The 51,495-nt window shown below is 30.6% G+C and carries 54 protein-coding genes, 1 tRNA gene and 2 pseudogenes; 28 read left to right on the forward strand and 29 right to left on the reverse strand.

The window, feature by feature from the left end:
- Both ACIQ66_RS07835 and ACIQ66_RS07840 read right to left on the reverse strand, forming a co-directional pair.
- Positions 1 to 693: pseudogene (locus ACIQ66_RS07835) on the reverse strand (M13 family peptidase); the annotation flags it as partial.
- A gap of 15 nt (positions 694 to 708) precedes the next feature.
- Positions 709 to 2,685: a thiamine pyrophosphate-dependent enzyme gene (locus ACIQ66_RS07840; protein ID WP_396212247.1), complete on the reverse strand. Its 1,977-nt coding sequence runs from the start codon at positions 2,683 to 2,685 to the stop codon at positions 709 to 711.
- Between the two features lie 179 nt (positions 2,686 to 2,864).
- Between ACIQ66_RS07840 and ACIQ66_RS07845 the strand changes: the two genes are divergently transcribed.
- The 9 genes and pseudogenes from ACIQ66_RS07845 (at position 2,865) to ACIQ66_RS07885 (ending at position 8,838) form a co-directional block, all read left to right on the forward strand.
- Positions 2,865 to 3,818 (forward strand): isopenicillin N synthase family dioxygenase, encoded by a 954-nt coding sequence (locus ACIQ66_RS07845; protein ID WP_396212248.1) that lies wholly within the window; start codon positions 2,865 to 2,867, stop codon positions 3,816 to 3,818.
- Positions 3,819 to 3,992: 174 nt separating this feature from the next.
- A pseudogene (locus ACIQ66_RS07850) lies at positions 3,993 to 4,390 on the forward strand (GxxExxY protein).
- A gap of 47 nt (positions 4,391 to 4,437) precedes the next feature.
- Positions 4,438 to 4,770 carry a translation initiation factor gene (locus ACIQ66_RS07855; RefSeq protein WP_396212249.1) on the forward strand — a complete coding sequence of 111 codons (333 nt, stop codon included), beginning with the start codon at positions 4,438 to 4,440 and terminating at the stop codon, positions 4,768 to 4,770.
- 56 nt (positions 4,771 to 4,826) lie between these two features.
- Positions 4,827 to 5,693, forward strand: a complete 867-nt coding sequence (locus ACIQ66_RS07860) for a nucleoside phosphorylase (RefSeq protein WP_396212250.1) — start codon at positions 4,827 to 4,829, stop codon at positions 5,691 to 5,693.
- 47 nt (positions 5,694 to 5,740) lie between these two features.
- A complete protein-coding gene (locus tag ACIQ66_RS07865; RefSeq protein ID WP_396212251.1) occupies positions 5,741 to 6,118 on the forward strand; it encodes a VOC family protein in 378 nt (125 codons plus the stop codon).
- Positions 6,115 to 6,372: a hypothetical protein gene (locus ACIQ66_RS07870; protein ID WP_396212252.1), complete on the forward strand. Its 258-nt coding sequence runs from the start codon at positions 6,115 to 6,117 to the stop codon at positions 6,370 to 6,372. The genes ACIQ66_RS07865 and ACIQ66_RS07870 overlap by 4 nt, the downstream gene beginning before the upstream one ends.
- On the forward strand, positions 6,373 to 6,906 hold the full coding sequence (locus ACIQ66_RS07875) for a GNAT family N-acetyltransferase (RefSeq protein ID WP_396212253.1): 534 nt from the start codon (positions 6,373 to 6,375) through the stop codon (positions 6,904 to 6,906).
- A gap of 129 nt (positions 6,907 to 7,035) precedes the next feature.
- Entirely contained in the window at positions 7,036 to 7,887 is an 852-nt protein-coding gene (locus ACIQ66_RS07880) for a substrate-binding domain-containing protein (RefSeq protein WP_396212254.1), read from the forward strand.
- An 18-nt stretch (positions 7,888 to 7,905) separates the two neighbouring features.
- Entirely contained in the window at positions 7,906 to 8,838 is a 933-nt protein-coding gene (locus ACIQ66_RS07885) for a transglutaminase (RefSeq protein WP_396212255.1), read from the forward strand.
- Between the two features lie 121 nt (positions 8,839 to 8,959).
- On the opposite strand, the gene ung is transcribed toward ACIQ66_RS07885, so the two are convergent.
- Positions 8,960 to 9,625, reverse strand: a complete 666-nt coding sequence (gene ung / locus ACIQ66_RS07890) for a uracil-DNA glycosylase (protein ID WP_396212256.1) — start codon at positions 9,623 to 9,625, stop codon at positions 8,960 to 8,962.
- A gap of 64 nt (positions 9,626 to 9,689) precedes the next feature.
- Between ung and ACIQ66_RS07895 the strand changes: the two genes are divergently transcribed.
- The 3 genes from ACIQ66_RS07895 (at position 9,690) to ACIQ66_RS07905 (ending at position 12,606) form a co-directional block, all read left to right on the forward strand.
- Complete coding sequence (locus ACIQ66_RS07895; protein WP_396212257.1) at positions 9,690 to 11,864, forward strand: DNA mismatch repair protein MutS; 2,175 nt, start codon at positions 9,690 to 9,692, stop codon at positions 11,862 to 11,864.
- 127 nt (positions 11,865 to 11,991) lie between these two features.
- A complete protein-coding gene (locus tag ACIQ66_RS07900) occupies positions 11,992 to 12,402 on the forward strand; it encodes a thiol-disulfide oxidoreductase DCC family protein (protein WP_396212258.1) in 411 nt (136 codons plus the stop codon).
- 66 nt (positions 12,403 to 12,468) lie between these two features.
- Positions 12,469 to 12,606, forward strand: coding sequence for a hypothetical protein (locus ACIQ66_RS07905; RefSeq protein WP_396212259.1), 138 nt, complete (start codon positions 12,469 to 12,471; stop codon positions 12,604 to 12,606).
- Positions 12,607 to 12,785: 179 nt separating this feature from the next.
- Here ACIQ66_RS07905 and ACIQ66_RS07910 read toward each other — a convergent pair whose 3' ends face one another.
- Entirely contained in the window at positions 12,786 to 13,169 is a 384-nt protein-coding gene (locus tag ACIQ66_RS07910; RefSeq protein ID WP_396212260.1) for a hypothetical protein, read from the reverse strand.
- A 338-nt stretch (positions 13,170 to 13,507) separates the two neighbouring features.
- Between ACIQ66_RS07910 and ACIQ66_RS07915 the strand changes: the two genes are divergently transcribed.
- From ACIQ66_RS07915 to ACIQ66_RS07930, 4 genes are all read left to right on the forward strand, one after another.
- Positions 13,508 to 14,671, forward strand: a complete 1,164-nt coding sequence (locus ACIQ66_RS07915; RefSeq protein WP_396212261.1) for a transcriptional regulator — start codon at positions 13,508 to 13,510, stop codon at positions 14,669 to 14,671.
- A gap of 66 nt (positions 14,672 to 14,737) precedes the next feature.
- On the forward strand, positions 14,738 to 15,280 hold the full coding sequence (locus ACIQ66_RS07920; RefSeq protein ID WP_396212262.1) for an RNA polymerase sigma factor: 543 nt from the start codon (positions 14,738 to 14,740) through the stop codon (positions 15,278 to 15,280).
- 30 nt (positions 15,281 to 15,310) lie between these two features.
- Positions 15,311 to 15,721 (forward strand): hypothetical protein, encoded by a 411-nt coding sequence (locus ACIQ66_RS07925; RefSeq protein WP_396212263.1) that lies wholly within the window; start codon positions 15,311 to 15,313, stop codon positions 15,719 to 15,721.
- A 6-nt stretch (positions 15,722 to 15,727) separates the two neighbouring features.
- On the forward strand, positions 15,728 to 16,165 hold the full coding sequence (locus ACIQ66_RS07930; RefSeq protein ID WP_396212264.1) for a sensor of ECF-type sigma factor: 438 nt from the start codon (positions 15,728 to 15,730) through the stop codon (positions 16,163 to 16,165).
- Positions 16,166 to 16,316: 151 nt separating this feature from the next.
- On the opposite strand, the gene ACIQ66_RS07935 is transcribed toward ACIQ66_RS07930, so the two are convergent.
- From ACIQ66_RS07935 to ACIQ66_RS07970, 8 genes are all read right to left on the reverse strand, one after another.
- The gene (locus ACIQ66_RS07935) at positions 16,317 to 17,486 is read right to left on the reverse strand and encodes a proline dehydrogenase family protein (RefSeq protein WP_396212265.1); all 1,170 of its coding nucleotides are present in this window, start codon (positions 17,484 to 17,486) and stop codon (positions 16,317 to 16,319) included.
- A gap of 48 nt (positions 17,487 to 17,534) precedes the next feature.
- Entirely contained in the window at positions 17,535 to 18,827 is a 1,293-nt protein-coding gene (locus ACIQ66_RS07940) for a DASH family cryptochrome (RefSeq protein ID WP_396212266.1), read from the reverse strand.
- An 84-nt stretch (positions 18,828 to 18,911) separates the two neighbouring features.
- Entirely contained in the window at positions 18,912 to 20,447 is a 1,536-nt protein-coding gene (locus ACIQ66_RS07945) for a cryptochrome/photolyase family protein (protein ID WP_396212301.1), read from the reverse strand.
- Positions 20,448 to 20,511: 64 nt separating this feature from the next.
- A complete protein-coding gene (locus ACIQ66_RS07950) occupies positions 20,512 to 20,655 on the reverse strand; it encodes a DUF2256 domain-containing protein (protein WP_396212267.1) in 144 nt (47 codons plus the stop codon).
- Positions 20,621 to 22,129: a deoxyribodipyrimidine photo-lyase/cryptochrome family protein gene (locus tag ACIQ66_RS07955; RefSeq protein ID WP_396212268.1), complete on the reverse strand. Its 1,509-nt coding sequence runs from the start codon at positions 22,127 to 22,129 to the stop codon at positions 20,621 to 20,623. Before ACIQ66_RS07955 ends, ACIQ66_RS07950 begins: the two co-directional genes overlap by 35 nt.
- Positions 22,126 to 22,773, reverse strand: coding sequence for a flavin reductase family protein (locus ACIQ66_RS07960; protein WP_396212269.1), 648 nt, complete (start codon positions 22,771 to 22,773; stop codon positions 22,126 to 22,128). The genes ACIQ66_RS07955 and ACIQ66_RS07960 overlap by 4 nt, the downstream gene beginning before the upstream one ends.
- Positions 22,774 to 22,785: 12 nt before the next feature.
- A complete protein-coding gene (locus tag ACIQ66_RS07965; protein WP_396212270.1) occupies positions 22,786 to 23,184 on the reverse strand; it encodes a DUF2452 domain-containing protein in 399 nt (132 codons plus the stop codon).
- A gap of 1 nt (position 23,185) precedes the next feature.
- Entirely contained in the window at positions 23,186 to 23,488 is a 303-nt protein-coding gene (locus ACIQ66_RS07970; RefSeq protein WP_396212271.1) for a TIGR03643 family protein, read from the reverse strand.
- Between the two features lie 152 nt (positions 23,489 to 23,640).
- Between ACIQ66_RS07970 and aroB the strand changes: the two genes are divergently transcribed.
- From aroB to ACIQ66_RS07990, 4 genes are all read left to right on the forward strand, one after another.
- Positions 23,641 to 24,702 (forward strand): 3-dehydroquinate synthase, encoded by a 1,062-nt coding sequence (aroB, locus tag ACIQ66_RS07975; protein WP_396212272.1) that lies wholly within the window; start codon positions 23,641 to 23,643, stop codon positions 24,700 to 24,702.
- A gap of 285 nt (positions 24,703 to 24,987) precedes the next feature.
- Positions 24,988 to 26,391 (forward strand): arginine decarboxylase, encoded by a 1,404-nt coding sequence (locus ACIQ66_RS07980; RefSeq protein WP_396212273.1) that lies wholly within the window; start codon positions 24,988 to 24,990, stop codon positions 26,389 to 26,391.
- A 79-nt stretch (positions 26,392 to 26,470) separates the two neighbouring features.
- A complete protein-coding gene (locus tag ACIQ66_RS07985) occupies positions 26,471 to 27,445 on the forward strand; it encodes a deoxyhypusine synthase family protein (protein ID WP_396212274.1) in 975 nt (324 codons plus the stop codon).
- A 9-nt stretch (positions 27,446 to 27,454) separates the two neighbouring features.
- A complete protein-coding gene (locus tag ACIQ66_RS07990) occupies positions 27,455 to 27,871 on the forward strand; it encodes a DNA primase (RefSeq protein ID WP_396212275.1) in 417 nt (138 codons plus the stop codon).
- Between the two features lie 105 nt (positions 27,872 to 27,976).
- Here the strand turns inward: ACIQ66_RS07990 and ACIQ66_RS07995 are convergent, their stop codons facing one another.
- The 6 genes from ACIQ66_RS07995 to ACIQ66_RS08020 all read right to left on the reverse strand — a co-directional run bounded on the left by ACIQ66_RS07995 (position 27,977) and on the right by ACIQ66_RS08020 (position 32,843).
- Entirely contained in the window at positions 27,977 to 28,495 is a 519-nt protein-coding gene (locus ACIQ66_RS07995) for a DinB family protein (protein ID WP_396212276.1), read from the reverse strand.
- A gap of 415 nt (positions 28,496 to 28,910) precedes the next feature.
- On the reverse strand, positions 28,911 to 29,678 hold the full coding sequence (locus ACIQ66_RS08000; RefSeq protein WP_396212277.1) for an MBL fold metallo-hydrolase: 768 nt from the start codon (positions 29,676 to 29,678) through the stop codon (positions 28,911 to 28,913).
- A gap of 74 nt (positions 29,679 to 29,752) precedes the next feature.
- Complete coding sequence (locus ACIQ66_RS08005) at positions 29,753 to 30,325, reverse strand: Crp/Fnr family transcriptional regulator (RefSeq protein WP_396212279.1); 573 nt, start codon at positions 30,323 to 30,325, stop codon at positions 29,753 to 29,755.
- Positions 30,326 to 30,585: 260 nt separating this feature from the next.
- Entirely contained in the window at positions 30,586 to 31,065 is a 480-nt protein-coding gene (locus tag ACIQ66_RS08010) for an Lrp/AsnC family transcriptional regulator (RefSeq protein WP_396212280.1), read from the reverse strand.
- A gap of 76 nt (positions 31,066 to 31,141) precedes the next feature.
- Positions 31,142 to 32,281, reverse strand: coding sequence for a M14 metallopeptidase family protein (locus ACIQ66_RS08015; protein ID WP_396212281.1), 1,140 nt, complete (start codon positions 32,279 to 32,281; stop codon positions 31,142 to 31,144).
- Between the two features lie 10 nt (positions 32,282 to 32,291).
- The gene (locus ACIQ66_RS08020) at positions 32,292 to 32,843 is read right to left on the reverse strand and encodes a 1-acyl-sn-glycerol-3-phosphate acyltransferase (RefSeq protein WP_396212282.1); all 552 of its coding nucleotides are present in this window, start codon (positions 32,841 to 32,843) and stop codon (positions 32,292 to 32,294) included.
- Between the two features lie 56 nt (positions 32,844 to 32,899).
- Between ACIQ66_RS08020 and ACIQ66_RS08025 the strand changes: the two genes are divergently transcribed.
- Positions 32,900 to 33,562 (forward strand): spermidine synthase, encoded by a 663-nt coding sequence (locus ACIQ66_RS08025; RefSeq protein ID WP_396212283.1) that lies wholly within the window; start codon positions 32,900 to 32,902, stop codon positions 33,560 to 33,562.
- 239 nt (positions 33,563 to 33,801) lie between these two features.
- Here ACIQ66_RS08025 and rpsA read toward each other — a convergent pair whose 3' ends face one another.
- The 9 genes from rpsA to ACIQ66_RS08070 all read right to left on the reverse strand — a co-directional run bounded on the left by rpsA (position 33,802) and on the right by ACIQ66_RS08070 (position 43,131).
- A complete protein-coding gene (gene rpsA, locus ACIQ66_RS08030) occupies positions 33,802 to 35,574 on the reverse strand; it encodes a 30S ribosomal protein S1 (protein WP_396212284.1) in 1,773 nt (590 codons plus the stop codon).
- Between the two features lie 264 nt (positions 35,575 to 35,838).
- Positions 35,839 to 37,095 carry a nucleoside permease gene (locus ACIQ66_RS08035; protein WP_396212285.1) on the reverse strand — a complete coding sequence of 419 codons (1,257 nt, stop codon included), beginning with the start codon at positions 37,093 to 37,095 and terminating at the stop codon, positions 35,839 to 35,841.
- A 137-nt stretch (positions 37,096 to 37,232) separates the two neighbouring features.
- On the reverse strand, positions 37,233 to 37,922 hold the full coding sequence (gene cmk / locus ACIQ66_RS08040) for a (d)CMP kinase (RefSeq protein ID WP_396212286.1): 690 nt from the start codon (positions 37,920 to 37,922) through the stop codon (positions 37,233 to 37,235).
- A 193-nt stretch (positions 37,923 to 38,115) separates the two neighbouring features.
- The gene (porQ, locus tag ACIQ66_RS08045) at positions 38,116 to 39,141 is read right to left on the reverse strand and encodes a type IX secretion system protein PorQ (RefSeq protein ID WP_396212287.1); all 1,026 of its coding nucleotides are present in this window, start codon (positions 39,139 to 39,141) and stop codon (positions 38,116 to 38,118) included.
- Between the two features lie 351 nt (positions 39,142 to 39,492).
- Positions 39,493 to 40,137, reverse strand: a complete 645-nt coding sequence (gene pdxH / locus ACIQ66_RS08050; RefSeq protein ID WP_396212288.1) for a pyridoxamine 5'-phosphate oxidase — start codon at positions 40,135 to 40,137, stop codon at positions 39,493 to 39,495.
- Between the two features lie 15 nt (positions 40,138 to 40,152).
- Positions 40,153 to 41,058 carry a ribonuclease Z gene (locus ACIQ66_RS08055; RefSeq protein ID WP_396212289.1) on the reverse strand — a complete coding sequence of 302 codons (906 nt, stop codon included), beginning with the start codon at positions 41,056 to 41,058 and terminating at the stop codon, positions 40,153 to 40,155.
- A gap of 92 nt (positions 41,059 to 41,150) precedes the next feature.
- Positions 41,151 to 41,867 (reverse strand): ThiF family adenylyltransferase, encoded by a 717-nt coding sequence (locus tag ACIQ66_RS08060; protein ID WP_396212290.1) that lies wholly within the window; start codon positions 41,865 to 41,867, stop codon positions 41,151 to 41,153.
- An 8-nt stretch (positions 41,868 to 41,875) separates the two neighbouring features.
- Complete coding sequence (locus ACIQ66_RS08065; RefSeq protein ID WP_396212291.1) at positions 41,876 to 42,529, reverse strand: TatD family hydrolase; 654 nt, start codon at positions 42,527 to 42,529, stop codon at positions 41,876 to 41,878.
- Positions 42,529 to 43,131 carry a DUF1684 domain-containing protein gene (locus ACIQ66_RS08070; RefSeq protein WP_396212292.1) on the reverse strand — a complete coding sequence of 201 codons (603 nt, stop codon included), beginning with the start codon at positions 43,129 to 43,131 and terminating at the stop codon, positions 42,529 to 42,531. The genes ACIQ66_RS08065 and ACIQ66_RS08070 overlap by 1 nt, the downstream gene beginning before the upstream one ends.
- Before the next feature lie 84 nt (positions 43,132 to 43,215).
- Between ACIQ66_RS08070 and ACIQ66_RS08075 the strand changes: the two genes are divergently transcribed.
- Positions 43,216 to 44,451 (forward strand): MDR family MFS transporter, encoded by a 1,236-nt coding sequence (locus ACIQ66_RS08075; RefSeq protein ID WP_396212293.1) that lies wholly within the window; start codon positions 43,216 to 43,218, stop codon positions 44,449 to 44,451.
- Here ACIQ66_RS08075 and ACIQ66_RS08080 read toward each other — a convergent pair.
- Complete coding sequence (locus ACIQ66_RS08080; protein ID WP_396212294.1) at positions 44,446 to 45,003, reverse strand: hypothetical protein; 558 nt, start codon at positions 45,001 to 45,003, stop codon at positions 44,446 to 44,448. The genes ACIQ66_RS08075 and ACIQ66_RS08080 overlap by 6 nt on opposite strands.
- 140 nt (positions 45,004 to 45,143) lie before the next feature.
- Here ACIQ66_RS08080 and ACIQ66_RS08085 point away from each other — a divergent pair, with 140 nt between their 5' ends.
- Positions 45,144 to 46,076, forward strand: a complete 933-nt coding sequence (locus tag ACIQ66_RS08085) for a coiled-coil domain-containing protein (protein WP_396212295.1) — start codon at positions 45,144 to 45,146, stop codon at positions 46,074 to 46,076.
- A gap of 63 nt (positions 46,077 to 46,139) precedes the next feature.
- Entirely contained in the window at positions 46,140 to 46,280 is a 141-nt protein-coding gene (locus tag ACIQ66_RS08090) for an SsrA-binding protein (protein ID WP_396212296.1), read from the forward strand.
- Here ACIQ66_RS08090 and ACIQ66_RS08095 read toward each other — a convergent pair.
- On the reverse strand, positions 46,277 to 46,789 hold the full coding sequence (locus tag ACIQ66_RS08095; RefSeq protein WP_396212297.1) for an adenine phosphoribosyltransferase: 513 nt from the start codon (positions 46,787 to 46,789) through the stop codon (positions 46,277 to 46,279). The genes ACIQ66_RS08090 and ACIQ66_RS08095 overlap by 4 nt on opposite strands.
- A 69-nt stretch (positions 46,790 to 46,858) precedes the next feature.
- Here ACIQ66_RS08095 and ACIQ66_RS08100 point away from each other — a divergent pair.
- The 4 genes from ACIQ66_RS08100 to ACIQ66_RS08115 all read left to right on the forward strand — a co-directional run bounded on the left by ACIQ66_RS08100 (position 46,859) and on the right by ACIQ66_RS08115 (position 51,323).
- Positions 46,859 to 46,932 (forward strand) — tRNA-Arg (locus ACIQ66_RS08100).
- A 412-nt stretch (positions 46,933 to 47,344) separates the two neighbouring features.
- The gene (gcvT, locus tag ACIQ66_RS08105) at positions 47,345 to 48,427 is read left to right on the forward strand and encodes a glycine cleavage system aminomethyltransferase GcvT (protein ID WP_396212298.1); all 1,083 of its coding nucleotides are present in this window, start codon (positions 47,345 to 47,347) and stop codon (positions 48,425 to 48,427) included.
- Between the two features lie 89 nt (positions 48,428 to 48,516).
- On the forward strand, positions 48,517 to 50,526 hold the full coding sequence (locus tag ACIQ66_RS08110; RefSeq protein WP_396212299.1) for a S41 family peptidase: 2,010 nt from the start codon (positions 48,517 to 48,519) through the stop codon (positions 50,524 to 50,526).
- Positions 50,527 to 50,609: 83 nt separating this feature from the next.
- Positions 50,610 to 51,323, forward strand: coding sequence for a YebC/PmpR family DNA-binding transcriptional regulator (locus ACIQ66_RS08115; protein ID WP_396212300.1), 714 nt, complete (start codon positions 50,610 to 50,612; stop codon positions 51,321 to 51,323).
- Positions 51,324 to 51,495: the final 172 nt, after the last annotated feature.

Genomic DNA, 51,495 nt, shown 5'->3' on the forward strand with positions numbered 1-51,495 from the left:
AGCTTTTGCTAAATCGGTTTCCAATTTCATTATAGTTGTAGCCTTTTCGGCTGCATTAGTAATTCCTGCTAATTCCATCATTTTTTGCAAATGTTTTACATATTCTGCACGAATAGCAACCGTTTCAGCATCGGTATTGAAATAATAATCGCGTTGTCCCAGTCCTAACCCACCCTGATACAAAGCAAGTGCATTTTTAGCACTGTTTTTTTCATCTTGACCAACATAAAAACTAAAAGCAGGCGAACAACCAATTGTGTGCAAATAACCAATAGATTGTAACAAACTAGGCACATCTTTTATAGCGTCAATTTTGGCTAATTCCGCTTTTAGAGGAGCAATTCCAGCTTTGTCTATGGCAATGGTATCCATTCCTGAAGCATAGAAATCGCCTATTTTTTGTTTAGTACTACCTTTTTCAGCATCGGTTTCTTTAGCCGAAGTTTCACAAATAGACTTGATTTGATTATTTATTGTATCTTGAATCATTCTGAAAATTCCATTACTGCGCTCACTTGCCGGAATTGGATTTCGCTTGAACCAACCGCCATTAGCGTAATTGAAAAAATCTTGAGAAGGATCAACAAGTGTATCTCTATTAGTCACTAATGGATCGATAAAAGCCGTTTCTTTTTTGGAACAACTTGCTATTGTTATGGCAGCAAGTAAAAGTATTTTAAAATAGGTTTTCATGTTTTTTTTGTAAAATTAATAAGCCATCAATTCGTTTAAGACTGTTTCAAATCTTGATTTTGGTAAATATTGATCTTCCAATGCTTTGGTAAACGGAATTGGAGTTTCTAAACTAGCTACACGTTTAACTGGACCGTCAAGATATTCGAAACAATCTTCCATAATCATAGCCGAAATATCGCTTGCAATTCCTCCAAACATAGAATCTTCTTGCAGAATAATTACTTTGTTGGTTTTCATAACCGAAGCATAAATGGTTTCCTTATCAAGTGGTTGCAACGTTCTTAAGTCAACTAAATCAGCCGAAATTTGAGGATTTTTATCCAATGTTTCTATTGCCCAATGCACAGCTGCACCAAAAGCAATGATGGTAATTTGATTTCCAGTTCGTAAAACAGATGCTTTTCCTAAAGGTAAAGTGTAATAGTCTTTTGGAACCTCTTGGTGAATGCTTCTATATAATTGTTTGTGTTCAAAAAACAACACAGGATTTGGATCATTTATAGCAGTGTTCAATAAACCTTTTGCATCATAAGGAAAGGCTGGGTAAACCACTTTTAACCCTGGTGTTTTAGTAAACCAGGCTTCGTTAGTTTGCGAATGAAATGGTCCCGCTTGCGTGCCTCCACCACAAGGCATTCTGACCACAACATCTGCTTTTTCAAGCCATCGATAATGCGATTTTGCCAACAAATTTACAATAGGATTAAAACCAGTCGAAACGAAATCAGCAAATTGCATTTCGACAATAGCCTTATGTCCATTAATAGACAATCCCATACCGGCAGAAACAACAGCCGATTCACAAATTGGTGTATTTAGAACTCTTTCTTTGCCAAATTCAGCGACAAAACCATCTGTAATTTTGAAAGCACCACCGTATTCGGCAATATCTTGACCCATAATCACAAGATTAGAATGGCGTTGCATAGATTGCTTCATACTATGTGAAATAGCATCAATAAAACGAATATCTTCAACTTCACCAGAAGATTTAACTTCTTCAAAATCATAAGGTTTGTAAACATCATTCAATTCATCTTCATAAGAAGCTACAATTTCAGCTTCAGTATTTGCCATCAATAAATGATCATCAATTTCTTTCTTGATTTCATTTTTCATCGTTTCATCTTGCGCTTCCGATAAAATATTTTGTTTAATCAAATAACGTTTGTAGTTTTCAACAGGATCCTTTTCTGCCCAAGCATCAATCAATTCTTGAGGAACATATTTGGTACCACTCGCCTCTTCATGACCACGCATTCTAAAGGTTTTAAACTCTAACAAAACAGGTCTTGGATTGGTACGCATGGATTCTACAATTTCAGAAATTTCGTTGAAAACCTCTAAAATATTGTTTCCATCAATAATATGTGCTTCCATACCGTAACCAACGCCTTTATCGGCTAAATTTTCACATCTATATTGTTCACTTGTTGGTGTTGAAAGTCCGTAACCATTGTTTTCTATTACAAACAAAACGGGTAAATCCCAAACTGCTGCAATATTCAAAGCCTCATGAAAATCACCTTCAGAAGTAGCACCTTCACCAGTGAAAACTGCGGTTACTTTTCCATTTTTCTTTAATTTATTGGCTAATGCAATTCCATCGGCAACACCCATTTGAGGTCCTAAATGCGAAATCATTCCAATAATTTTATACTCTTGAGTACCAAAATGGAAACTTCTATCACGACCTTTGGTAAATCCACTTGCTTTTCCTTGCCATTGCGAAAACAAACGGTATAAAGGAATATCTCTACTAGTAAAAACACCCAAATTTCTGTGCATTGGCAAAATGTATTCGTCTTTTCCTAAGACTGCAGTTATTCCAACCGAAATAGCTTCTTGACCAATACCCGAAAACCATTTAGAAACTTTTCCTTGACGGATAAGAATCAGCATTTTTTCTTCGATAAGTCTTGGTTTTAGTAATCTTTTGTATAAATCTAATAACTGTGTATCGGTAAGATTTTTTCTTTCAAAATTCATTTTATGATGCTGTATATATATTTAATGTTCAAAAATAGCAAAAAAATATGGTATTGTTTGTAAATAGACTTTTTTTTTAAATTGTTGATAACTTTCATTGCTGAAATTGAAAAAAGCTTTACATTTGTAGATATGATTGGTAAAAAACCAATTTTAGTTATTAACAAAAAAGTTTTAGTATGCAACAAATTCCTAGTGTTGACTTACGTGATTTCCTGTCGGATGATCCGGCACGTAAACAAAAATTTGTAAATGAAATCGGAAGAGCTTATGAAGATATTGGCTTCGTAGCATTAAAAGGTCATTTTTTAGATGACAAATTGGTAGAAGATTTGTATTCAGAAGTACGCAACTTCTTTAGTCTTCCATTACAAACAAAAGCCAAATATGAGATTCCAGGAATTGGCGGACAACGTGGTTATATTTCTTTTGGAAAAGAACATGCAAAAGGTCGTTCTGCTGGAGATTTGAAAGAGTTTTGGCACTTTGGTCAGTATGTAAGTGAAGGTTCAAAATATGCTAACGAATATCCTGAAAATGTTACTGTTAACGAATTAGCAAACTTTAATTCAACTGGCAAAGAAGCTTACAAAATGCTTGAGAAAACAGGTGTATACGTCTTAAGAGCTTTGGCAATACATATTGGGCTAGATGAATTTTATTTTGACAACTACATCAAAGACGGAAATTCTATTTTACGTCCAATTCATTATCCACCAATCACTGACGAACCTAAAGATGGCGCTGTTCGTGCTGCTGCTCATGGCGATATCAACTTGATTACACTTTTAATGGGCGCGCAAGGAAAAGGATTGCAAGTTCAAAATCACGATGGCGAATGGATTGATGCTATGGCTCAACCAGACGAATTGATGATTAATGTTGGTGATATGTTATCAAGACATACTAACAACAAATTAAAATCAACGATTCATCAAGTGGTAAATCCGCCAAGAGAACTTTGGGGAACATCTAGGTTTTCTATTCCTTTCTTCATGCATCCTGTAAGCGACATGAAATTAAATTGCTTACCTGAATGTATCGACGAAAATAATCCAAAATTATATGAAGACATTACCGCAGGTGACTATTTATATGAAAGATTGGTTGATTTAGGATTGATTAAGAAATAAAAGTATGAAATTCCAATAGTAAAATTCCAAATTCCAATTAGTTTTGGGGTTTGGTTTTTTGTTTAAAAATTTAAAAAAATATACGCCACGATGGAACGCGAATGAAACGGATTTACTTCGTAAAACGCAGATTAAAACAGATTTTTGAAAATAAATTATTAAAATATATGCCAAATGGAATTATTACACAAAGATTTAACCGATATTATTTTGAAAACTTTTTATGAAGTTTATAACGAACTTGGATACGGTTTCCTTGAAAAAGTTTATCAAAATTCTTTACTAATTGAATTAAGAAATAAAGGATTAATGTTATTCCTCAAAAGAAAATAAAAGTCTTTTATAAAGGATACGAAGTTGGAGAATATTTTGCCGATTTAATTGTTGAGGACAAAGTTGTTTTAGAATTGAAAGCAGTTAAATATATTGTTGAAGAATTTGAAAATCAGTTATTAAATTATTTAAGAGGGACAGATTGTGAAGTTGGATTACTATTGAATTTTGGTAAGAAACCTGAATTCAGAAGAAGAATTTACGAGAATAAAAGAAAGAATAGAAAAAATCAGTTTTAATTAGCGTTTCGCTTAAGCGAATCCGTTTTATCCGCGTGCTAAAAAATATGGACTTACAAGAACAACTAAAAAAACTATTCCCAGACCTCGAGGTTTCTAACGAACCAGAAATCGTTGAGGAAAAGAACCACGAATTATTCGTTCAAAAAGAACCAATGATTTGTAAATTTGAAAAACGAAAAGGAAAACCCACAACCATTATTTCAGGTTATGAAGGTGAAGATGAAGATTTCAAATTGTTAGCAAAAGAATTAAAAAACAAACTCGCTGTTGGAGGAACATTCAAAGACGGCGAAATCATTATTCAAGGTGATTATCGTGATAAAATAATGAAATTATTACAAGACAAAGGATTTAAAACTAAAAGAGTTGGAGGATAATTTTAAGTACGAAGTACAAAATACGAAGTACGAAGTAACTCATAAAAAATAAAAAAATGATTGCATCATCAGAATTAATATTGAATCCGGATGGAAGTGTTTATCACTTGAACCTAAAACCGGAACATATTGCAAAAGACATCATCTTTGTAGGTGATCAAAATAGAGTTGAAAAAATTACTAAACATTTCTCAAGCATTGAGTTTTCGAAGCAAAAACGTGAATTCAAAACACAAACTGGCATTTACAAAGGAAAACGAATAACCGTAATGTCCACCGGAATTGGTCCAGATAACATTGACATTGTTATGAATGAATTGGATGCTTTAGTAAACATCGATTTGAAAACTCGTGAAATCAAAGAAGAATTGACTTCGTTGAACATTGTCCGAATTGGAACTTCAGGTTCATTACAAGCCGATATTCCTTGCGATAGTTTTGTTATGAGTCAATACGGATTGGGATTGGACAACATGCTTCGCTCCTATTTAATTGATGAAATTTCAGAAACTGCTATGGAAGACGCTTTTATTGCTCAAACCAATTGGGATATGAAAAAAGGTCGTCCTTATGTAATTAAAGGAAGTGAAATTCTTGAAAAACGTCTGGAAAGTAACAAAATCTATAAAGGTTTTACTGGAACTGCAGGTGGTTTTTATGGCCCACAAGGAAGAGTTTTGAGATTAGACATTCAAGATCCAGAATTGAACAGTAAAATGGACAAATTTGAATTTGAAGGCATCAAAATGACTAACCTTGAAATGGAAACTGGAGCCATTTATGGTTTAGGAAAATTACTTGGACATCAATGTTTATCCTTAAATGCAATCATTGCAAATCGCGCTACAGGAACTTTTAGCGAAGATCCATACAAAGCGGTTGATGCCTTGATTGAATATGCTTTGGATAAATTGGCGGAATAGATTAACGATTGAAGATTAACGATTTTTGATTTTAGAAATGTGAAAATATGACTTTCAGATTCGCAAGACATACCAACAATTTAGAACAACTCAAATCCTTTTATATTGATATTTTAGGATTGGAATTGCTTGGTGGTTTTGAAAATCACAATGGTTATGATGGCGTTTTTATAGGTAAACCCAATGAAAATTGGTATTTAGAATTTACCAAATCGGACGAGATTGTTACATTTAATTTTGGTGAAGAAGATATTTTAGTTTTTTATCCAAATACTAAATTAGAATTTGAACTGATTCACGATAAATTAAAAACAAATAAAATGGAGTTCATTAAAGCCAAAAATTCCTATTGGAATGAAAATGGTAAAATGATTCTCGATCCAGATGGATATCGCGTTGTAATTTCACATTTGAAAATAAAATGAAAGACTATAAATATACTCCATTCAATATATTAGGGTTTATAATTTTTTTAATGTCATTAGTTATAGTAATTAGATTATATAATGATTTCTCATTTTACTTTTTAATGTATCCTTTATTCGGATTATTATTTGTTGTAGTTGATTATTATTTTCAAAGTAAAATGTTTAATTTTAAAAAACTTTTTGTTGTTGAAAGTATAATTTCAATAGCTGTAATTTTATATTTTATTAATGGATTAGCAATTAATTTTTAAATGAATTTAATACTAGAAACCCCAAGATTACTGCTTCGACCATTAGATTTATCTGATGCTGAAGCATTATTTGAAATGAACAAAAACCCAAATGTTCACAAATACCTTTGGCAAAAACCCGAAGTTGTTATTGATGAAAGCATAAAAGTAATTGAATATGTTCAAAGACAATATGCAGAAAATAAAATTGGTCGTTTTGCTACAATCTTAAAAGAAACTGGCGAATTTATAGGTTGGACAGGAATCAAGTTTGTAAACGATCATGTAGAAAACGGAAATACTAATTTCTACGATTATGGCTATCGTTTGAACGTAAAATTTTGGAACAAAGGATACGCCACTGAAGCTTCAAAAGCATGGCTTGATTTTGGTTTCTTCCAAATGAACATCAAAGAAATGAACGCTTATACTCATTCTGAAAATGGTGCGTCTAATCATGTTTTAAAGAGAGTAGGTTTCAATTTCATGGAAGATTATTCAGATAAAGACGGAGTTATTTGGAAATGGTGGCAAATTAGTAAGCAGTCGCAGTAAGCAGTTTTCAGTTGATATAACTCAGAACAAAATCCGTTTAATCTGTGTAAATCTGTGGCAAAAAATTAACATGAAGCAGTAACACAATACCTTTTAAACGTTTAAACTTCTAAACTCATAAACTTAAAAATGAAGCACATAAAAATAGCAGGCGTTCCCGAACATTTCAATCTTCCATGGCATTTATGCATTGAAAATGGCGAATTTGAAGCTGTTGGAATTGATTTGCAATGGATTGACGTTCCCGAAGGCACTGGCAAAATGTGTCAAATGCTTCGCGATGGTGAAACTGATATTGCTATACTTTTATCAGAAGGAATTGTAAAAGATATAAACGCTGGAAATCCTTCTAAAATTGTGCAAGTTTATGTGGAAAGCCCATTGATATGGGGTATTCATGTGGCTGCAAACTCAAAATTCAAAACGCTTTCCGATTTAGAAAATAAGAAAGTAGCCATTTCAAGATTAGGTTCAGGATCGCAATTAATGGCTTATGTCAATGCTAGTAATCAAGGTTGGAATACCGAAAATCTTCAATTTGAAATTGTAAATACCATTGATGGCGCTGTTGAAAGCTTAACCAAAGGCGAATCCGATTATTTTATGTGGGAACGTTTTATGACCAAACCTCTTGTTGACAAAGGAATTTTAAGAAGAATAGCCGATTGTCCTACTCCATGGCCATGTTTTGTAATTGCCGTTCGAGAAGATTTTTTGAAAAAATATCCAAATGCAATTTCGCAAATTCTAGAAATCATTAACTTGACAACACGAGAATTCAAAGAAATTCCGAGTATTGACAAAACTTTAGCATCCAAATACCATCAAAAAACAGAAGATATTCAAGAATGGTTGCGTTTAACAGAATGGTCACAAAAATCATTAACTGAAAATATGTTAAACAAAATTCAAAATCAGTTGTTTGAACTCAAAATTATTGATAAAATCGGTACATTTGCTTCGATTGTTAAAGCCGTATAGCTTTGCAACAATGCGTTTATGATTCAAAAAGAAAAACTTACTTATGAGCAACTAATTGCCAAATTCCAAGTCAAAAAACCTTGGGATATGATTATTATTTTTGTTTTGAATGTTTTGCTAGCCATTCCTGTTTTTTTAATTGCTCATCAAAATTTTATTGACCTTCAATGGGGTTTGCATTTAGATAGAATATTACTTTTCACCACAATTATAGTATTGATTCAGTTGGTATTACGAGCTATGCGAAGAGTAACGCTTGTTTCAATTTTCCTATATTTAATCATTCTTTTTATCGGAACTGTTTTTGGCGGTTATGGTTTCAAAAGCGTTTTTGAAGACTATCGCTATATGCTTTATTCGATGTCAGAAGATCCAAATCCACAAGATATTATTATTTCCAAATTATTGCCGTTTCCTAACAAATCTAAAGTAATTGATGCTATTCAATATGACAATCCAAAAGTGAGAAGTTTTGCGATAATGGCAACAATCAAAAATTTTAATGATTTAAAAGAATACAGCAATTATCGCACTATTATTCAATGTTTTGCCGTTTTCAAAGAAATTAATTCTCGCTGGAATTATGTTAGCGATCCCAAAGGAAAAGATTACATTGCAACTGCTTCTGAATCTTTACGTTACCTGTCGGGCGATTGCGACGATCATTCCATTTTGATGGCAGCTTGTATCAAATCTATTGGTGGAATTCCGAGACTTATTCACACCGACGGACATATTTATCCCGAAATTCTAATTGGTTCTAGAAAAGACTTTGAAGCCATAAATTACCTAATCAAAAAAGAACTTTTTGTAGAAGAAAGCAAAGGGCAAACCATTCATTATCATATAGATGAGCGCAATCAAATTTGGTTAAACCTCGATTATACAGCTCATTATCCAGGCGGACCATTTATGCACGAAGTTATTTTAGGAGCATTGACTTTGAATTAGAAGCGAACCTGTCTGCCGGCAGGCAGGTGGCTCGGGCTTTATCTACAATCCTTATTCCTGCTTTCCGTTCTACTTCGTGCCACTGCAATCAGGGTTAGAGGGTGATTCTTTTTTTCTTTTGCTACCAGTCAATAACAACATTATTTTTAGAAAACAAATACTCGTTACATAAAATAAAATGATTATTTCCAAACCATTTTTTATGAACACTTGCAAAAGATGGATGACCACTTTCTAAAACCAAATGTTTTCCTTTGTTGACTTTCAAACCTTTTTTTTGAGCAAAATTTCCCCAAAGCATAAAAACCACATTTTCCTTTTTATCAGAAATCAATTCAATAACTGCATCAGTAAAGGTTTGCCATTTCAGGTGTTTATGACTATTGGCAACATCTTTTCTAACCGTCAATGTAGCATTTAACATAAGAACTCCTTGCCTAGCCCAACGTTCTAAATTTCCTGAAGTTGGAGTAAAAATAGCATCAAATTCAGTATTTATTTCAGTAAAAATATTTCGCAACGAAGGCGGAATTTTTACACCTTCATTAACCGAAAAACACAAACCATTAGCTTCACCCTCACCATGATATGGATCTTGACCAATAATAACCACTTTCAAATCATCAAATGAACATTTTTCAAAAGCATTAAAAATCAACTCTTTTGGTGGAAAACAAGTAAAATTAGCGTACTCATTATTAACCTTTTGCATTAAATCAATAAAATAAGGTTTCTCAAATTCTGGCTCTAAAATAGCTTTCCAAGATGGATGAATGTTGACTTGCATTTTAATATTTTTTTACAAATATAAATACTTTAAAACTTTGTAACTTTGACCTTTTACTATAAAAATGATTTCAATTACAGATAAGACACTTCAAGACCTAGAATTCAACACTATTTTGGAAACCATTTCGGCAATTTGCAACACCGAAATTGGAAAACAAAAAGCATTGCAAATAGTTCCTTTTAAAGATAAAGAATTATTAATGAACGCTTTGCTACAAACATCTGAATACGTTTCGTCTTTTACCAATAATAATGCAATTCCAAATCACGGATTTGAAACTATCACTTCCGATTTGAAAATGTTGGCTATTGAAGATAGCTTTTTAGAAGTTAGTAGCTTCCGAAAAATGGCAGCTTTGTCTGAAACCGTTAATGTTTTGCTTCTTTTTCTTAAAAAATTTAATGATTATTACCCTAAGTTAAACGAAAAAGCTTCTCAAATAGAATTTACTAAAGTCATCATTCAAAAAATTGACGAAGTAGTTGATAAATATGGTGAAATCAAAAACAATGCATCGCCAGATTTGGTCAATATTCGTAGAGATATGAGTTTGGTTCGTGGCAAAGTCAACCAAAGTTTTGGAATGGCATTATCGCAATACAATTCGCTAAGTTATTTAGATGAAATTAAAGAAAGTTTTGTCGAAAATCGTAGAGTTCTAGCAGTTTTAGCCATGTATCGAAAAAAAGTAAAAGGTTCAATTTTAGGAAATTCTAAAACAGGAAGTATTGCATTTATTGAACCAGAAGCAACTTTAAAATATTCAAGAGAATTAAACAATCTTGAATTTGAAGAACGAGAGGAAATTACTCGAATTTTAAAACAACTATCCAACGATATTCGCCCATATTTAGAGCTTCTAAAAAGCTATCAGGAGTTTTTGAGTGATGTTGATGTTATTGCTGCTAAAGCTAAATATGCTAATAAAATCAATGGATTATTACCAAAAATAGTTGAAGAAAAGCGTTTGTTTTTTAGAGATGCCTTTCATCCTATTTTGTATCTAAATAATAAAGAAAAAAAGGAAATTACATATCCGCAAACAATTGAATTAACCAATCAAAACAGAATTATAGTTATTTCTGGACCAAATGCTGGCGGAAAAACTATTTCGCTAAAAACGGTTGGATTGCTTCAATTAATGCTGCAAAGCGGTATGCTAATTCCTGTTCACGAACGAAGCGAAACCTTTTTGTTTGATAGAATTTTAACAGATATTGGAGATAATCAATCTATTGAAAATCATTTAAGTACCTATAGTTACCGACTTAAAAACATGAACTACTTTTTGAAGAAATGTAATTCTAAAACTATGTTCTTGATTGATGAATTCGGTACAGGTTCTGACCCAGAATTAGGTGGTGCTTTAGCTGAAACTTTCTTGGAAGAATTTTACCACCGCGAAGCTTTTGGTATTATTACAACACACTATTCAAACTTGAAAATATTAGCTAATGAATTGCCATTTGCTTCTAATGCGAATATGCTTTTTGATGAAAAATCATTAGAACCAAAATACAAACTTATTTTAGGTCAAGCCGGAAGCTCATTTACGTTTGAAGTAGCTCAGAAAAACGGAATTCCATATGGATTAATAAATCGTGCCAAAAAGAAAATTGAAGGTGGAAAAGTACGTTTTGACAAAACAATTGCTACACTTCAAAAAGAGCGTTCCAAAATGGAAAAAACGGCAACAAATCTAAAAGAAGAAGAAACAAAAGCACGTGAAGAAGGCAAGAAGATGGAAATCATCAATGCCAAAATTCAAGATAAATTAGAAAAGTACCAAGAATTATACGATGCCAATCAGCGCCTAATTTACATGGGACAAAAGATTGACGATATTTCTGAAACGTATTTTAATAACAAAGATAAGAAGACTCTAATTGGTGAATTTCTTAAAATAGTTGAGATTGAAAATTCAAAAAGAAGAAAACTCACTTTTAAAGAAAAGAAAGTCAAAGAAGTAGTTCATAAACAAGTAGTTGAAGAAGTGAAAGTTATTGTAGAAGAAATAAGAGAAAAGAAAATAGAAGATAGAAAAAAGAAAAAAGAAGTACAATTAATTAAACCAAAAGTAACATTAAAAGTTGGTGATAGAGTAAGAATGTTTGATGGAAAAGCTATCGGAACGATTGATAAAATTGAAAAAAATAAAGCTATTGTAAATTATGGTGTTTTTACTTCAACAGTAAGTATAGATACATTAGAGTTTGTAGATGCTTTAAAGAAATAGTTTAAAAGTTTAAGAGTTTAAATGTTTAAGAGTTTAAATGTTTAAGAGTTTAAAAGTTTAAGAGTTTAAATGTTTAAGAGTTAAGCATAAATTAATTCCAATATTTAAACAACAAATCATAATAAAAATGCAAGATTTACCTAAAAATAAAAAAATAATTCTCTTTGATGGTGTTTGCAATTTGTGCGACAACTCTGTTCAGTTTATCATAAAGTATGATAAAAAAGATGTTTTTAGGTTTGTAGCCTTGCAGTCTGATTTAGGACAAGAAATTCTTAACTATATTGGTGTCAACACAAAATCTATTGATAGTATTTTATTGTATGAACCAGGAATTGCTTATTATTATAAAGCAGAAGCTATATTCCAAATTGCAAAAGAATTTGATAGTTGGTATAAATTGGTTTATTATTTAAGATTTCTTGGAAAATCAGCCAATTTCCTTTATGATTTTGTTGCCAAAAATCGTTATAAATGGTATGGTAAAAAAGACAGCTGCATGTTGCCAACACCTGCCATAAAATCGAAGTTTCTGTAGTATGACAATTATCATATTTGGATTCAGTAAATTAAAATAAATTTGAACAACTAAACTGATGAAATTATGAACAAATTATTTATTCCGCTTTATTCTCACGACAATGGCACTTTTATTATGATAGGAGTTTTTACTCTTGTCATAACTGGATTGGTCGGAGCTATTTTTTTATTAATGTTTACAGACAAAAAGAGAAAAGACTAAAACGAGCTAAATTAATTTGTCAGTCGGTGTTGACAATATGCGTTAAATTTCAGTTTATTTACAGTTACCATAGCAAAATAATATTTTATTCTCTTACTCAATAAAATATTGACATGTAACCTTGTATTCTCCATCAATATGAATACTTAGATATTAATAACTGCGACTGTAAACTGAGACTACTTAAGAATTTCATCAAAATTAGGCTTGAAATAGTTTGGACCTTTCATTACTTTTCCATCTTCTCTGTAAATTGGTTGTCCGTCTTGGCCTAGTTTACTCATGTTACTTCTTTGAATTTCGTTAAAAACAGCATCCATTTTATCTTGTAAACCGTGTTCAATAATTGTTCCACACAAAATATATAACATATCACCAAGTGCATCGGCAACTTCTACAATATCATTGTTTTTAACTGCTTCAAGATATTCTTCGTTTTCTTCTTTCATTAGATTATAACGAAGTAAATTTTTTTGTTCGCCCAAATCGGCTTTCATCGTTTCACTATATCCTAGCTTATAAGCTGTATGGAATTCTTTGACAGCATTGAGTTTATTTTGCATAGTATTGATTTTTTTGAAGATGCAAAATACATTTTTTTGATAATAAATAAGTATTTTTACACAAAAATTTAAAAAACATGTTTAGCACTGGACAATTAATTTTTGCAGGTTTATTTGTGATAGCATTCATAATTGCTTCCATTTTTGTTTATAGAAAAGACGCTTCGATGCACCAATTTTTCTATAAAGGAAGTTATAAAGTATTAATTGGCTTTATCCTTTTTATCATTATTCTATTTATTATAAAAGTATTTATGAAAAGATAAAAAAATGTATCGTATTATTTACATTTTAACAATTTTATCTTAAATTTACATTATTATATTTTAGCTTACTAAATGAGAATTTTAAAATATTTATTTCTACTACTATTACTTGCAGCTTTTGCAATGAGTATGTTTTTTGCAACTCAAAGAGGTAATTATGATGTTGTAAGAAGTAGAATAATAAATTCACAAAGAGCTACTTTATACAACTACATAAACGATTATAAAAATTGGGAATACTTTTATAATCCTCCAGTAAATGAAACAAAAACTGATTATATTTTTTCAAAAAATACGGTTGGAAAAGGCGCTTCTTTTTCATGGGAAAACGAAGATGATTCTGGTAGTTTTACAACAACTGATACTAAAGAAAATAAAACTATTACTCAAAAAATAGTTTTTAACAATTCAGAATCAGAAGTTTACTGGACTTTTAAAGATACACTTGGCAAAACAAAAGTTACCTGGAGAAGCAAAGGTGTGATGCCTTTTGTCTTCAAAATTTACACCATGCTCAATGGTGGTCCAGATAAAATATTGGGCAAAATGTATGAGAAAAGCCTAGCTACAATTGACAATTCTTTACACAAAGAAATTAGCACTTATACTATTGTTGTAAACGGACAAGTTACCAAAATGGGCAACTATTATGCCTACTACCCAATCAATAGTAAGATTTCAAATATTACCAAAAACTTTAGAGCAATTCTGCCAAAAATTGATAAATTTTTACAAAAAAATAATATCAAGTCAAAAGGCCAACCTTATATTTTATTTAATAAATATGATACTACTAATGATTTTACCAATTTTTGGGTTTGTATCGATTTGAAAGAAGAATTTATAACTGGTCCAGAAAGTGAAGTTTTAAGCGGAAAATCTGAAGCTTTCCAAGCGGTAAAAGCAACGTTAACAGGCGATTATTCACATTTGAATGAAACCTATTCCAAAATTGAAAAATACATGCTTCAAAAAGGAATTAAACAAGATTTTTCACAACCATTTATCGAATTATACCTTAAATCTTTGGCTAACGAAAAGAAATCATCTCTATGGAAAACAGTAATTTACATTCCAATTTTGATTCCTAAAAAAGTAGAATACCTTACTTATATTCCTAAAGCAAAAACAGAAAAAACAATCATAAGTCCAGTTTCAGATATTAAACTAGAAAAAAAATCACCAAACGATATTGAAAAACCTATCGCTATTCCTGATTTGAATCGACCTCAATAAAAAACTATTTTGCCTATTAAACCTATTGTCATTTTTATAGTCAAATTACTATAAAGTAATCTTACCTTGCAAGAAGAAAAAGAATTTATAGTCGAATTATTGAATCCGAAAACGCAAAATCAGGCGTTTCAAAAACTCTTGAACCATTACCAAAAACCTTTGTACAATCATATTAGAAGCATAGTTCTAAATCATGATGATACGGATGATGTTTTGCAAAATACATTTATCAAAATATTTCAAAATTTAAAAAACTTCAAAGGTGAAAGCAAGTTATTTTCATGGATTTTCCGAATTGCAACTAACGAAGCTATTACTTTTATCAACAACAAAGCCAAAAGAAATGGTACAACCAGCGAAGAATTGCAAACAAAAATTATAGAAAATTTGCAATCAGATGTTTACTTTGATGGAAATGAAATTCAATTAAAATTGCAAAAAGCCATTAACTTATTGCCCGAAAAGCAAAAATTAATCTTTAAAATGAAATATTTTGAAGAACTAAAATACGAAAATATTTCTGAAATTTTGGGCACTTCTGTTGGAGGATTAAAAGCATCTTACCATCATGCGGTCAAAAAAATTGAAGATTATATGAAATTAAATTAAACTTTTTGCAAAAAATAAAGTCTAATAAATATGAAGAATTTTAACTTAGAAAACGAACCCAAAATAGAAATAGGATTTACTATTCCTGAGAACTATTTCAACGATTTTTCCGATAGAGTAATGCAACAATTACCATCCGAAAAACCAAAAGTGATTTCGTTATATCATTCTAATAAAAATTGGTTTTTAACGGCTGCGGCAATTCTAATTGTTTCCTTTACAATTCCAACTTTTTATTTATTACAAAACAATTCAAACAAACTAAATACTTCTGAATTAGAATCCTACATACTTGAACATTCAACCGTTTCGCAAGATGATATTGTTGATTTATTAGATCAAAATGACCTAAAAGAAATAAATATTGACTATAATTTAGAAGACATTTCATCAGAAGCAATTGACCTAGAAAACATCGACTTAGAAAAAAACTTATACTAAAATAGCATGAAAAAAATAAATTTAATTACCCTAATCGCTCTTTTAATTTCTACTTTGACATTTTCCCAAGATGGAAAACTTAGAAATCAAATTAAAGCTTCAAAAGTAGCCTTTTTAACCAATGAGTTAAACTTGACAACAATAGAAGCAGAAAAATTTTGGCCACTTTACAATACTTTTGAAGACAAGCAAAGAGAAATAAAAAAAGAAAAAATAAAAGGTTATAGGAATCGTTTAGATAATTCAGATGATAAATTGACCGAAAAAGAAGCAGCAGCTGCTTTAGCTCAAATGGAAAAAACGGAAGATGAGTTGTATCAATTGAGAAAAAAATTTATTTCTGATTTAAAAGTAATTTTACCAGTAACAAAAATTTTAAAGCTTAAAAAAGCAGACGAAGATTTTAATAGAAAATTATTAAAACAGTATAAAGATAAAAAATAAGTACTGGAAAACAAAAGTTTATAGAAAAACAAGTTAGTATTCAACAAACTTTGTAAATTAAAAAGTTATCGAAAAATTGAACTAATTCTTTAATACATTTTAATGAATCTGTACTTTTTTTTGGCCAAATAAGCCTCGATATTTATTGTTTTTATTTTAGCTTTCTTCTATCTCTCTCTGTTTTAAGTAAATTCAATTCTCTACTTGTTTGTCCTGCAACCGATGTATTTTCTTCTGCTCTTCGAATTAAGTAAGGCATAACATCTCGTACTGGTCCAAATGGTAAATATTTTGCAACATTATATCCGTTGGAAGCTAAGTTATAACTAATATTATCACTCATTCCGTATAATTGTCCAAACCAAATTCTCTGATCTATTATTTCAATAGCATTCATTTTCAACATTTCCATCAACTTATACGAGCTTTCTTCATTGTGTGTTCCGGCAAATATTGCCATTTTATCAATATACTTCATCATATAATCAACTGCAGCATTATAATTAGCATCAGTAGCTTGTTTCGAAGCGCAAATTGGAGTTGGATAGGCTTTTTCTTCGGCGCGTTTGTGCTCTTTTTCCATATAAGCTCCACGAACTAACTTCATTCCAATGAAGAAACCTTCAGTTTTTGCTCTTTCGTGCAATGTCTTCAGATAATCCATTCTATCCCAACGATACATTTGTAAAGTATTGAAAACGATTACTTTATCTTTATTATATTTGCGCATCATATCTTCAACCAAATCATCTGCGGCATCTTGCATCCAACTTTCTTCAGCATCAATTAACAATGCAACATCTTTGCTATGAGCTGTTTTACAAATAATTTCGAAACGTTGTTTTACTTTATCCCATTCAGCTTGTTCTTCTGTAGAAAGTGGTTGCTTCTCTCCTACTTTTGTATATAAATCTAATCGTCCTAAACCCGTTGGTTTAAAAACTGCAAACGGAATCGCCTGACGTTCTTTGGCAAACTCAACTGTTTTTAAAGTCATTTCTAAAGCCGCATCAAACTGTGCTTCTTCTTCTTTACCTTCCACAGAATAATCCAAAACTGATGATACACCTTTAGTGTACATCTTATCAACTACAGAAAGGCAATCCATTTCATTCACTCCACCACAAAAGTGGTCAAAAACGGTAGCACGAATCAAACCATCTACGGGTAAATGTGCCTTTAAAGCAAAGTTGGTAACTGCAGTTCCAATTCGAACTAACGGTTCGTTGGAAATCATTTTGAAAAGAAAATACGCTCTATCTAATTCAGTATCGCTTTTTAATGAGAAAGCAACTTCGGTATTGTTGAAAATTTTATTCATCGAAATTTTATTAATCATGCAAATATAAATAGAGTTTTAGAATTAATTTTATGATTTTAACCACAAATTCCTATACTTTTTATCTTTATCATAATCAGAAGCCTGTTTTTCTATATTAAAATAGCGATTTCCTCTTGGATCATTGCCTACTCCTGCTAAATATGCCCAATTTCCCCAATTGCTACAAACATCATAATCAATAAGTTGTTGTTCAAAATAAGCTGCACCAAATCGCCAATCGAGTTTTAAATCATTGCACAAATAACTCGCTACATTCTGGCGTCCACGATTACTCATAAAACCTGTTAACTTTAATTCAATCATATTAGCATCAACAAAATCGATTCCTGTTTCTCCATTTATCCAATCTTGAAGTTGACTTGCATTATACTTGTTTACAGCTATTCCTTTGTTTTGAATTCCAGCTTGTTGAAAGAATTTAGTGTTGTATTTTTTCATCATAAATCTAAAATAATCACGCCACAACAATTCAAAAACCATCCAATAAGTCGATTCGTTGGCTCCAAATTGCTTTTCATATTTTTTTAATTCATCATGAATGAATCTAGGTGAAATACAACCTAAAGCTAACCACGCAGAAAATTTTGATGAATAATCGGCACCAACCATTCCGTTTCGGGTTTCTTTGTAATGTGAGATACATTTAGTTTGATAAAAATAATGTTTCAAACGTTTTAACGCTTCGGTTTCGCCACCTTTAAATTTTATAACTGCTCTTGAATCAATTGCTTTACAATCTATTCCTAATTCTTCTAATGTTGGTAGTTTTAAAGTTTTTATTTCTGGAGATTTCAACTCATTTGGCTCTTCAAATGAAACTCTGATAAGAGCATCTTTTTCTGTTTTTCTTCTAAAAATTGCAAAAACATCAGGAATATCTTTTATTGAGAAAGGTAAATCTTCTGCATGATATAAAGTGCTTGTGCTAAATGTTTTAAGTTCACATTTCAATTTGAATAATTCCTCTTGAACTCTAGCCTCTGTCTTTTTTTCTTCATAAGAAACTTCACGTTTTGCAAAAACTTTAGTTGCTTTATATTCTTGTACAATTTTAGTAATTTCAACTTCAGGTTTTCCATTTACAATCAGTAATCCTGAACCAATTGCTCTTAAATTGTTATCTAAATCAATTAGCGATTCTAATAAAAATTGCGCTCTAAAACTTCCTGTTTTTTTAAATCCAAATTCAGTGGTAACCAAATATGATTCATCAAAACAATACACCGGAATTATTTTATCACTTTGTGCAATTGCTTTGATAAGTGTTTCATTATCATGTAATCGTAAATCAGTTTTAAACCAAACAATTGATGTTCTCATTCTTTTTATTTTATTGTTTTAGTTTAATGTTACTAGTTACAAAAATTTAAACCCTTAAACTTTTAAACCCTTAAACTTTTAAACTTATAATTCATTTATATTTTTCAAATAATAATCTGCTTGCTCTAATAGCGCTATTTTGTCTTCGGATTTCATTTTTCTCCATACGTTATACATCATTCCGATTCTTGGATTTTTTGACAATTTATCTTCATTTCGGTCATAAAAATTCCAATATAAACTATTAAATGGACAAGATTTCTCGCCTGTTTTTAGTGCTTTTTTGTAAAAACAACTTCCGCAATAATGACTCATTTTATCAATATACGATGCCGAACTTACATAAGGTTTTGTGCCTACAATACCGCCATCAGCAAATTGACTCATACCGCGAGTATTTGTAATTTCAACCCATTGAAAAGCATCAATATAAATTCCAAGATACCAAGCGTCGATTTCGTCGGGATGAATTCCTGCCAAAAGAGCAAAGTTTCCTGTAATCATTAAACGTTGAATATGATGCGCATAAGCATAATGTAACGATTGATTTATAGCATCTTTCATGCAATTCATTTTGGTCTTACCTGTCCAAAACCAATTAGGTAATTTTTCTTGATTGTTAAAAAAATTCATGCTTGCAAATTCGGGCATTTTGTTCCAATAAATGCCTCGCATGTATTCGCGCCAACCAATTATTTGACGCACAAAACCCTCTAACTGATTGAATTCTATTTCGTTTGGACGTTTTTGCCATTCTTCTATTGCTCTATCGATTACTTCTTTAGGTGAAATCATTTTTACATTCATCGAAAATGAAATTCGAGAATGATATAATGACCACTCGTTTGTAGTCATCGCATCTTGATAACTGCCAAAAAATTGCAAACATTCTTCTGCAAAAAAATCTAATAACTCTAGAGATTGCTTTCTATTTATTGGCCAAAAAAAGTTTTTACCATCAATAGTACCAATAGTTTTTACATCGTTTTTGTTAATTTCTTCAAGTATTTCAGAAACATCATTATTGAAAACTAATGGAGTAATTGGTTTATGATTTTTGGGTAACTTTTTTCGGTTTTCACCATCATAATTCCATTGACCTGTGAGCGGTTTATCGCCTTGGATCAAGACGTTATGTTTTTTTCGCATGGCACGATAAAAACTTTCCATCAAAAAGATTTTCTTTACTTCAAAGAAATCGCCAAGTTCATTTCGAGATGTAAAAAAATGTTCCGAATCGATTGCCAAACTTGTTATTGAAATGGATTCACAAAGTTTTTTTAAATCTAAATCAACTCGATATTCGTCTGGAAATTGGTATTCAAAATGAGTAAAATTGTGTTTTAAAATCAAGTTTTGAATATTTTTTTCAAAGGATTGTAAGTTGTTTTTACCATTTAAATAAACATAGGTAACTTTATGATTATTAGATAGTAAAATATTTTTAAAATTTTGCATTGAAGCAAAAATTCCGACTACTTTTTGAATGTGATGATTGACATAATCGGTTTCGGAACGAATTTCCATCAACACATAAGTAACTGAATCATCGACGGTTTTAAACCAGGAATGATTGCTATTTAATTGATCTCCGAGAATTAATCGTAACGTTTTTGACATCATCATTTTTATTTGCCACAGATTCACAGATTTTTTATTTAATTTCTAATCTGTGAATCAGTGGCTATTTAGTTTTATACATTCTACATTTATCGCTACAATAGTTGACTTCGTCCCAAACTTTTTCCCATTTTTTGCGCCACGTGAATGGTTTTTGGCAAACGGTACATATTTTACTTGGAAGGTTTTGCTTTTTTACTCCTCTCATTTTTAGGTTTATTTGGATTACTAACGTGTTTGCTTAAGATTCGTTTTCCTTCTTCTTTGACAGCATCATTTTTACGAAAACTCCAAACGATATCACTTGCTTTTTTTCGAGTTTCATCAATATCTACAATTGGAAATGGATAATCTTTACCAATTTCGCAATTGTAAAACTGTTGTTCTATTGCGTTTAATTTCCATGGCTCGTGAATCAATTCTACTGGAACTTCTGTCAATTCTGGAATCCATTTCTTGATAAAAATCCCTTCTGAATCGTGTTCTTCGGAATTTTTAATTGGATTGTAAATTCTAATGGTATTTATTCCAGTTGTTCCCGATTGCATTTGGATTTGCGGATAATGAATTCCAGGTTCGTAATCCAAAAATTGTCGAGCCAAAAAATGTAATTCGCGCCAATCTTGCCATAAATTAAAAGTAAAAAACGAAACCACCATTGCTCGCATTCTGAAATTAATGTAACCTGTTTGAACCAAACATCGCATGCATGCATCTAAAATTGGAACACCGGTTTTGCCTTCTTGCCAAACTTTTATGTAGCTTTCATTTTTAGGTTTAATTAAAGAATCATAAGCTCTGTTTATGTTTTCAAATTCCATGCGGCATTCATCCTCAAATTTTTGCATAAAATGACAATGCCAATGCAGTCGAGAAACAAAATTTAACATAGCTCTTTTGTTTTTTGACGCTTCGTAATGCTGATTTGTATATTGATAAATCATTCGCATACTAATGTTTCCATAAGTCAAATAAGGTGACAATCGGCTACAGCCCGATCGGCTTAAATTGGGTTTGGAAATGTGTTTACTATAATTCACATGTCGCTCTTTTGCAAAACTATCCAAATAACGCCAAGCCCAATATTCTCCACCTTGTTGGAAGTTTTTATTTCGAGTTGTGATTTCTGTTGATAGTTCGTTTCCTTTCAATTTTATATAGAAATCGGTTTCCAAGCTTTCCACTTTTAAAGCATTCAAATCAACCATTTTTGGAACATCACGCATTACTTGTTCCCAAAGTTTATCCCAATTGCTTCTTGATTTTAACTTACGAATTACGCCATGCATTTGTGATTGTTTCCACAAAATCTCATTTGAATCAAAAAAATGATGCATTGCAATATCTCTTTCAAAAGTGATTTTATTTCCAATTTCTTGATGTGAGAAAACAGTTTTTACATCATATATTTTATTCAATTCATTAAAAACTGATTGTACTTCACTTTGAAAAATATAAATAGTTGCAGAAATTAAATTTAATTTGACTTGCATTTCCTTTAACGACTCGTATATAAACCGCCAATGACGAACATCGGAATCATCATAATTCATTACGGAAGGCTCAAAGAAATAAACTAATAAAATCGGAATCTCTTGCTGTTGTGCTAGATAAAGCGGTTCGTGATCTGTAAAACGTAAATCACGTTTGAACCAAACAATATTTATAGCCTTTTTATTCAAACTTTTAGTAATGAAGTAATTTCTTTATCGGGTTTTGCGTAACTTAATCGGTCTAACTGAATGGTTTTGTGATAACTATCTAAACCGGCACAAGTAATTGTATTTGCTTTTTCTAAATCGATAAAACCATCATCGTATAAACAGTTTTCTGGAATGTAGATTTGAACAATTTCTCCAACTATCATGACAGTATTATTAATAGAAATATCGATTTTCTCTTTAAATTCAATCCCTAATTGAATGTTACTTTCTGCTACAAATGGTGCGTGAAAGTCATTTTTATATTCTGAATTTAAATTCGTCATCTCAAATTCTGAAATTTCTTTATCGTATCTAGCCGATGTTTGATGTGCTTGTTTATAAATAGATTCGTTGACATGATTAATAGTATAAAAACCTGTTTCAAGAATATTAAAAAGTGTATCTCGTTCTGGCGGACTTGGACGAAATATCATTCCAATTAATGGTGGGTTGGCACCAATATGAAAAAACGAACTAAAAATGGCTAGATTCTCGTTTCCATTTTCATCAGAAGTTCCAACCAATGCAACGCTTTTAAAACCTCCTAAACTATTAATTAGATTAACTCTTTTTGGTTTTTCAAGTTGTTCTATTTGAACTTTATTGATATGAATTTTACTCATTTGAAATTAAATTTATGCTAGATGAACCCATTTTTTTTCGCTATTCAATTTAAAAGTTCCAATATGTTCTCTATTCCATTCGTTTGGAGCAATTAACGAAAGAGAATTTGTTCCGTCATTGTTGGCATACAAATGATATATTTCACCAATAACTGGCTCAAAAGAGAATTTAGAGTTGTAAACCAATTCGTTCCATTCGAATTCTTGCATCAATTTTTCATATTGAATTTTAAGCTCGTTAAACTTATTTTCAAACTCCTTATTCACATTGCTTATTCCTCTACTTTTCCATGATACAACATCATCCATTTTGATAACTGGCGCACCAACACTTGTAGAATAAGACAACAAGCTGGCATTGTAACCTTCGCTTTCTGAAAAAACTACATTATCAGGTTTTTTACTTTCCATTTTATCTTTTAGAAATTTTATTATTTGAAATTGAACGTTGAAGATTGCATTTAAATCGATCAATGCCTTCAACTCTTTTCGCTACATGCTTGGTTTTGCAATTTTCAACTCGTTCACGCCACAATTTATAACTACTAAATTTTAATTCTTTTTTCATTAAAGCTTTTACATCGGCTTCGGCTAAACCAAATTGAAACTTTATTGCATCAAATGGAGTACGGTCTTCCCATGCCATTTCGATGATTCTATCAATCTGGATATCAGATAAATTTTCTTTTTCTTGGGTTGCAATTATCGGTTTCAAATTTAATTTTGTTTAATGTTTATGTGTTTTAATTAAACAAAAGTAATCATTTCGTTTTAAGCAAGAATAATTTTAACGAAAAAATAAGTTATTGTTAAAGTTTAAATGGATAAAATAATATCTCTATTTTTGTTCAAAATTTACAAATTAGTATGCAATCAATTGAAGCCAACGGATATTCTATTTATTTTAATGAAAAAGGATATGATGAAATCAACCAGATTATAATTCAAAACAATTATTCTTCAATTTTCATTCTTGTTGATGAACATACTAATGAGCATTGTTTGTCAAAATTTTTACCAAGTTTAGCAACTGAGATTTCAATTGAAATCATAGAAATCGAAGCTGGTGAAGAAATAAAAAACATCAAAACTTGTGTTGAAATTTGGTCAATATTATCTGAACTTAGAGCCGATAGAAAAAGTGTAATCATTAACCTAGGCGGCGGCGTTATAACAGATATTGGTGGATTTATTGCTTCTACTTTCAAAAGAGGAATTGATTTCATAAACGTTCCAACTACTTTATTAGGAATGGTTGACGCGTCTTTAGGAGGTAAAAACGGTGTTGATTTAGGAAACTTAAAAAACCAAATAGGTGTAATTAATGTGCCTCAAATGTTATTGATTGATACTGATTTTTTAGAAACTTTATCTCAAAGAGAAATGCGTTCAGGATTAGCAGAAATGCTTAAACACGGCTTGATTTATGACAAAAAATATTGGAAAGAATTTCAAGATATATCTAAATTTGATTTTGCCGATTTTGATACATTAATTTATCGTTCTATACAAATCAAAAACGAAATTGTAAAGCAAGATCCTACAGAAAATGGCATAAGGAAAGCATTAAATTTTGGTCACACTCTTGGACACGCAATTGAAAGTCATTTTTTAGAATCGGAAACACCGCTTTTGCATGGAGAAGCTATTGCAATTGGAATGATTTTAGAAAGTTACATTTCAAAAGAAAAAGGATTACTTTCTAATGAAGAATTTCATCAAATTAAATACACCATTTCTACTATTTATGAATTACATAATTTTAGTGATGAAGACATAATTTCTATTCAAAATTTACTCATTCACGATAAGAAAAACGAGTACGGAAAAGTTCAATTTGCATTAATAAATGGTATTGGAAAAATCATTATAAATCAATCTGTTGAAAATGAATTGATTATTAATAGCTTTAAAGATTATAAATCATAATATTTTTTATAAAAATTATTGCAATTCGGTTATTTTATTTTTTTACATTTGCCCTGATGATAAAAAACAACAACACTACTACTAATAGTACTTTCACGCTAAAAACCAATACTGGATTTCAAGTATTGTGTGTTGCTTTTTTGACCTCTATTAGAACCATTTTGGGATTGTTTTTAGAGATGATAAAATCTGAAACCGAAAAACTTCCTATAGTTTATGCCAATATTAGGGTTTGAGAATTAGATTAATTCCGTTTTATTATTAATCTAAACAAACCAAACGCTAATGAACACTAAATATTTCGACTTAATAAATCAAACTTACTATTTTCCTCAAGAAGAATTTACTTTAAACAAAGAAAGCGCGCTTCAATTTCATAATATCGATTTGATGAAATTGGTAGAACAATATGGTACACCTTTAAAATTTACATATTTACCTCAAATTTCCAATAACATTAAAAGAGCCAAAAATTGGTTTAGAAATGCTATGGAAAAAAACAATTATGAAGCTAAATACTACTATTGTTATTGTACAAAAAGTTCTCATTTTAAATACATTATGAATGAGGCTTTCAAGAATGATATTCACATTGAAACATCGTCAGCATTTGATATTAATATTGTTGAAAATTTACTTGAAAATGGTAAAATCAATAAAAGCACTTATGTTATTTGTAATGGTTTCAAAAGAGATCAGTATGTTACAAACATTGCTCGATTAATCAATAATGGTCATAAAAATACAATTCCAATAATTGATAATTATGAGGAATTAGATTTGTTACAAGCGGAAATTAAAGGGAAATTCAAAATCGGAATCAGAATTGCTGCCGAAGAAGAACCAAAATTTGAGTTCTATACTTCTCGTTTAGGAATTGGATATAAAAACATAGTTCAGTTTTACAAAAAACAAATTCAAGAAAATGATAATTTGGAGTTGAAAATGCTTCACTTCTTTATCAATACAGGAATTAACGACACAGCCTATTATTGGAATGAATTAGTAAAATGTATTAAAGTATACATTGCACTAAAAAAAGAATGTCCAACGCTTGATGGTTTAAATATTGGTGGTGGATTTCCAATCAAAAACTCATTGGCATTTGAATATGATTATCAATACATGATTGATGAAATCATAAATCAAATTAAAATTGCGTGTGAAGAGGCCGAAGTCGATGTTCCTAATATTTTTACTGAATTTGGTTCGTTTACAGTAGGTGAATCTGGTGGAGCAATTTATCAAGTTTTATATCAAAAGCAACAAAATGATAGAGAAGCATGGAACATGATTGACTCATCTTTTATAACTACTTTACCTGATACATGGGCAATTAACAAACGATTTATTATGCTTGCAGTAAATAGATGGAATGACACTTATGAAAGAGTTTTGCTTGGCGGAATGACATGTGACAGTGATGATTATTACAATTCTGAGCAAAATATGAATGCGATTTATTTACCGAAATACAATAAAGAAAAACCATTATACATCGGATTTTTCAATACTGGTGCATATCAGGAAACAATTGGGGGTTTTGGAGGATTACATCACTGTTTAATTCCACAACCAAAACATATATTAATTGACAGAGATAAAAACGGAATTATTGCAACCGAAGTTTTCTCTGAACAACAAACAGCTGACGAAGTATTGAAAATTTTAGGTTACACAAAAAAATAATAAAAAAACAGTTTGAAGTTTTAGAAAAAAAGATTTTCTTTGATAAGCAAACTGTAAACACAAACTATATACTAAAAATATGAGCAAAGGACCAATAAGTCAGTTTATTGAGAAGCATTATCTTCATTTTAATTCAGCTGCTTTAGTCGATGCTGCTAAAGGATATGAGCAACATTTACTAGAAAACGGAAAAATGATGATTACTTTGGCTGGCGCCATGAGTACTGCCGAGTTAGGAAAATCGTTAGCAGAAATGATTCGTCAAGATAAAGTACACATTATTTCATGTACTGGAGCAAATCTTGAAGAAGATATTATGAATTTAGTTGCTCATAATTCATACAAAAGAGTTCCAAACTACAGAGATTTATCTCCACAAGAAGAATGGGATTTATTAGAAAATCACTACAATAGAGTTACCGATACTTGTATTCCTGAAGAAGAAGCGTTTAGAAGATTACAATCACACTTATTTGACATTTGGAACAATGCTGATTCAAAAGGGGAACGTTATTTTCCACATGAATTTATGTATCAAATGATAAATTCAGGTGTTTTAGAACAATACTACGAAATTGATCCAAAAGATTCTTGGATGGTTGCTGCAGCAGAAAAAAACCTTCCAATTGTAGTTCCAGGTTGGGAAGACAGTACAATGGGTAATATTTTTGCTTCTTATTGCATCAAAGGAGAATTTAAACCTACTACAATGAAGAGCGGAATTGAATATATGATGTGGTTAGCCGATTGGTATCCAAAAAATTCTGTGGGAAAAGGTGTTGGATTCTTCCAAATTGGTGGTGGAATAGCTGGAGATTTTCCTATTTGTGTAGTTCCCATGTTGTACCAAGATATGGAAATGCATGACATTCCTTTTTGGAGTTATTTTTGCCAAATATCAGATTCAACAACTAGTTATGGTTCATACTCAGGAGCTGTTCCAAACGAAAAAATAACTTGGGGTAAATTAGATATTCATACTCCAAAATTCATCATTGAGTCGGATGCCACTATCGTTGCTCCATTAATTTTTGCTTATTTATTAGACCAATAAAATACATTTATGAGAAGAGTTATTGTTGATTATGCTAAGCTAACTGGCGATATTTTAAACCTACTAGTTGATAAATTTCCTGAAGGATATGACGATAGTGATATTATCCGTTTCAGAAATGCTCAAAACGAACTTGTTGAAGCTGTTGAAGTAAGAACTGAAGACACTATTTATTTAGTGAAAGTAAGTACTAAATTGGCAAGCAGAATGGAGAAATTTGATGAAGAAGACGATTTGGATTCAGTAATAGAACCTATTATTCCTGTTGCAGGTCTTGATGACGATGAAGATGCTTCTGGTGATGATGACGATGTTGAAGAAGATTTACTAAAAGACAAAGGCGGTTCTGACGATGGTGACGACGATGATGATGACAATGACGACGAACCATCAGACAACTTTGACGACGATGACGACGAAGAATAAATTTTAAATTCCAATATTTAAAATCCCAAATTCCAAATTTATGGAGTTTGGGATTTTTTTTAAGGATCAAATTTTGGAATTTGTCTTTTGTCTTTTGGAATTTTCTTAAAAATATCTTTCTTCAAAAACTCTTTGATGATGATTCTGATGACCAATAATTATAAATCCTAAAGCTCTAACTGACATTAGATTGTTATTAGCATAACCAACTCTCAAAAGCTGTTCTTCATTAAAAGATTTAAATAATAACAAAGTTGCATGACGAACTGCCGAAAACTCAGTTAACAATTCCATAATGCTTCTTTTATTTCCTTTAGCTTCGTTGGCAAAATCATCTTCTTCATATCCTGGCAATTCGGTTTTGTCATTTCTAGCAAAACGTAAAGCTCTGTAGGCAAAAACTCTTTCGGCATCAATAGTGTGCTGAATAATATCCTTAATAGTCCATTTTCCTTCAGCATAACTATAGTCAAATTTATCCATCGGAATGTCTTGCACAAATTTGATATAACGATGCAAAGAAATTTCTAATTCTTCTTGCAAAGTATATTCATCAGAAACTTGTGCGACGTAGCTTGCATAAAATGGCGCGTATTCGTTGGAGTTTAGTTGGGTTGATTTCATTTTATTATTTAGTAAATGATTTGATATGTCAGTAAATTTCTAGTAGGCACTGAAAATCAAAAGTACAAAACAAACTTTAAATTAATTCCTTAAAACCGAAATTTATTATACTGATTATGGTACTATTTTAGTAGTTTTCGAATTAATTTTCGTATTTTGAAATGTGGTAAAAAAAAATTAGTAAGCTTACTTATCAAGAATAAACTGAAAAACGGAAACAAAAAAGTAGAGGGGTTTATTTTCTCATTTATAATTTAAGTCAATTTAAAATAAACTTGCTTTCTTGTTATTTGAAAATCGTTGGAAACTTTCCATAAAACGGAAATTTTGGCTGCAAAATTGCTGTTTTTATATTTGAAAGTTCAAATTATTTTTTTTTAATTTTAGTTTAATTTTCAGATTAACAGCAGTTTAATTAATATACCATGGTTTCTCCATCATTTGGAATAAAAACCTTTTCCGAAAGTCCAATTTTTGAAACTTCGCTACTTAATTGTTTTCTTGTCGTAGGGCAATGATTTACAGCCTCCAAATGGTTAGCGATAACTTGGTTTGGTGCGTTTTTTACGAAATTTAATATGTCATCCATTCGCATTAACAAAGGTTGAAAAATATCCAATTGAGCTGTTCCACAAGCGACAACAGCTATTTCAGGTTTTAATTGTGTCAAAACTTTGTGAACATCATCAGTATAAATGGTATCTGCACTTAAATAGATTGATTTTTCATTAGTTAATTCTATGTGAAATCCCATTACATTTCCCATTGGTTTTGCTACAAATCCGTATCCATGAACTGCAGGAATTCCTTGAATTTTTCCACCTAAAAAAGGGTTTTCTTTCCAATATTCAACCGTTTGGGAAACGTTTAACCCTTTTTTTCTTAATGTAGCTTCATCTTTTATACTACAAATAACAGGAATTTGTTTAAGACGAAGAAAATGCTCCGCTTCTTTGTCCAAATGGTCTGGATGCAAATGCGTTAGTAAACAATGTGTAGTTTTTTCAACAATATCCATTGCATTGTTTGGTAAATCTACAATAGGATTTCGTTGTGGTTTGAATCGGAAAAGTGTAAAAGTTGGTCCAGCCGTTCCTTTTTTTCCAAGCATTGGATCAACTAATATGAAATTATCTCCAGATTCTATTACTAAAGTGGCGTTTCTTAAATGGTGTACTTTCATTATTAAATAGTTTTAAATTGAAAGCACAAAGTTGCCCAATACTAAAATAGATTTCATTGATTCAAATCAAGAAATTAAATTCTTTTTCTAATTCTGCTCAATGTTTCTGGTGTAATTCCCAAATAAGAAGCGATATGATATTGTGGAATTTCAAGTAACCAATCAGGTTTATTTTTCATAATATCGAGATACAATTCTTCTGCAGTATTTACAAAATGGTTAAATTCTTCAGTTTCTTTATTAACAACAATTCTTTGGAAAATAGTTTCAATAAATAGTTTGCCACATTTATATTGGTCGGTAAAAATCAAGAATTTTTCTTTGGATAACACTCTCAAATCTAAATCGGTCAAACATTCTTGATACTTTCTTGTTGCAGTAGAATTTGTAAATGAGGAAAAATCGGTAATAAAATTTGAATTGGTGTAAAAATTAATATTTTTTTCCTTGTCATTGGTTGCATAATATTCCCTAATAATGCCTTGGTCTAAAAAGCGAAGTTGATTTTCAATAGTTCCATTTTCTAAAATGACTTCTCCCTTTTTATATGATTTAGTTACAAAAGTATTTACAAATTCTTCTAAACCGTCTTTATTAAAAGGAAATTCATTGCTAAAAAATAAAGATAATTTGTCTGCTTCTTTCATTTTTAAGTTCGTATTTTTTATAGGTTCATTTAGTAAAAATGTATCAAAACTTATATATTTAAAGTTGCAAGTTTAAAATTTATACAAAATAAAATAATTAATAAAAACCTCAATATAGCATTTGTATTTTCAATAAGTGAACGCATTACTAATTTTTGTATATTTCTAAAATTTTGTACTTTTTCCTATAGATTTTCAACAAAAAAAACCTCAAGAAAAAAACTTGAGGTATGTATAAATTGCTTTTCAATAAAAAAAAATTAAATGTCTTTGAAAATGGTGTGCATTAAACGTTTTTTATCGTTGATACTTTCCTCTAGAGAAATCATCGTTTCTGTTCTGTAAACACCCTCGATATCATCAATCATGAAGATTACATCTTTAGCATGTTTGGTATCTTTAGCTCTAATTTTACAGAAAATATTGAATTTACCTGTAGTTACATGAGCTACAGTTACGAAAGGAATTTCGTTAATTCTCTCTAAAACAAATTTAGTTTGTGAAGTATTATTCAAGAAAACACCAACGTAAGCAATGAAAGAATATCCTAACTTTTCATAATCTAATGTCAATGAAGAACCCATAATGATTCCAGCATCTTCCAATTTTTTTACTCTTACATGAACAGTTCCTGCAGAAATTAATAATTTTTTTGCGATATCTGTAAATGGTATTCTTGTGTTATCAATTAACATATCAAGGATTTGGTGATCTACCTCATCTAAACGAAACTTACTCATAACTAGTATTTTATATTATTATTACTTTTACACTACAAATTAATGTATTTTATTTAGTAAAAATCAAAAAATAGTGTTATTTTTTCAAACCATTAACAAATTTTATATTTTTTCCTAAACAAAAATTAGCTTTTTGATTTAATTTCGGAATATTTTCGTCATTATCAGAATATAACATTTTGTGTGCGTTATACATAACATGACCAAATTTCCCTTTCAATTCTCCAATTTCAGCTATATAAGCGTTCAATTGGATTTTTTCATCAATTAGCTCTTCATTGTATTGTGCCGCAAAATTCGTAATTATTTCTTTACCATCATAATTTATTTTGATGTTTTTATAAATAAAATCATAAAAAACGATATTATTTTGAGAAATTAATAAATATTTCTCGATTTCGTTGTGAACTACATCGTTTTCGCAGATATGCTTCAATCCAGAAATTAAAGCAATAAAGATCATTTTACGAGTATATTCTCTATAATAATCATCTTGATAATGACCCGCTTCAAATAGAATTGTTGGCACATTTAAAAAAGTTAACATATCGCCAATGCAATTGATGTTAAAGCCGTCGTCAAATCGTCCAACTTGATTAGGAATATGTTTTTGCAACTCTTCATTCATTGCCACAATAACATTCATGGCTTTGGAACGAACTTCATTTACATCACGATTTTCATTGAAAGATGGTGCTAAAAAAGAAACGGTTGCTACATTTCCAGAAGTTCCTGCTCCAAAAATGGTTCTTTGATCATGAAGATTGTAGCAAAAATCAGGATTAAAATCCTCAAAAGTTTTACGAAGTAATTGACTTTCAGGTTGTGATAAATCGACTGAATCTCTATTTAAATCAACCATATTTGCATTTTCACGAGTATAGAGTTCAGCTCCATCTGGATTTACCATCGGAAGAAAACAAAAGGTAAATTCTTGAAGTAACTTCCCTCCTATTTCTTCTTGCGAATGAAGTATATTGAAAAAATCAAATAAAGCTTTTGTTGTTGTACTTTCGTTTCCATGCATTTGTGACCACATGAAAACTTTAGTTTTTCCATATCCGACTATATATTTATAAATTGGCTTTCCTAAAACTGATTTTCCTATTATTTCTGTTGAGAAATTTGATAAAAGTGGTTCAATATCATTTAATGTAATATACCGTCCAAAAAGTGAATTGGCTTTGTATTCTTTATGTAATTCTATATAATTCATTATCATTTTTTTAAACTTGAAAACTTCTTTCTGGAATTTTACCAATAACCCCTTTATAGAATGGTAAAATTTGCTTCATATCTTCTTCATAACTGCCAGTAACCTTAAATGGCTCTCCAATTTTAACTTCTTTTTTTCCAAAATCAAATGCAACTGGAACAATTGGAACATTTGCTTTTAGTGCTATATAATAAAATCCGGTGCGAAGTTCGGTAACTTTTTTTCTAGTTCCTTCGGGTGATAATGACAAACGAAATGTTTCGTGTTTTTCAAAAACTTCTGCAGTAGCATCAACATTGTTTTTTCCACCGCTTCTATCTAATGGTGCTCCACCAACAGCTCTAAAATAATAGCCAAATGGAAAAACAAATAGTTCTTTTTTGCCAACAAAATTAATTTGAATATCCATAATTCCTCTGACTAATAATGCTATAAAAAAATCTAAGTTGCTTGTATGCGGAATTACAATAACAATACATTTTTTTATACTTGGTGGAATTGTATTTATCAATTTCCAGCCCATAAGTTTGTAAAAAATAAATGTATAGAGTCGTTTTTTCATTTGAAATATTTTCTGTAAATTTAGCATATATTATATAATTATTGACATTCATATTTATGTTCGCCAAATTTTTCAGTTATTTTATTCCGATTAATGTTCACAAAAAAAACTCAGCTATAAGTAACACCTTAGAAGTTACTTGGAATAACGGCGAATTGGTTTTGGATTCAAAAAATACTAATTATTCGTATGGAAGTTTGCAACGAATATTGAGAAAAGGATTGAAATATATTGGTTTTGAACGCATTAAAAAATTTGAAGACATCTTGATTCTAGGCGTTGCAGGCGGAAGTGTTATAAAAACGATTGTTGACGAAATAAAATTTAAAGGAAAAATAACAGGTATTGAAATTGATGCTCAAGTTGTTGAAATTGCGAATAAATACTTTAAGTTGAATGAAATAAAGAATTTAGAATTGGTTGTTGATGATGCATTTGAATTTGTTTTAAAAACCAAAGAAAAGTATGATTTGATTGTAATAGATATTTTTCAAGATACAAAAATGCCTAATTTTTTATTTGAAGACTATTTTATTAATCACGTAAATTCTTTGCTAAAAATAAACGGTTTTATCCTATTTAACACAATGGTTATTTATGAAAAAGATAGAATTAGAAACGTTGATTATAAAAAGAAATTTGGCGGAAATTATTCCTTACGAATGTATCCAAAAGTTGAAAATCACAATGAATTGTTTACGATAAAAAAACTTAAATAATGAAATCGATTTTAAGGAAACTACTTATGATTAGTATCCAATATAACTTTCTTAAAAAAGATTAGTTAGTATTAAGGCTATGTTTTCTTATCGATTGTGGTTTTGATTTTGTATTTCTTTTCTACAAAAGTGAAAACAAAAGGTTATTTTGATAAAAAGGTTTTATGTTTAAAAAATAGTTTTACAAAAAAAAAGCTCTACATTTCTGCAGAGCTTTTTGTTTATAAAATCGAGAGAAATTATTTTTTCTCTTTCTTTTCTTTTTCCATTTTGGCTTTAAGACCAGCAAGGATTTCGTTGTTATCTCCAAGAGTTTGAGCAGGAGCATTAGTTGATGCAGTTTCTGCAGCAACTTTTACCACTTTTTCTTCTTCTTCACGGAAGATAGCTGTGTGAGAAGCTACAACTCTTTTGAATTCTTTGTTGAATTCGATAACTTTGAAATCAGCAGTATCGCCTTTTTTCAATTTTTTACCGTCTTCTTTTTCTAAGTGACGAGTTGGAATAAAAGCAACGATATCATCACCAAATTCAACAGTAGCACCTTTGTCAACGATTTCAGAAATTTCACCATTATGGATAGTTCCTACAGCGAAAGAATCTTCATATTGATCCCATGGATTAGCAGTAGTTTGTTTGTGACCTAAAGATAATTTACGTCCATCAACATCTAATTCTAATACTACAACATCTAATTTTTCACCAACGTTTACAAATTCAGATGGATGTTTGATTTTCTTAGTCCAAGATAAGTCAGAGATGTAAATTAATCCATCAATTCCTTCTTCTAATTCTACGAAAATACCAAAGTTTGTAAAGTTTCTTACAGTTCCTGTATGTTTAGAACCTACTGGATATTTAGCTGTAATGTCTGTCCATGGATCTTGTGTCATTTGTTTGATACCTAATGACATTTTACGGTCATCTCTATCTAAAGTTAAAACAACAGCTTCTACTTCATCACCTACTTTTACAAAATCTTGAGCACTTCTTAAGTGAGTTGACCAAGACATTTCAGAAACGTGAATTAAACCTTCAACACCTTCAGCAACTTCAATGAAAGCACCGTAATCAGCGATAACTACTACTTTACCTTTCACTTTGTCACCAACTTTTAAGTCAGTTCCAAGAGCATCCCATGGGTGAGCGTTTAATTGTTTTAAACCTAATTGTATTCTTGTTTTCTCATCATCAAAATCAAGGATTACAACATTTAATTTTTGATCTAATTCAAGAACTTCACTTGGGTGATTGATTCTAGACCAAGAAAGGTCAGTAATATGGATTAATCCATCAACACCACCTAAGTCAATGAACACACCATAAGAAGTAATGTTTTTAACAACACCTTCTAATACTTGTCCTTTTTGTAATTGACCGATAATTTCTTTTTTCTGAACTTCGATATCTGCTTCAATAAGCGCTTTATGAGAAACTACAACGTTTTTGAATTCGTGGTTAATTTTTACCACTTTGAATTCCATCATTTTGTTTACATATACATCGTAATCACGGATTGGTTTCACATCAATTTGTGAACCTGGTAAGAATGCTTCAATTCCGAAAACATCTACAATCATACCACCTTTAGTTCTACATTTAACAAAACCTTGAACAATTTCTCCAGTTTCGTTAGCAGAAATAACTCTATCCCATGATTTGATAGTTCTTGCTTTTCTGTGAGATAATACTAATTGACCTGTTTTATCCTCACGGATGTCGATTAATACTTCTACTTTGTCTCCAACTTTTAAGTTTGGATTGTAACGAAATTCGTTAAGTGAAATTACACCTTCCGATTTTGCGTTAATGTCAACAATCGCGTCTCTTTCAGTAATTCTAACTACTACACCTTCTACTACTTCTTCTTGGTCAGTAGAAATAAAAGTTTTAGATACTAAATCTTCAAACTCTTGTAAGTTTTTTTCATCTACTGCATCAATACCTTCTGAGTAGTTGTGCCAGTTAAAACCTGCTAAAAAATCTTGTTGTTCTTTGTTTAATTCAGACATGCTGATAAAAAATTTGTATTTTGTTTTTCATGAGTTTCTTTAAGCGATAGAAAAACAAAAGTGTTTTTACTTAAATAATTGATTTCCAAACGAAACTCTACTCTGCATTTTGGACTGCAAAAGTAATCATAATTTATTAATTACAAAATAAATTAGAAAGAAAATAGAGTATATAAAATAGAACAAAGAGTTTTATTTTTAAAATAAGAAAACCTGATAATTTGAACAACTATCAGGTTTGTATTTTATTAAAAATTTATTTTTTTAATTACTCACATTAGACACTTCATCAGGATTGTGCTTGTGTTTGAAGAAAATAGCAAATAGAACTGCAACAACTAAAGCATAACCTGCAAAAGCAAGCCATATTCCATGCCAATCAGAAACGCCTTCGTGAACAAAATATTTCCCAATAACAAATCCAGATACTTTACTTCCAAGATACGCTCCAAAACCATTCGTCATCATCATAAACAATCCTTGAGCAGAAGAACGAATTTTTGAATTTGTAGTTGTTTCAACGAAAAGCGAACCTGATATATTAAAGAAATCAAATGCCATTCCATAAACTATGTTTGACATTAATATCAATATTAATCCAAAACCATATGGATTTCCGAAAGATAAAAATCCGAATCGTAAAACCCAAGCTAACATAGAAATTAACATTACATTTTTAATACCAAAACGTTTTAGAAAAAAAGGAATTGTTAAAATAAAAACTGTTTCTGAAATTTGAGATAACGACATTATGAAAGTTGAATTTTCAGTTACAAATGATTTTGCATATTCAGGATTTTTAGCAAAATCATATAAAAATGCATCACCATACATATTTGTCAACTGTAACGCAGCTCCAAGAAATAATGAAAATATAAAAAATAATGCCATTTTTGAATCTGCAAAAAGCTTGAAAGCATTTAAACCCAATTGTTCTATTAACCCTGCATCTTTAGAAATTGTTTTTTGTGGCGGACATTTTGGCAATGTAAATGAATAAAAACCTAAACCAATAGCAACCACTGCTCCTATATAAAATTGATTAGCATTAACATTACTATGAGTAAAGTTTGTAATCCACATAGCAGCAATAAAACCAATAGTTCCCCAAACTCTTATAGATGGAAAAACTTTGACTACATCATAATTATTACTTTTCAGTATTGTATAACCTATTGAATTTGATAATGATATTGTTGGCATATAAAAAATCATTGCCCCAAAAATCACATAATATAAAACATCTGGATCATTAACTTGTGGAACGTAACAAAGTACAATTCCATATAAAATATGTAGTATTCCATATAACTTTTCTGCATTAATCCATTTGTCTGCTATAATTCCAGTTATAGCAGGCATAAACAATGATGACAATGCTAATGTTGAAAATATTGCTCCAAATTGAGGAAATCCCCATCCTTTAGAACTTAAACAATAGGTACCAATTGTTATCAACCAGGCTCCCCAAACAAAAAATTGGAGAAAACTCATAAGAGTTAATCTAAATTTTAAACTCATAACGAAATCGTATTTTTAATGTAAATAGATTGTAAAACTAACATTAATATTGAAATTTCCAAATGTTTTAATCATTTACAATAAAGATTTTTTAAATAAATTGAGATTCTTCCTTCGTCAGAATGACAAAATTGGCGTTAATTACTAATTACTTCTTCAATCAACTCTAAAACAGCTTGAAACTGCTCTTCTCTTGATAGATAGGAATTGTCTATTTCGATGGCGTCATCTGCTATCACTAATGGAGAATCGTCACGATGTGTATCAATATAATCCCGGTCTTGAACGTTTTTTAGTACTTCTTCATAGGTAACTGAATCGCCTTTGGCTTGTAGTTCATCAAAGCGACGTTGAGCTCTAGTTTCAGCACTTGCGGTCATGAAAATTTTGAGTTCGGCATCAGGAAAAACTACAGTTCCTATGTCACGTCCATCCATAACAATGGCTTTGTTTCTACCCATTTCTTTTTGTTGTTCTACTAATTTAGCACGAACCTCGGAAACTTCGGCAACTTTGCTAACAAAATTGGAAACTTCGATGGTACGGATTTCTTTTTCTACATTGACATCGTTTAGATACATTTCGGCAAAACCCAAGTCGGCATTGAATTGAAAATATAGCTTGATTAACGGTAAACTATTTATTAAAGTTTCTTTGTTAAAAAACTCATTTGAAATATAGCCTTTTTGCATAGTAAATAATGTTACAGCACGATACATGGCGCCAGTATCAACATAAATGTAACCTAAATGTTTGGCTAATTGTTTAGCTAATGTGCTTTTTCCTGTTGAGGAAAATCCGTCGATGGCGATTGTAATTTTTTTCAAAAGTTATATTAATATAAGTTATAAAGAATGCCTAAAGATTGAAAATAACCCCGATTACTTCACATTGCTTTTATTTTAATCGGAGTTCAGTGAACTTCGTTTGGAGCAAGTATCCTCGTCTCATTTTTATGAGGCGAGATACTGTGGAAAGCGGGAATATGGTTTATAAAAATACTCAAAGTGATGTTTCTGACTATTGTTCTGCAAAGTTAATTGATAATCCGAATAAACTTGTATTGCCTGCTAAGGTATAGCGAGAATGTGAATAATCAAATTTTAATTTTCCCATTTTAAGTCCAAATCCAACAGAAATTCCTGAAAAACTTCGCTGTTCTTCAAGTTTTAGCTCTTGTGCTCGTCGGAAATTATAACCAAGTCTAATATTGAAGCCTTTTTTTGGCATAAGCTCTGCTCCTAGTATGACATGACGAAGAGCGTTGTTTAGAAATGAAACTTCTTCTTCAATAACTTGACCATCTAAAGTTCCTTGTGCTCTATTTGGATTGGAAAAAGCCAAATTCCATTGTTGAAGATTTTCTAATGTTAAATGCCAACGAACAGGAACATTTTCGAGTTCTTGTGAAATTCCGGCAATAATTTCTAAAGGCAATTTTTCATTGATTTCGTTATATGCTTTAAACTGTGTGCCAAGGTTACGAATAACAAACGCATAATTTATATCGTTTTTTTCATCGATGTATATTGCGCCTAAATCGAGTGCACCTCCATAAGATTGGTAACTTTCTAAAGTTGATGATATTAATTTGGCACTTGCCCCAAGATGCAAATCGGTAAATGGAACGTTGTAAGCGTAACCAAGTGAAAGTGCTATTTCACTGCCTGTAAATGAAGCTGTCGGGTTTCCAAGTTCGTCATACCCGTCAATATTGCCATAATTTACATAGTTTACACCAGCTTGAAATGTTTGCACATGTCGGTCGTAAGTATATGCATAAGAAGCAGTTCCGTATGTAACTTCGCCAAAATAGCTTCCATAATTTAGTGATAATCTATTATCCATTTCGGGATTTATAGTCGCCGGATTGAAATTGGCTTGGTTTACATCATAATCATAAATAGTAATGATTTTTCCGCCCAAAGCAGCTTGCCTTGGAGAATTTATGAGATTAAGAAATTGATAGGTTGACTTACCACCAATTTGACTAAAACTGATAGAAGAATAAAAGATTATTACTAAAAATAGTTGTTTTTTTGACATAAATCGCTTCACATTTCTGTAATGATAACGCAAATGCGAAGATATTATTTTTAAAGCTAAGAAGACATATTGTAATTTTATTTTTTGCAAAAAAATATTTAAACAAAAAAGGATAGTACTTATGGGTACTATCCTTTTGATTTTAAGTTTTTAAAACTTTAAAAACATTGAATAATTTTGAATAAATTGAAATGTAGGAAAGCATTGAAGTGACTTGGGGGAAACTTTTGTAGCATTGAATCAATATATTACATAAAATTATTGTTGTTCAAACATAAAACAAAATCCGATGAAATAAAAATAAAATCGATGAAATGCATAAAAAAAATTAATTTGAAGTAAAAAACTTACTTATGGAGCTAATCTTTCAATTTTCCAATCAAAATTATCTTGTAATGTGTATCTAATTCTGTCATGTAATCGGTTTGGTCTTCCTTGCCAAAATTCAACTTGAATTGGTCTCACCAAAAAGCCGCCCCAATTGGATGGTCTTTCAATTTGTGTACCTTCAAATTGGCGTTCTAATTCTTTTAATTTGTTTTCAAGAATTTTTCGAGATTCAATAACTTCACTTTGGTTAGAAACTATTGCTCCTAATTTGCTTCCGTCTGGTCGTGAGGCAAAATAATTATCTGAAATTATTGTGGAAGACTTTTCTGTAATGCCTTTGATAATAACTTGTCGCTCCATGCTATGCCAAAAGAAAGACAAACAAACATTGGGATTAGCTGTTATTGCTTTTCCTTTTTCGGAATCATAGTTGGTGTAAAAAATAAAACCTTCTTCATTATATTTTTTAAGTAAAACAACTCGTGATTTAGGAAAACCGTCTAAACCAATTGTAGAAACCGTCATAGCATTTACTTCATCAACACCGCCAAAATCTTCCACTTCATAAAACCATTTATGAAAAAGATTAATTGGATCATCAGGAATATCGGTTTCAATCAACTGGCTTTTTTCGTATGATTTTCGGTAATTGCTTAAATCTTCCATTTTTTTTAGTATGTATTAAAATTCAAAAGTTTTTCCATCGTCTGATAATAACACATTTGGAAAAATCGTTGTTGCTTCTTCTGCAAATTTAGTTATTGAATCATATCTAGTAGAATAATGTCCTAATAAAAGTTGTTTTACATTGGCTTCTTTTGCAATAGTTGCTGCTTGTTTAGCAGTAGAATGCATTGTTTTATTTGCTAAAGCTTCTTCGGTGTCTAAAAAAGTGGATTCGTGGTATAAAATATCAACATTTTTTATCATCGCAATAATGCTTTCATCAAAAGAAGTGTCTGAACAAAAAGCGTAATTTTTAGTTGGAATTGGATCAAAAGTTAGCAACTCGTTTTCAATTTCTGTTCCGTTATCTAAAGTGATGTTTTTTCCATTTTTTATCTTTTGATAGTAGCAATTTTCAATTCCATATTCATTAACAGCATCCATATTTAACTTTCTATCTCCAATTTTTTCTTGAAATAAAAATCCATTAGTATAAACACGATGTTGAAGTGGAATTGTTTTTACAAGCACTTTTTCATCTTCATAAATCACTTCACTTTCGGTTGATTCAAGTTCATGAAAATACAAACCATAATTTGTCCAAGAATTAGATAATTTCAATTGTAATAATATGATTTCTTTAATTCCTTTTGGCCCATAAATATGCAAATCTGTAGTTCTGCCTAATAGCATAAATGTTGAAACCAAACCAATTAAACCATAAAAATGATCACCATGCAAATGAGAAATAAAAATGTGATTAATCTTTGAAAATTTCACTTTGTTTTTTCGCAATTGCACTTGAGTTCCTTCACCGCAATCAATTAGAAATAAGCTGTTTCGTATTTCTAAAACTTGTGATGTTGGATTGGTAAACGTTCTTGGTGTAGCTGCATAACAGCCTAAAATTGTTAGTTTCATTTTTTAAGTTTAAAAGTTTAGTAGTTTATAAGTTTAATAGTTTATAAAAAGATTTAAAGTTTTTACTTTTAACCTTCTAAACTCCTAAACCTCTAAACTTTTTTTAATAAATATCTAATCACGGTTTCTGCTGCATATAGCCCGAAAAGTCCTGGCATATAGCTATTTGTTCCGTAAAAAGATTTTTTATAATTAGAACCATCGGTCATTTTCAAACTTGTTTCGTCTTGAATTTCAGAAGAAAAAACAACTTTTAATTTGTCAATTTTATGTTCTTTTAACCTTCTTCTTATGGTTTTGGCAAACATACAATTTACGGTATTGGTAATATCGGCAACTTTTACTTTAGAGGCTTCCATTTTTCCACCAGCGCCCATTGATGAAATTATTTTTACACGTTTTCTTTTGGCGGCGATAATCAAATTTAATTTTGGTGTAACACTGTCGATGCAGTCTAAAACGTAATTAAACTCTTCTGATACAATCTCAAAAGCTCGTTCTGGAGAAAGAAATTCTTGTACACGAATCAATTTCAACTCAGGATTTATATCCATCAATCTGTCTCCAACAATATGTACTTTTGGTAATCCGACAGTTGAATGCAATGCTGGTAATTGTCTGTTAATGTTAGTAATATCAACCGTGTCACCATCAACAATTGTCATTGAGCCAACGCCTGCTCTTGCTAAAAATTCGGCTGCAAATGAACCAACTCCGCCAAGTCCAACCACTAAAACATTTGAATTTTTTAAATTTGTTAATCCTTCTTCTTTAAATAAGAGTTCTGCTCTTTCTTGCCACTTTGCCATTTATAATATTAGATATTAGATTTGAAAACTGTAGTGAAATTGGTTTTTACAGTTTCTATTATTTCGGTTAATTTTATGTTTTTGTAATCTGCTGCTAATTGATAAACTTCGGTTAAAGGCTCAGTAATAGTATCCGTTTCAAGAAAAAATCTATCATTCGGAATCGATTGAAAAACACTTTTTAATTCAGGTTTTTGCATCAAATACTTTCCAAATGAAATATAAAATCCGTTATCAATTATTTGTTTTGCTACTTGTTCATTTTTTGAAAATCCGTGAATTATCATTGGAACTTTAACTTTCAATTGGTTTTTAATTTCAATTACTTCTTGAAATGCTGCAACGCAATGCAAAATTAATGGTTTTTGGTGCTTTTCGGCTATTAAAATCTGTTTTATAAAAACTTCTTTTTGAATTTCAAGTGGTATTTCAATTCGTTTGTCTAATCCGCATTCGCCAAGAGCTAAACATTCATTTAATTTTAGTTTTTCATCAATCAATTTCAAATCGCTTTCTAATCTATTTTCGTCAACATACCAAGGATGAATTCCAATAGAATAAGTTGGAATTGATTGGTCAAATTCCCACGGATATTGATTAACTACTTCTAAAATAGTTGAATCATTCGTAAATTGATGAGTATGAAGATTGATAAATTGCATTAGTCATGAAACTTTTTTACACCAGCTCTAATTTCAATATTCAAATCGTTTTCTAATGGAACAATCGGACATGAATATTTGTGATTATAAGCACAATATGGATTGTAGGCAGTATTAAAATCAATAATAATAGTTTCAGATTTAGGAATTTTCATATCGATATATCTTCCGCCAATGTAGCTTTCTTTTCCACAAGTAAAATCTGAAAATGGCAGAAATAGATAATCTTCGTAGCCTTCTTTCTTTGTTAAATCAATATTTTGATAAACATTTAATTTATAGACTACATTGTCAATTATAAAATGAAATTCGCCATATTTTACATATTCTGGAAGTCTTGCCGTAGAAGTTTTCATTTTAAAAACCTTTTCGTTTTCAGTTCTAACAAATGTAGCTTCAACTGCAAATTTTGAATTTATTGGAAAGAAATCTAAACTTTTAAAAACAGCTAAATCTTCATCTCTTAATGGACTTTTACCCTCTGTGGCATATTCTATATTTAATTTTTCTTGATAAAGCTTGGAAGATTCTTCAGTCCATTTTTCTTGAGCATTTGCACCTAAAAAGAAAAGAAAATTAATTATAAAAAGTAGTTTTTTCATGCTGTTAATTTTTACAAAAATAGTTTAAAAGTTGTAAAGCCACAACGTAATAAATTCTACATTTGCAAAACATCAAATCTAACCATGATTAAAAACGCTTTTCGTAAATATATTGACAATTTTAGAGGTTTCAGAAGAGAAATATGGATACTTACGCTCGTTACTTTTATAAATCGAGCTGGTACAATGGTGCTTCCTTTTTTGTCGAAATATTTAAACGATGATTTGCATTTTTCTTTACCACAAATTGGGAATATACTGGTATGTTTTGGTTTAGGATCAATGGTTGGCTCATGGCTTGGCGGCAAATTATCAGATAAAATTGGATTTTATAAAATAATGATTTTCAGTTTGTTTGTTAGCGGTTTAATGTTCTTTGGGTTGCAATACATTACAAGTTATATTGGTCTTTGCATTAGTATTTTTCTAATAATGGTAGTTGCCGATATGTTTCGTCCTGCCATGTTTGTATCGTTAAATGTGTATGCAAAACCCGAAAACAGAACGCGAGCATTAACTTTAGTTAGATTGGCAGTCAATCTTGGGTTCGCAGCCGGACCAGCTTTGGGCGGATTAATTATTATGAATATTGGTTATAAAGGTCTTTTCTGGGCTGATGGTGCAACTTGTATAATTGCCATTTTAACCTTTTGGCTATTGGTTAAAGAAAAAAAGAAACCAACCGAATCTAAAGAAGAAAAAGCACTTTTAGAAGCCAGCAGAGAATCTGTTTTTAAAGACAAACCGTTTTGGATTTTCCTATTTATGTGTGTGATTACGGGTGTATTGTTTTTTCAATTGTTTACCACAATTCCATTATATCACAAAAAACAATTTGATTTGAACGAACTCCAAACTGGTTTACTTCTTACCTTAAATGGAGTATTGATTTTTTTCTTAGAAATGCCAATTGTTAGTTATATCGAACGTACTAAATTAGATAAAGTAAAAATAGTATCAATTGGATGTTTTATGATGGCAATCAGTATGTTCTTGATGTTGCTAAACTTTTGGGCTGGAATATTGATTATCATGATGTTGTTTATGACTTTTGCCGAAATGTTTGCTTTTCCGTTTTCTAATTCGTTTGCAATGAGTCGTGCTCCCAAAGGTCACGAAGGAAGATATATGGCAATTTTCACCATGAGTTTTAGTGCAGCACACGTCTTGAGCGCCAAAATAGGAATGGGAATTGTTGCTGTTTTTGGCTACCAAATGAACTGGCTTTTCATGGGGATTTTAGGCGTGATTGGAACCTACGCTGGATATTGGGTTATGCGTTTAGTTGAGAAAGAAAAATTACTAAAATCAGATTTATAGATAGTTTCGTCTTATTTCCTGAAATGATTGATTTGTAGTTATCAATTGTTCAATTATTTCTTTTCTTGCACTTTCAATATTTTCGACATTTAAGTGCTTTACCCAAGCGGTTTCTTCTAGTAAAGTTCTTATTTGTTTAAGCAATTTAGTAGTTTCAACCGATGTTCTTACTACTTTATCTTTATTGAAATTCTCACTTTGTTTGTGATAGAAATTAGCCGTTTTATTTTGATAATCAACTTCGATAAAATATAATTTTTCAAAATCATTTTGGGGATAAAAATCAGTCCATTTTGCAAAACCTATTTTTGTTCTATTGTATTTGACATCGCCATTGATTAATCTCCATTTACAATTGGCCGCACGTCCCCAATGATTTGAATAACGGTAAACGCCTTCTTCTATAAAATAGTATTTACTTCCCGATTTACTTTGGTAATTGCATTTTAAATCTTGTATTTCAATGAAATCAACTTCTTTGAAAATACAAAAAGTGTGCTTGTGGAAATTGGTTTTATTGTAGGTCTTCAATCGTTTAAAGTATTTTTTCAAAGGTAAATCAATTTTTATAAAATCATAAATTTCACTAAAATAAGTTAAAAAATTGTAAAACCTTTTTTGTCAAAAAAAATATAATTTTAAGTTTGTTATGAATTTTAAATAAAATCAATCAACAATTAAATCATCAGGTTATGTTACTCAGAAAAAATAGTTTAAAACTGACTTTACTAGTGGCTTTTGCCTTTTTATTTCAGTCAAATTTGCTAGCTCAAGGAAATAAATTTTATTGGAATAATGACAATGCATCCAAAGACAATATTTATATGACTTGGAACAAAAACACACCAGAAAGCGAAATGAAAGACGACATCAAAGCGCTTGCTGAGTATGGTGTAACGATTAAATATTCTAATGTTAAAAGAAATTCAAAAGGTGAAATTACTGCCATAAAAATGGAGTATTTTGACAAACATGGAAACAAAGGTTCAATGCAATTGGATAATCTCAACCCGATAAATACAATAAAATTTTACAAACAAGGCGACGAAGTTGGATTTGGTGAACCATCTGGAAATGATATGATTGCAAGTAATGATTTCTTCAATAATTTTGGTAACGATAGAGTGAAACAATTCAATTTTAACTTTGATAATGATAGTTTGCAACCGCAAAAATTCAACTTTAGTTTTCCTGACGGACAATCATCTGGTCAATCAAAATCGAAAATTATTATCAAAAAAGATGGCAAAAAAACACTTGTTATTGAAGATGGTGAAGTAATAGAAGGCGCAGAAGATTATTCACAAGAAGAAATTGATGAAATCAAAAAAAATAATCGTGTTGAAGGTTTAGGAAACGGACAAAATTTCAATTTTAATTTCGATTCTGATTCGATGGATAACATCAAAGAACAAATGGAACGAATTCAAAATATATTTCCTAATTCAAAAGGTGACAAAATCAAAATTGAAAGAGATTTTAAATCAAATGATGACGATTTAGAAAAAACAAAAGACGAAATGCTCAAAGCCAAAGAGGAAATGTTGAAAGCTAAAGAAGAAATGCAAAATGCCAAAAAAGAATTGGAAAAAGCAAAATCCACGCTCAAAACACAGAAAGCTTAATACTACTTATAATAGACCTTGTAATTTATGACGAACTTTTCTATTTTTGTAAAAAACTTTACAATGTTTAAACTTTTAGCCAAACTAAACAAACTAATTCTGCCTAGTTTTACCAAACAACAATTGGATATAGCCAAAGCAAAAAAATGGCAAATGGCAATTATTGGTTGGCGTTATTATGTAACGTGCCGAGCAATCGATTAGTACGTTATGGCTGCAAAAATATTATTGTTTCCAAGTTTTTCTCTTCCGTTTAGGAAACTTAATTCCATTAAGAAATTACATTGTACAATTTCGCCGCCTAATCGTTCTACCAATTCGCAAACCGCTTTTGCAGTTCCGCCAGTTGCTAAAACATCGTCATGAATTAAAACTCTGTCGCCTTTTTTAATAGCATCAATATGAATTTCTAAAGTATCAGTTCCGTATTCTAAATCGTAACTGGCTGAAATGGTTTGGTAAGGTAATTTGTTAGGCTTTCTTACAGGAACAAAACCTGCATTTAATTCTTCAGCTAGTAAAATTCCAAAGAAAAAACCTCTGCTCTCTACTCCTATTACCTTATCAATTTTCTGATTTTTGATAGTCGAAAGTAATAAATTCAATGTTTCTTTACGAGCAATTGGGTCAATTAGCAAAGGAGTGATGTCTTTAAAACCAATTCCAGGCTTTGGAAAATCCTGAATATCACGGATGTATTTTTTAAGTGGCATTTTTTTTACTTTAAAATTAATTTTGGTTTGCAAGTTAAGCAATTATAACTATATTTGCACCCACAAAAAGGCCTCGTGGCGCAACTGAATAGCGCATCTGATTACGGCTCAGAAGGTTACTGGTTTGAATCCAGTCGAGGTCACGAATAAATAGAATGTAAAAAAAATACGCCAAGTTCACTTGAGCGTATTTTTTTTTACATTCTATTTTCAAAGCGGAGCTTTGTTGGATATTGCGTAGCAAAATCCAATTAGTGGAAAACTCAAGAATAAAAATCTTTTATTGAAAAAGACTTTTCATTTCCACTACGGAGCTCATTCTGGAAAAACGAAGTTAATCCAGTCAAAATAACAACTAAATTGAATACAAAATCCAATTCGTAAAAAACTTAAGAATGAAAATCTCTGATTGAAAAAGACTTTTCATTACCACTACGGAGCTCATTCTGGAAAAACGAAGTTAATCCAATCAACTAAATGACCTATAAACGCTCGTTTTTTTATTTCATAAATATTCAATAATTTAGCCTCACAAACACTATACACAAACAAAAAATGAAAAATACATCATTAGCAGACATTCACGAAGGTTTAGGAGCAAAAATGGTTCCATTTGCAGGTTACAATATGCCTGTTCAATATGAAGGCGTAAACGCAGAACACGAAACCGTTCGCAATGCACTAGGCGTTTTTGATGTCTCGCACATGGGAGAATTTCTTTTGACTGGCGAAAATGCACTTGCTTTGATTCAAAAAGTAACTTCTAATGATGCTGCTACACTTGAAATTGGAAAAGCACAATATTCTTGTCTTCCAAACAATGATGGCGGAATTGTAGATGATTTAATTGTTTACAAAATAAAAGAAGAACAATATTTACTTGTCGTAAATGCCTCAAATATCGAGAAAGATTGGAATTGGATTTCAAAACACAACGATTTAGGTGTTGAAATGAAAAACCTTTCTGACGATTATTCATTGTTAGCAATTCAAGGTCCAAAAGCCGTTGAAGCTATGCAATCATTGACATCAATTGACTTATCGGCTATCAAATATTATCATTTTGAAGTAGCTGATTTTGCTGGAATTGAGCATGTAATCATTTCGGCAACTGGTTACACAGGTTCTGGTGGATTTGAAATTTATTGCAAAAATTCAGAAGTTGAACAAGTTTGGAACAAAGTTTTTGAAGCTGGTGCTGCTTTCGGAATCAAGCCAATTGGTCTTGCTGCACGTGATACTTTGCGTTTAGAAATGGGATTCTGTTTGTACGGAAATGACATCAACGATACAACTTCTCCATTAGAAGCTGGTTTGGGTTGGATTACCAAATTCAATAAAGAATTTACCAATTCAGCTAACTTAAAAGCTCAAAAAGATGCGGGTGTTTCTCGTAAATTAGTTGGTTTTGAGATGGTTGATAGAGGAATCCCACGTCATGACTACGAAATTGTAGATGGAAATGGAAATAACATCGGAATCGTAACTTCGGGAACGCAAGCACCAAGTCTTGGAAAAGCAATTGGAATGGGTTATGTGAAAACCGAATTTTCAGCTGTTGATTCTGAAATTTATATTCTTATCAGAGATAAAAAAATTGCAGCTAAGGTTGTAAAAATGCCTTTTTATAAAAAATAAACAATAACAATTTCAATAACAATAGCAATAACAATGACAAATTGAATTGATATTGAAGTTTATTTTTGAAATTGAAATTGAAATTGAAATTGAAAAAACTTTTATTACTTCTGTTTCCTATCATAAGTATTGCACAAAGCGATAAAAATCCGTGTAAAACTTTGTTACAGATCAATAAACTCATTCAAGAAAATCATTTTAAACCAAAACCGATAGATGATAGTTTATCGGTTTATGTTTTTGATACTTTTCTAGAAAAATTAGACCCAAACAACTCCTTATTCATTAGTTCAGAATTTGTTGAATTGAAAAAACACAAATTCAAAATTGACAATTATATTAAAGATGGAAATTGCTCTTTTTTGGAGCTAATTTACAAAACCTATAGTAAAGCCATTGCAAGACATCAATCTATTATTGAGTTGATTACGAAAGAACCAATGTCGTATTCAAGTAATGAAGTAATCTCGTTTAGTAAAAAAAGACCTCCGTATCGCAAAAGTGAAAATGAACTAAAATTATTGTACAAAAAAAGAATTCTTTTTAATTTGTTAACCGATATATCTCAAACTAGTTCAAACAAAGATTCGTTACTAACTGTTTTTAAGCAAATTGCCGATTCAACAAAAGTAAAAATACTTGAAAATTACGATTGCGAAGCGAAAAATATGTTGATTGAAAAACCCGAATTCAACTCTATTTTTTACACTGTTTTTTGTTCCTATTTTGATCCGCATACTATGTTTTTTTCGAGCAGTGAGAAGTCAGATTTCTTATCATCTTTAAGTTCTTCGAATTATTCCTTTGGATTTAATGTCAATCTTAGTGAAAAAAATGAACTATCAATAATTGAAATTATTCCAAATGGTGCAGCCTATTTTTCAAATAAAATTGAAGTTGGTGATATCATTCAAAAAATTAAATTTAACACTGTTGAATATGCCGTTAATTGTACCAATAATAAAATTATAGATGAGAAGCTAAAATCATCAGAAACCAAAGAAGCTATTTTCACTCTTAGAAAAAAAAGTGGTTCTATCTATTCGGTTAAATTGATTAAGCAATTAATGCGTGATTATCAGAATAGTGTTTACAGCTATATTATTGAATATAAAGACACTAAAACTGGTTATATAAAGATTCCGAGTTTCTATTCCAAATTTGAGAATGGAAAAACCAATGTAAGTGATGACGTAAAAAAAGAAATATTAAAACTAAAAGAAGATAAAATAAACAGTCTAATAATTGACCTTGAAAACAATACGGGTGGTTCGATGCAAGAAGCATTTAAGCTATGTAATCTCTTTATTAACGCACCAGTTTTAGGAATAATTAGGTATGCAAAAAATGAACCCGTGCTAGTTCCAAATGAGAAATCAAAAGCAATTTTTAATGGCCAAATTGTAATTATCACCAACGGTTATTCGGCTTCTGCTAGTGAACTTTTTACCAATGCAATGCAAGATTACAACTTGGCATTAGTTGTTGGAACAAAATCGCATGGAAAAACTAGTATTCAAGATATTTTTGAACTAAAAAATGAATCAAACGATTTTATTAAAATAACAATTGGGAAATTTTATAGAGTTAACGGAAAAAGCAGTCAATACAATGGTAACAGTCCAACTATAACAATCCCTTCGGTTTTTGATGATCAATTTACAAGAGAAAAAAACGCTAAAAAAGCACTAAGAAACGAAAGTATTGCCAGTTATCTTGATAATAAAAGTTATCCATTGAGCGAAAAGCAAAAAGAAATAATTAAAACCTATACAACTAAATACAAAACCGATACAAGTATTCAGAAAATAATAAAACTAAAGACCAAAATAAATTCGGTTTTTGGTGATAATTTGGATTCTGCTAAACTAAACTTTACTTCTATTTTTGATTATTTAAACAATTATACATTGCTCTGGAAAGAAATAAAAGCTTTGAGCGAGAATGAGTATGATTTTACTATTTCAAATACTAGTTTTGATATAGAAAAGAATAAAAACAATGACTATCTATCAAATATTCATAAAGTTAATGTCAAAAACATCAAAACTAACTTTACAATTTTTGAAGCAACAAAAATTATTGGTGATTTGAAATAAGATTTTTACAAAATTTATTTTATAACAATGTAAATATTCTATTTTTGCAATCTTAAAATTATACAATAAAAATACTCATAGAAATGGGAAGAGCGTTCGAATTTAGAAAAGGTAGAAAAATGAAGCGTTGGTCAGCGATGGCTAAGGCGTTTACTCGTATTGGAAAAGATATTGTGATGGCAGTAAAAGAAGGCGGTCCGAATCCGGAAGCGAATTCAAGATTAAGAGCTGTTATTCAAAATGCCAAATCGGCTAATATGCCAAAAGATAACGTAGAACGTGCTATCAAAAAAGCTACCGATAAAGATACCGCTAACTACAAGGAAGTTTTGTTTGAAGGTTATGCTCCTCACGGAATTGCACTTTTGATAGAAACGGCTACTGATAATAATAACAGAACGGTTGCTAATATTAGAAGCTATTTCAATAAATGCAACGGAACAATGGGTACACAAGGTTCGGTAGAATTTATGTTTGACCATACTTGCAATTTCAGAATTCCTAAAGGTGAATTAGATCCTGAAGAATTAGAATTAGAATTAATCGATTTTGGTGCAGAAGAAGTTTTTGAAGATGAAGACGGAATCTTAATTTATGCACCATTTGGAAGTTTTGGTGCTATTCAAAAAGAATTAGAAAATAGAACTATTGAAATTTTATCTTCTGGTTTTGAAAGAATTCCACAAGTTTTGAAAAAATTAACTGCTGACCAAGTTGCTGACGTAGAAAAACTTTTAGAAAAAATTGAAGAAGATGATGATGTACAAAACGTATATCACACAATGGAAGAAGAATAAAAAATCTAAATATTTTACATAAAAAACTCCGAAAAATATTCGGAGTTTTTTTTTATTTATATATCTAATTATAAACTATTTAACGTATTCTATTTTAAGTTTTTCTTCAATATTCACACTATCGAAAAAACCTTGTTCCTTCATCCAGTCATCACTAAATACTTTGCTCATA

The organism is Flavobacterium sp. (assembly GCF_044377315.1).
Taxonomy (GTDB): Bacteria; Bacteroidota; Bacteroidia; order Flavobacteriales; family Flavobacteriaceae; genus Flavobacterium.

What these genes read in the sequence shown, in the direction of transcription:
- ACIQ66_RS07840 (WP_396212247.1), bottom strand. Translation starts at nt 2,685, where the DNA reads ATGAATTTTGAAAGAAAAAATCTTACCGATACACAGTTATTAGATTTA.
- ACIQ66_RS07845 (WP_396212248.1), top strand. Translation starts at nt 2,865, where the DNA reads ATGCAACAAATTCCTAGTGTTGACTTACGTGATTTCCTGTCGGATGAT.
- ACIQ66_RS07855 (WP_396212249.1), top strand. Translation starts at nt 4,438, where the DNA reads ATGGACTTACAAGAACAACTAAAAAAACTATTCCCAGACCTCGAGGTT.
- ACIQ66_RS07860 (WP_396212250.1), top strand. Translation starts at nt 4,827, where the DNA reads ATGATTGCATCATCAGAATTAATATTGAATCCGGATGGAAGTGTTTAT.
- ACIQ66_RS07865 (WP_396212251.1), top strand. Translation starts at nt 5,741, where the DNA reads ATGACTTTCAGATTCGCAAGACATACCAACAATTTAGAACAACTCAAA.
- ACIQ66_RS07870 (WP_396212252.1), top strand. Translation starts at nt 6,115, where the DNA reads ATGAAAGACTATAAATATACTCCATTCAATATATTAGGGTTTATAATT.
- ACIQ66_RS07875 (WP_396212253.1), top strand. Translation starts at nt 6,373, where the DNA reads ATGAATTTAATACTAGAAACCCCAAGATTACTGCTTCGACCATTAGAT.
- ACIQ66_RS07880 (WP_396212254.1), top strand. Translation starts at nt 7,036, where the DNA reads ATGAAGCACATAAAAATAGCAGGCGTTCCCGAACATTTCAATCTTCCA.
- ACIQ66_RS07885 (WP_396212255.1), top strand. Translation starts at nt 7,906, where the DNA reads ATGATTCAAAAAGAAAAACTTACTTATGAGCAACTAATTGCCAAATTC.
- ung (WP_396212256.1), bottom strand. Translation starts at nt 9,625, where the DNA reads ATGCAAGTCAACATTCATCCATCTTGGAAAGCTATTTTAGAGCCAGAA.
- ACIQ66_RS07895 (WP_396212257.1), top strand. Translation starts at nt 9,690, where the DNA reads ATGATTTCAATTACAGATAAGACACTTCAAGACCTAGAATTCAACACT.
- ACIQ66_RS07900 (WP_396212258.1), top strand. Translation starts at nt 11,992, where the DNA reads ATGCAAGATTTACCTAAAAATAAAAAAATAATTCTCTTTGATGGTGTT.
- ACIQ66_RS07905 (WP_396212259.1), top strand. Translation starts at nt 12,469, where the DNA reads ATGAACAAATTATTTATTCCGCTTTATTCTCACGACAATGGCACTTTT.
- ACIQ66_RS07910 (WP_396212260.1), bottom strand. Translation starts at nt 13,169, where the DNA reads ATGCAAAATAAACTCAATGCTGTCAAAGAATTCCATACAGCTTATAAG.
- ACIQ66_RS07915 (WP_396212261.1), top strand. Translation starts at nt 13,508, where the DNA reads ATGAGAATTTTAAAATATTTATTTCTACTACTATTACTTGCAGCTTTT.
- ACIQ66_RS07925 (WP_396212263.1), top strand. Translation starts at nt 15,311, where the DNA reads ATGAAGAATTTTAACTTAGAAAACGAACCCAAAATAGAAATAGGATTT.
- ACIQ66_RS07930 (WP_396212264.1), top strand. Translation starts at nt 15,728, where the DNA reads ATGAAAAAAATAAATTTAATTACCCTAATCGCTCTTTTAATTTCTACT.
- ACIQ66_RS07935 (WP_396212265.1), bottom strand. Translation starts at nt 17,486, where the DNA reads ATGAATAAAATTTTCAACAATACCGAAGTTGCTTTCTCATTAAAAAGC.
- ACIQ66_RS07940 (WP_396212266.1), bottom strand. Translation starts at nt 18,827, where the DNA reads ATGAGAACATCAATTGTTTGGTTTAAAACTGATTTACGATTACATGAT.
- ACIQ66_RS07945 (WP_396212301.1), bottom strand. Translation starts at nt 20,447, where the DNA reads ATGTCAAAAACGTTACGATTAATTCTCGGAGATCAATTAAATAGCAAT.
- ACIQ66_RS07950 (WP_396212267.1), bottom strand. Translation starts at nt 20,655, where the DNA reads ATGAGAGGAGTAAAAAAGCAAAACCTTCCAAGTAAAATATGTACCGTT.
- ACIQ66_RS07960 (WP_396212269.1), bottom strand. Translation starts at nt 22,773, where the DNA reads ATGAGTAAAATTCATATCAATAAAGTTCAAATAGAACAACTTGAAAAA.
- ACIQ66_RS07965 (WP_396212270.1), bottom strand. Translation starts at nt 23,184, where the DNA reads ATGGAAAGTAAAAAACCTGATAATGTAGTTTTTTCAGAAAGCGAAGGT.
- aroB (WP_396212272.1), top strand. Translation starts at nt 23,641, where the DNA reads ATGCAATCAATTGAAGCCAACGGATATTCTATTTATTTTAATGAAAAA.
- ACIQ66_RS07980 (WP_396212273.1), top strand. Translation starts at nt 24,988, where the DNA reads ATGAACACTAAATATTTCGACTTAATAAATCAAACTTACTATTTTCCT.
- ACIQ66_RS07985 (WP_396212274.1), top strand. Translation starts at nt 26,471, where the DNA reads ATGAGCAAAGGACCAATAAGTCAGTTTATTGAGAAGCATTATCTTCAT.
- ACIQ66_RS07990 (WP_396212275.1), top strand. Translation starts at nt 27,455, where the DNA reads ATGAGAAGAGTTATTGTTGATTATGCTAAGCTAACTGGCGATATTTTA.
- ACIQ66_RS07995 (WP_396212276.1), bottom strand. Translation starts at nt 28,495, where the DNA reads ATGAAATCAACCCAACTAAACTCCAACGAATACGCGCCATTTTATGCA.
- ACIQ66_RS08000 (WP_396212277.1), bottom strand. Translation starts at nt 29,678, where the DNA reads ATGAAAGTACACCATTTAAGAAACGCCACTTTAGTAATAGAATCTGGA.
- ACIQ66_RS08005 (WP_396212279.1), bottom strand. Translation starts at nt 30,325, where the DNA reads ATGAAAGAAGCAGACAAATTATCTTTATTTTTTAGCAATGAATTTCCT.
- ACIQ66_RS08010 (WP_396212280.1), bottom strand. Translation starts at nt 31,065, where the DNA reads ATGAGTAAGTTTCGTTTAGATGAGGTAGATCACCAAATCCTTGATATG.
- ACIQ66_RS08015 (WP_396212281.1), bottom strand. Translation starts at nt 32,281, where the DNA reads ATGAATTATATAGAATTACATAAAGAATACAAAGCCAATTCACTTTTT.
- ACIQ66_RS08020 (WP_396212282.1), bottom strand. Translation starts at nt 32,843, where the DNA reads ATGAAAAAACGACTCTATACATTTATTTTTTACAAACTTATGGGCTGG.
- ACIQ66_RS08025 (WP_396212283.1), top strand. Translation starts at nt 32,900, where the DNA reads ATGTTCGCCAAATTTTTCAGTTATTTTATTCCGATTAATGTTCACAAA.
- rpsA (WP_396212284.1), bottom strand. Translation starts at nt 35,574, where the DNA reads ATGTCTGAATTAAACAAAGAACAACAAGATTTTTTAGCAGGTTTTAAC.
- ACIQ66_RS08035 (WP_396212285.1), bottom strand. Translation starts at nt 37,095, where the DNA reads ATGAGTTTAAAATTTAGATTAACTCTTATGAGTTTTCTCCAATTTTTT.
- porQ (WP_396212287.1), bottom strand. Translation starts at nt 39,141, where the DNA reads ATGTCAAAAAAACAACTATTTTTAGTAATAATCTTTTATTCTTCTATC.
- pdxH (WP_396212288.1), bottom strand. Translation starts at nt 40,137, where the DNA reads ATGGAAGATTTAAGCAATTACCGAAAATCATACGAAAAAAGCCAGTTG.
- ACIQ66_RS08055 (WP_396212289.1), bottom strand. Translation starts at nt 41,058, where the DNA reads ATGAAACTAACAATTTTAGGCTGTTATGCAGCTACACCAAGAACGTTT.
- ACIQ66_RS08060 (WP_396212290.1), bottom strand. Translation starts at nt 41,867, where the DNA reads ATGGCAAAGTGGCAAGAAAGAGCAGAACTCTTATTTAAAGAAGAAGGA.
- ACIQ66_RS08065 (WP_396212291.1), bottom strand. Translation starts at nt 42,529, where the DNA reads ATGCAATTTATCAATCTTCATACTCATCAATTTACGAATGATTCAACT.
- ACIQ66_RS08070 (WP_396212292.1), bottom strand. Translation starts at nt 43,131, where the DNA reads ATGAAAAAACTACTTTTTATAATTAATTTTCTTTTCTTTTTAGGTGCA.
- ACIQ66_RS08075 (WP_396212293.1), top strand. Translation starts at nt 43,216, where the DNA reads ATGATTAAAAACGCTTTTCGTAAATATATTGACAATTTTAGAGGTTTC.
- ACIQ66_RS08085 (WP_396212295.1), top strand. Translation starts at nt 45,144, where the DNA reads ATGTTACTCAGAAAAAATAGTTTAAAACTGACTTTACTAGTGGCTTTT.
- ACIQ66_RS08090 (WP_396212296.1), top strand. Translation starts at nt 46,140, where the DNA reads ATGTTTAAACTTTTAGCCAAACTAAACAAACTAATTCTGCCTAGTTTT.
- ACIQ66_RS08095 (WP_396212297.1), bottom strand. Translation starts at nt 46,789, where the DNA reads ATGCCACTTAAAAAATACATCCGTGATATTCAGGATTTTCCAAAGCCT.
- gcvT (WP_396212298.1), top strand. Translation starts at nt 47,345, where the DNA reads ATGAAAAATACATCATTAGCAGACATTCACGAAGGTTTAGGAGCAAAA.
- ACIQ66_RS08115 (WP_396212300.1), top strand. Translation starts at nt 50,610, where the DNA reads ATGGGAAGAGCGTTCGAATTTAGAAAAGGTAGAAAAATGAAGCGTTGG.